The sequence below is a fragment of the Stenotrophomonas sp. genome, from assembly GCF_059505245.1.
Map to the genome: position 1 here is coordinate 1 of NZ_JCACKF010000029.1, position 53,376 is coordinate 53,376.

Consider the following 53,376-nt stretch of genomic DNA (forward strand, 5'->3'; position numbering starts at 1 on the left):
ACGTTGACGTTGATTCGGCGGGTGCAGGGCGCAGCCCTGCCAACAAACCCCAACCCTCAGAACATCAGGTTGATCATCAGCACCACCACGCAGGTGTAGATCAGCGACAACGGGCCGCCGACCCGCCACATCTCGCGCGGGGTGTAGTTGGCCGGGCCGGTGATCATCGAGATCACCGGGTTGGAGGCCGTCATCAGGTTGTTGGACGCCGACAGCGCCACGATCAGCGCGAACGCGGTCGGGTTGCCACCCGCCGCCAGTGCCAGGTTCACCGCAATGGGGACCATCACGATGGTCGCGCCCACATGGCTGATCACCAGCGAGAACGCCGTGGTCAGCAGCGCCAGCGCCACCTCCAGCACCCACACCGGAATGCCGGTCGGCAGCTTGTCGATGGTATGGCCGGCTACCCACGCGGCCGCACCGCTGGAGTCCATCGCCCAGCCGAGCGGAATCAGCCCGGCCATCATGAACACCGTCTTCCAGTTGATCGAGGCATAGGCCTCGTCCATGCGCAGCACGCCGGTCAGCAGCATGCCGGCCACGCCGGTCATCAGCGTCAGCGCCACCGGCAGCTTGCTGGTCAGCGCGATCAGGATGGTCAACGCGAAGATCGCCATCGCGATCTTGAACTTGTGCGGGCGCTGCTCGCCGGTCGGGTAGTCGGTCACCACCACGAAGTCGCGGCTCTTGGCAGCCTGCGCCAGGTCGGTCCAGATGCTGTGGAACACCAGCATGTCACCGGCGCGCAGCTGCACGTCACGCACGTCCTCGCGGATCACCTGCTTGTCGCGGTTGATCGCCAGCAGGCTGATGCCGCGCTCCTTGCGCAGGCGCAGGTCGGCCGCACTCTTGCCGATCACGTTCGAGGTCGGCGGCACCACCGCCTCGGAAATGCCGGCGCGGCTGGGGTTGAACAGGTCGCCCAGGTGCTTCAGGCGCGAGGACATGCGCAGGAACTGGTTCTGCGCGAAGTCGCTGATCTGCTGGCGCGGGCCCATCGCACCGAGCACGCTGCCGACCCAGATGCGCATCTCCGCCGGCGGCGCCAGGCGGGTGTCATTGCCGGTCTTCAGGGCCAGCAGCAGTGGCGCATCGTGCAGGGTCTCGGCCTCGCCCAGGGTCATGCCGACCAGCGGGCTTTCGGCGCTGACCACCAGCTCGAACACATCGCCTTCGATGCCGTAGGTCTTGGCAAAGTAGCTCTCGGTTCGCGCCGGGGTGACCCCGTCGTTGACCAGGTTTTCTTCCTCGATCAGCTTGCGGTCGCCGTAGTAGCGGAAGTACAGCAGCGAGGCGACCAGCAGTGCCACGCCGATCGGCAGCGGCGCGAACATGCGCAGCGGCTCGATGGTGGCCAGGCCGGAGGGCAGGTTGTTGTTGGCCGAGGCCAGCAGATCGTTCAGCAGGATCAGCGGCGAATTGCCGACCATGGTCAGCGCGCCGCCCATCACGATCGCCGCCGAGATCGGCAGCAGCAGGCGCTGCATCGTCAGCCCGGTGCGCGCTGCCAGTCGCGAGGCGACCGGCAGGTACAACGCCATCACCGACGGGTTCTGCATGAAGGATGAGTTCAGGCCGGCGATGGCCGTGGTCATCATCAGCAGCCGCTGCTCGACACCGTGGCCGCGCCGCAGCAGCCAGGCGGCCAGCCGGTTCAGCGCCCCGGTGCGGTCCAGACCCGCACCGAGGATGGTGGTGGCGATGATGCTCATCACCGCGTTACCGGAGAAACCGCCGAAGATTTCCTCCGGCGCGATCAGTCCGGTGACACCGAGCACCACCAGCACCACCAGCGCGACCACGTCGGCGCGGATGCGCTCGAACAGGAACATCGCCATCGTGAAGCCGACCAGCCCGAGCACGAGCTTCATGTCGTTGGTCAGCGTCAGCGCGGTATCCATGTGGGGCGCGGCGTCCTCAGGCGATCGTCAGGTGCGGTCGTACAGCAGGTCCCAGACGCCATGGCCGAGCTTCTGGCCGCGGGTCTCGAAGTGGGTCTGCGGGCGCCAGTCCGGGCGCGGCACGCTGCCACGCGGGCCGGCACGGTTGACCAGGCCGGCGGTGGCATCGAGCACATCCCACATCTGCTCGGCGTAGTCCTCCCAGTCGGTGGCACAGTGCAGGCGGCCGCCCGGGCGCAGCTTGCGCACCAGCAGTTCGGCGAACGCCGGCTGCAGCAGGCGGCGCTTGTTGTGGCGCTTCTTGTGCCACGGGTCCGGGAAGTAGATGCGCACTTCATCGAGCGCGCCGTCGGCGATCTCGTTCTGCAGCACTTCCACCGCATCGTGGTGGTACAGGCGCACGTGGTCGGCATTGTCCTCGGCCAGCGCGTTCAGCAGACGGCCCACGCCCGGGGCGTGCACCTCGATGCCGATGTAGTCGCGCGACGGGTCGTGCTGGGCGGCGAAGCGCAGCGCGGCACCGTTGCCGAAGCCGATTTCCAGCACCTTGTGTGCCGGGCGGCCGAAGGTGGCGTCCAGGTCACGCGGTTGGCCGGTGTAGTCGAGGCCGAAGCGCGGCCAGCGTTCGTCGAACGCGCGCTGCTGGGCAGGGGTGAAGCGGCCCTGGCGCAACACGAAGCTGCGCACCTCGCGGCGGCCCTCGCTCACGGTGAAGGGCTTGGGCGGGGCCTTGGAACCGGCGCTGTCAAAAGGATTGGTCATCAGCCGATCAGCCCATCCACCGGCGAGGAGGCGCTGGCGTAGCGCTTGCGCGGGATGCGCCCGGCCAGGAACGCCTCGCGGCCGGCCTCGACCGCCTTGCGCATCGCACTGGCCATCAGCACCGGGCTGCGTGCACCGGCAATGGCGGTGTTCATCAGTACGCCGTCGCAGCCCAGCTCCATCGCAATCGCGGCATCCGACGCGGTACCGACGCCGGCGTCAACGATGATCGGCACCTTGGCGTCTTCGATGATCTGCAGCAGGTTGTACTTGTTCTGGATGCCCAGGCCCGAGCCGATCGGCGCGGCCAGCGGCATCACCGCAGCGCAGCCGATCTCTTCCAGCCGCTTGGCCAGGATCGGGTCGTCGGAGGTATAGACCATCACCTCGAAACCGTCCTTGACCAGCTGCTCGGCGGCCTTCAGGGTCTGCATCACGTCCGGGTAAAGGGTCTTCTGGTCGCCCAGCACTTCCAGCTTGGTCAGGTTGTGGCCGTCCAGCAGCTCACGGGCCAGCCGGCAGGTACGCACGGCGTCCTCGGCGGTGTAGCAGCCGGCGGTGTTGGGCAGGATGGTGAAGCGCTCCGGCGGCAGCACGTCCAGCAGGTTCGGCTCGCCCGGGTTCTGCCCGATGTTGGTGCGGCGGATGGCCACGGTGACGATCTGGGCGCCAGCGGCCTCGGTGGCCAGGCGGGTTTCTTCCAGGTCCTTGAACTTGCCGGTGCCGGTCAGCAGCCGCGAGCCATAGGTCTTGCCGGCGATCACCAGCGAATCGGGGGAGACATGAACGTTCATGGCGCGATTATCGCTTATCCGCCTGAAGATGGGGTCACGCAGAGGGCGGGGTCGAGCGTGGGGTCAGATCCCTTTGCCATCGGCAAAGGGATCTGACCCCTGAACACCCGCGCAGGCCTCAGCCCCCGCCCAGCGCGTGCACGATCTCCACCACGTCGCCTTCGGCCAGGACGTGCTCGCCATGGCGGCTGCGGCTGACGATCTCGCCGTTGACCTCCACCGCCACCCGGCGCTGCAGCAGCTGCTCGGCCTGCAGCAGGTCGTGGAGGGTCGCCGAAGCCGGCAAGGTACGGGGTTCGCCGTTGAGCTGGATGTTCATCGCCGCATTGTCGCCGATGGCCTGCGCGGATCGGAACCCTTGCAAATTTCGTTGATCGCCAGCCCCGGCACAGCGTGGTCCAGCGCCCTCAGGCGACAATCCATGCGGCGGCGCAGCGTGAGCAAAACGCGGCGCAGTGGAACCATTCACCGTGCGCCGGCGTACGTCCGCCGGGTCCTCAACGATATCCCCACAGGAGTTTTTTACATGCTGCTCAGCAAACGCCCGATCCGCTCCCTGATGGCGGCCGCGATCGCGCTGGCCGCGCTTCCGGCCATGGCAGGCGAATCCCCCTATTCCAAGGCCGTGTTCTTCGGTGACAGCCTGACCGACGCTGGCTATTTCCGCCCGCTGCTGCCGGCCGATGTGCGTCCGGTGACCGGCCAGTTCACCACCAACCCGGGTTGGGTGTGGGCGCAGCAGGTCGCCAACTACTACGGCCTCAACGGCACGCCCAACGGCAATGGCCAGAACGGTGACAACTACGCCGTCGGCGGCGCCCGTGTATCGGCCGACGAAGCGGGTGGCCTCGGAGCCATTCCGTCGCTGAAGTCGCAGGCGACCCGTTACCTTGCTGCGAATGGTGGCAAGGCTGACGCCAATGCCCTGTACACCGTATGGGGCGGTGCCAATGATCTGTTCGCGGCCACGCGCGCAGCGGCCGGTGGTGCCTCGCAGGCCCAGGTGCAGGGCATCATCGGCGCCGCGGTCACCGACCAGATCGCGCTGGTGGGCGCCCTGAAGCAGGCCGGTGCCCAGTACGTGCTCGTGCCGAATCTGCCGGACGTGGGCATCACTCCGCAGTTCCGTGGCCCCAACGCCGCCGCCGCCACTGCACTGTCGGCCGGTTACAACAAGGCCCTGTACGGTGGTCTGAAGCAGGCGGGCATCGAGTTCATTCCGCTCGACACCTTCAGCATCCTGCGTGAAGTGACCGCCAACCCGGGCATGTACGGCTTCACCAACGTCACCAGCACCGCCTGCAAGATCGATCCGGCCAACTCGACGCAGAGCATCCTGACCTGCAACCCGACCAGCTACGTCAGCCCGGATGCGGCCAACACCTACCTGTTTGCCGATGGCGTGCACCCGACCACTGCCGGTCATCAGCTGCTGGGCCAGTACGCGGTCTCGGTGCTGGAAGGCCCGCGCCTGCAGCAGGTGCTGAGCCACTCGGCACAGACCATCGGCCGCTCGCGTGCCGACCAGGTCAGCATGCACCTCGGTGGTCGGCCGGCTGACGGCCTGTCCTGGTGGGGGGGCGTGCGTGGCGACCTGCAGCGCTACGACCACGCCGACCTGTACGACGGCCTGGCCCCGGCCGGCCTGTTCGGTATCGACTGGGCCCGCGACGGCATGGTGTTCGGCGGTTTCGCCGGCTTCGGCCGCCTCAGCGCCGACTTCGGCAACAGCCGTGGCGACTTCACCCAGAAGGACACCACCGCAGGTCTGTTCGCCGGCTGGTATGGCGACCGCATCTGGGTGAACGGCCAGGTCAGCTACACCTGGCTGTCCTATGACGTGAACCGCAAGGTCCAGCTGGGCCCGGCCACCCGTGAGCATGGTGGTTCGCCGGACGGCAGCAACCTGACCGCGGCCCTGAACGCCGGTTACGAGTTCGGCACCGAAGGCGGCTTCCGCCACGGCCCGATCGCCTCGGTGATCTGGCAGAAGGTGAAGATCGACGGTTACACCGAAAGCGCTGCGGCTGGCACCCTGGCCACCGCACTGGGCTACGACCGCCAGAACGTCGATTCGACCGTCGGCCGCATCGGCTGGCAGGCCCGTTTCGATGGCGGCGCCGTCAAGCCGTACGCGCAGGTGACCTACGATCACGAGTTCGAGGACACCAAGCAGGCCAGCGCCTGGTTGCAGACCCTGCCGGAACTGGGCAGCTACCGCGTGCCGGGCCTGAAGTTCGACAAGAACTACGCCACCGTCGTGCTGGGCGCCCGCACCGAGCTGTTTGGCCTGCAGAGCAACTTCGGCCTGAGCGCTTCGACCGGCCAGAAGCGCGCGCAGGACGCTACCCTGTTCGCCAACTTCAGCGGCACGTTCTAAGCAGCACCCGCTGGGGTCGGATCCCTTTCCGCAAGGAAAGGGCCCCGACCTGTTGCGCCGGGGGTCGGATCCGTTTCCGCCAGGAAACGGCTCTGACCCCATTGCGGCATGCTGCCATTGCGCAACACTGGCCCAACCGCATAGACTTTCACCGCGCACTGCGGGCGTAGCTCAATGGTAGAGCTGTAGCTTCCCAAGCTACTGACGTGGGTTCGATTCCCATCGCCCGCTCCAATCGCGCCACGCGCGTAGACAGAAGGCCGCTCATCAGCGGCCTTCTTCATTTCTGATTAGTTTCATATCCACGCCCATACGCGCCCGGTTAGCGTTGCCGCATTTCCTACACGGAAGCAGCGCATGGAAACGAAGGACGACGTCGTCGGCAGCCTTCATGAGATCTACAAGAACTCCGGTGCCGGCACCTCCCGCCAGCTGGCGGCAGTGCGCGCACTGGGTCGCGCCGGTGGGCCGAAGGCCGCGCAGCTTCTGTGGCAGATCTATGAGGGGACCTCGGCCGGATCGATCACGCAGATGGCCTGCATCGCAGCGCTGGGTGAATCCGCGCGCGGGTTCTGAAGCGGACCCAGCCCGCATGGTGATGCGGGCCTGTGGTGTATCCGGCGACGGTTACTCTTTCGCCGGAATCGTCGCCGCAGGAGCCGGCCACTACCGGCGCAGGCGGCACGGGCCAGGCATCATCCACCCGCCACACGCCCGCGCTATGCTTCGCGCCTGCCGACCGATCCCACCGCGATGAAGCTCGCCATCCTGTCCCGCAACAGCTCCCTGTATTCCACCCGTCGGCTGGTCGAGGCGGCGCGCGCGCGCGGCCACACCGTGCGCATCCTGGACCCGTTGCGCTGCTACATGCGCATCGCCGCCGATGGCTTTTCCATGCACTACAAGGGCCGGCCAATGACCGGCGTGGACATGGTCATTCCGCGCATCGGTGCCTCGATCACCCGCTACGGCACCGCGGTGCTGCGCCAGTTCGAGCTGATGGGCGCGCGCACGCCCAATCCGTCCGACGCCATCCTGCGTTCGCGCGACAAGCTGCGCGCGCACCAGCTGCTGGCGGCCAAGGGCATCGACATGCCGGTCACCGTGTTCGGCGACAACCCCGACGACACCGTCGACCTGCTGTCCATGCTGGGCCCGCCGCCGCACGTGGTGAAGCTCAATGAAGGCACCCAGGGGCGCGGCGTGATCCTGACCGAGAAGGCCAGTGCCTCGCGCGGCATCGTCGAAGCGCTGCGCGGCCTGTACGCCAACTTCCTGATGCAGGAATTCATCGGCGAGGCCAAGGGGGCCGACCTGCGCTGCTTCGTGGTGGGCGACCAGGTGGTGGCGTCGATGCAGCGGCAGGCACCGGAGGGCGACTTCCGCTCCAACCTGCACGCCGGGGGTACCGCCGTGGCGGCCAAGGCCAGCCGTGCCGAGCAGCAGGTGGCGGTGCGTTCGGCCAAGGCGCTGGGCCTGTCGGTCTGCGGCGTGGACCTGATCCGTTCCGCGCGCGGCCCGCTGGTGCTGGAGGTCAACTCCACGCCCGGGCTGGAAGGCATCGAAGCGGCCTGCGGGGTCGACGTGGCGACACGCATCATCGAGCACGTAGAGAAGATCAAAAAACCCTGATTATCCATGGGGTTATGATTCTCACCGGCAAATGATCCGGGCCTTTAACGAGGCTTTAATCGGATCGGGCGTAGGCTTCAGCGAACCGCAGCTCTGCCTCTCAGCAGGATCGGTATCGGGATACGACTTCAGGCCCAGGCGGGTGCACCGTCTGGGCCTTTTTTATGCCTGTCGGCCCCATGCCCAAGGTCTCTTGTGGAGGCCGCGTGACGGTCGTAGAGTTGGCCCTTCGTTCCGGGATGGATCGGGAGGTTGGCGATGTACCGCATCATGATGATCGCGTTGCTGCTGGGCCTGTCTGGCGCTGTTGCCGCCAAGCCGGAGAAAGTGGCTGTACAGATGGACCGGCAGGGCTCGGTCGCCGAGCAGATGCGTCAGGTGGAAACCGCCCTGGCCGCCCCCGACTATGCCGAACTGTCCGCCGAGGATCGCGGCCAGGTGCAGCAGTCGCTGTCGCGTATCCGCCAGCACATGGGCGAACGCCAGACCGTGCAGGAGCTGCCGCCGCAGCTGCAGGCCGAGGTCTTCAACGAGCAGGAACGCATCAACACCCTGTTGGCGCGTGGCCATGAAGACAGCCGCCAGATCTGCAAGTACGAACGCACCACCGGCAGCAACATGCCCAAGAGCCGCTGCCTGACCGTGGCCGAACGGCGCCGGATCGAAGAGAAAGGCAAGGCGCTGATCAACGACCAGCGCAGCTACAACACGCTCAGCCCACCGCCCGCCGGGCGTTGACCGCACCGCCCTTCGGCCCATCGAGTGTGCTGTGACGGCGCATCGGTGGCACCGCAGGATCGATGTTCCACTCATGGAAGAACCTGGAGGTAACGATGCAGCGCATGACCCCCTTCGCCCTGATGCTGGGCCTGGCCCTGGCCACCACCGCCCACGCCAAGCCCGAGAAAGGGCAGGTGAAGTTCGACGCCAACGCACCGGTGGCCGAACAGATCCGCAACGTTGAGACGGCGATCAACAGCGAGGACTACAGCGAGATCGGGCTGGAAGACAAAAGCCGCGTGCAGCAGGCGCTGGGCCGCATCAAGATCAAGATGGGCGACCACGAACGCGTGGAGCAGGTCAGTCCGCAGGACCGCACCGAGATCTTCAACGACCAGGAAGTGATCAACACGATCATGACCCGCGCCCACGCCGACAGCCGCATGGTCTGCCGTCGTGAACGCACCACCGGCAGCAACATGCCGCAGAGTGTCTGCCTGACCGTGGCCCAGCGCCGCAAGGCGCAGGAAGACAGCCGCAAGGCGCTCAACGACAACCAGCGCTTCAACAACTACAAGCCCTGATCGCTGCCGGACCGGTCGCATGCCGCCATCGGTCACCCTGCCGTGCGTCCCTTGTGGGCGCATCGGCGGAATCGTAAAGTCGAGACCCTATTCATGGACGAACATGGAGCTCGTCATGTACCGCAACACGACACTTGCCCTGATGCTGTCGCTCGGCCTGGTAGCCACCGTGCAGGCCAAGGCGCAGAAGGACACCGTGCAGATGGATGCCTTCACCCCGGTGTCCGAGCAGATCCGCCGCGTTGAAACGGCCATGGGCAGCGAGGACTACAGCGAGATCGGGCTGGAGGACAAGAGTCGCGTGCAGCAGGCTCTGAACCGGATCCGGATCAAGATGAATGGCCGGGAGAAGGTGGATGAGCTGGCCCCGCAGGAGCGCAACGACCTGTTCAACGAGCAGGAGATCGTCAACACCATCATGACCCGCGCCCAGGCCGACAGCCGCATGATCTGCCGCCGCGAGCGCCTTACCGGCAGCAACATGCCGACCAGCGTCTGCCTGACCGTGGCCCAGCGTCGCAAGGCCCAGGAAGACAGCCGCCGGGCGCTGACCGACCAGCAGCGCATCAGCCGCTGACCGCTCGCCGAGGGGGCTTTTGTCGGTGTCGGCCCTTCGGTACGAAATGTTAAGAATGGAACCTGTATCGTTCAGCAGGTAGACGTCGCGTCCACCCACGCAGGGGCATCCTGAGCGGGTGGGCCTGGCCCCCCGACGACCCTTCAAGAACCAGAGGTCCCAGTGCGCATTCTCGTAATCGAAGACAACAGCGACATCGCCGCCAACCTTGGCGACTACCTTGAGGATCGTGGCCACACCGTGGACTTCGCCGCCGACGGCGTGACCGGCCTGCACCTGGCCGTGGTCCACGAGTTCGACGCCATCGTTCTGGACCTGAACCTGCCGGGCATGGATGGCATCGAAGTGTGCCGCAAGCTGCGCAACGAAGCGCGCAAGCAGACCCCGGTGCTGATGCTGACCGCCCGCGACTCGCTGGACAACAAGCTGGCCGGTTTCGATTCCGGCGCCGATGACTACCTGATCAAGCCGTTCGCGCTGCAGGAAGTGGAAGTGCGCTTGAACGCGCTGTCGCGCCGCGGCAAGGGCGTGCAGACCCGCGTGCTGGAAACCGGCGACCTGGAATACAACCTGGACACGCTGGAAGTGCGCCGCCAGGGCAAGCTGCTGCAACTCAACCCGACCGCGCTGAAGATCCTGCAGGCCCTGATGGAGGCCGCGCCGGCCGTGGTCACCCGCCAGGAGCTGGAAACCCGCGTGTGGGGCGAGGAGCTGCCCGACTCGGATTCGCTGCGTGTCCACATCCACGGCCTGCGTGCGGTGGTCGACAAGCCGTTTGAAGTGCCGCTGATCCAGACCCGCCATGGCATCGGATACCGCATCGCCACCCCGGAAGCCTGATTCCGTGGCAACCAAGGGGGAGCGCCGGCGTTCGCCGTATCGCCGGCGCCTGCGCAGCCGCATCATCGTCTCGTTCGTGTTGTTGGGCTTCTGCCTGACGACACTGTTCGCGTTTGCCACCAACTGGGCCCGCATGCGCGTGGAAAACCAGCTAGTGGAAGACGTGATGAACCGCAACATCAACGAGTACGTGCGGCGGTTCTACGAGAGCCCGGATCGCAACCCCGACCTGCCCGTCCAGCAGATGCGTGCGCGCCTGATCAAGCCTGACAAGTTTGACGCGCTGCGCGAGGAAGAGCCGGACTGGTATGAGTTCAAGGATGGCCTGTACAACATGGGCGGCGTGGACGAGCGCGGCCAGCGCTATTCCTACAAGCTTGCCGTGCGCAAGACGCCCGATGCCTGGGCATTCCTGGCCTACGACATGACCGACAGCGTGCGCGGTGGGCAGCAGCTCAACCGCGCGCTGGTGCTGTCGGTGCTGGTGTTCAGCCTGTTGTCGCTGGTGCTGGGCTGGTGGTCGGCATCGAAGGTGATGAAGCCGGTCTCGGACCTGGCCGCGCGGCTGCGTGCCTATCGCGGCGGCACCAGTGATCCCGAGCCGCTGGCGCCGCGGTTCCCCGACGACGAAGTGGGGCAGCTGGCGCAGGCGCTGGATGATTATTCGTCGCGACTGACCGAAGTGGTGCAGCGCGACCGCGAGTTCAATGCCGACGTCAGCCACGAACTGCGCACGCCGCTGGCGGTGATCCGTGGCGCCACCGAGCTGCTGCTGACCCGGCCCGGCCTGGATGAGAAGGTGCTGCAGCGGCTACAGCGCATCCAACGCGCCGAACAGCAGTGCAGCGACCTGATCGGCGCGCTGCTGCTGCTGTCGCGCAACGAGCGCGGGCAGGGCACCAGCAACGTCGCGCGCGTGGCCGAACAGCTGCTGGACGCCCACCGCGCCCAGCTGGGTGGCAAGCCGCTGGAGCTGGCGCTGGAAGGCGAGCGCAACCTGGTGATCGATGCGCCGGAGGCGGCCTTGTCGGTGGCGCTGGGCAACCTGATCGGCAACGCGGTGAAGTACTCGCAGGATGGCGAAGTGCGCGTCTTTGTCGGCAGCAATTCAGTGTCGGTGACTGACAGCGGCCCGGGCCTGAGCGAAGAAGACGCCGCCAAGCTGTTCCAGCGCGGCTATCGCGGCACCCATGCCGGCCATTCGCAGGGCGGTGGCATCGGCCTGTCGATCGTCAGCCGCCTGTGCGATCTGTACGGCTGGCAGGTCAGCGTGCGCCCCGGTGGCGAGCGCGGCGTGATCGCCACGCTGACGTTCTCGCCGAAGCCGTTGTAAGGGCCCCTGCCAGGGTGGGTGCCGACCTTGGTCGGCACGAATCCTGCCGACCTCACAACGCGCCCTGTGTCGCTTGTGCCACCGAATTAACTTCGCAGTCGTGATGCGCAAGAAGCCCAATACGACATCACTGTGATCGCCGCCACGCCGCGTGCGTGTCCGCATGCACGCATTCGTGCCCTCAGCGGCGGCTTGAGAATTTCCTTACAGATCACAACGCTACGTGATGGCCAGATGGGGCGGCCGGGGCAGGTGCCCTGGCCGGGATTGGCGTCCTGAAAAAAACCTTCAACTCAAGCGCTCCGGGTGGGCTGCGGCTCATCATGGAAAATGCATCGCCTGCCTCGTTTCGGCGGATGGTGCGTGGGGATTCATCAGAATCCGCTGGAGTCTTTTTCCTCGCGCTTGAGTTGTTGGGTCTCCGGTACGCCAACCCGCACCGTCCGCCACCTCGCATCCGCAGGTGGCTCGTCGTCTGCGAGGAGATTCACCATGTCCGCACGCCCCGTGTTCCCCCAACTGTACGCACTGATCGGCGAAGCCGCTGACCTGCTGCCGGCCGACGTGGCCGAGCGTGTCGAAACCCTGCTCGATGATCCCAAGGATCTGCTGCCCGCGCTGCTCCCCCGCATGGACGGCCGCGATGCCGCCGACGGCCGGCGACTGGAAGCGCAGGGCCTCAGCCCGGCCCAGGCGGCCACCATGGCCGGCCTCAGCCGCACCCTGGCCGGCTTGAATGCACTCATGCAGGTGCTGCACGCCGCCGAAGCCGCCCGCGAACAAGGCGGTGCCCACCAGCAGCTGAGCCCGGATGTCGTCGACGGATTGCTGCTCGGCGCCCGCGAACTGGCCCGCTACGCCCGCCTGCAGCTGGAGTAGGTCCACGCCACGCGTGAATGCAGAACGCATTGTAGAGCCGAGCCCATGCTCGGCTTGATGATCGCAGCCGAGCGTGGGCTCGGCTCTACAGCAGTTCCGCGCTGGTGCAGGGTAAATCGCCGCAATGCGTGGATGCGTGTGGTAGTGCCGGCCGCTGGCCGGCAACCAAGCCTCAACCCCCAGCCAGCCCCAGATACCGCGCATGCAACTGTTCCACCTGCGCCTGCAGGTCTTCCGGGTGACCATCGTTGACCACCACATCATCGGCCAGTGCCAACCGCTGCGCGCGGCTGGCCTGGGCGGCGATCATCTTGTCGGCCAGCGCGGCGTCGATGCCGTCGCGCTGCATCAGCCGGGCGTGCTGCACGGCTTCGGGCGCATCCACCAGCAATACCCGGTCCAACCACGGGTAGGCCTGCCGCCCACCGACCTCAGTCAGCAACGGAATGGCGGCAATCGCATAGGGGCTGGCGGCCTGCTCGCACTGCTGTTGCATCAGCAGACGGATGGCCGGGTGGGTGATCGCTTCCAGCGCCGCCCGTTCGGTCGGGTCGGCGAACACGTGGGCCCGCAGGCGTACCCGATCCAGGCTACCGTCCGCCTGCAGCATGCCGGCGCCGAAGCGCTCGGCGATGCGGCCCAGGGCCGGGCTGCCGGCAGCAACCACCGCGCGGGCGGCCAGGTCGGCGTCGGCCACCACGATGCCCAGCGCCTCGAAGCGCCGGGTCACCTCGCTCTTGCCGGCGGCAATGCCGCCGGTCAGGCCAACCACATAGCGGCTCATGGGGATTCCCCTCAGCGCAGTCCGCTCAACACCAGGTACTGCTCCACCACGGGCGCGCCCCACATGAAGTACAGCCAGCCCGCGATGGCCAGGTAGGGGCCGAACGGGATCGGCGTGGCGCGGTCACGGCCCCGGGTGTACAGCCAGATCGAGCCGATGATGGCGCCCAGCACCGACGACAGCAGGATGATCGGCAGGATGCCCTTCAACCCGCACCAGGCGCCGAGCGCGGCCAGCAGCTTGAAATCGCCGTGGCCCATGCCTTCCTTGCCGGTCAGCTGCTTGAACAGCCACCAGACCATCCACAGCGACAGATAGCCCACCGCCGCGCCGACCAAGGCAGGCTTGGCCGGCATGTACAGGTTGTCGATGTTGCCTATCAGGCCCAGCCACATCAGTGGCAGGGTCAACTGGTCGGGCAGCAGCTGGGTGCGCAGGTCGATGCCGGACAAGGCGATCAGGAAGCAGGTCAGCACGATGGCGCCGAAGCCCTGCCAGCCGAAGCCGAACTGCCAGACGCAGGCCAGTACCAGCACCGAGGTCAGGGCCTCGACCAGCGGGTACTGCAACGAGATCGGCGCCTTGCAGTGGCGGCACTTGCCGCCCTGGATGATCCAGCTGAACAGCGGGATGTTCTCGTACCAGCTCAGCTTGTGCTTGCAGTGCGGGCAGTGCGAGGGCTCGACCACGATCCCCGGTGGCGGGGGTTCGTAGAAGTCCGGTTCTTCCAGGACCTCGCGCGCATCGCGCTTCCACTGCCACTCCAGCCGCTTGGGCAGGCGCAGGATGACGACGTTGAGGAAACTGCCCAGCAGCAGCCCCAGGGCGGCCGCGGCGGGGTAGCCGAGGCCGGGATGCTGGTCGAGAAATGCCATGTAGTGATTATCCGACGACGGAAGCGAGCTTGAAGATCGGCAGGTACATGCCGATGACCATGCCGCCGACGATGGTACCAATGATCACCATGATCACAGGTTCCAGCAGGCTGCTCAGGGCGTCAACGGCATTGTTGACCTCCTGCTCATAGTACTCGGCCACCTTGAACAGCATGGCGTCCAGGGCGCCCGCCTCTTCACCGATGCCGGTCATCTGGATGACCATGTGCGGGAACAGGGCGGTCTGCTTCATGGCCATGTTGACCGGGTAACCGACCGACACGTCGTCGCGCATGCGCAATACGGCATGCTCGTAAACCGTATTGCCGGTAGCGCCGGCCACGATACTCAGTGCCTCCACCAGTGGTACGCCCGCCTTGAAGGTCACGGCGGTGGTACGGGCAAAGCGGGCGATCGAGCTGTTGTGCATGATCTGCCCAATGACCGGCAGCTTCAGTATCAGCCGATCTATGCTGTGCTGCAGTTTCGGTGAACGCTTATAAGCGGCGATGAAGCCTACTACCGAGCCAATGATGACCAGCAGGATCAGCCACCACCATGAGACCATGAATCTAGACATGTTGACGATCAACTGCGTGAACGCCGGCAAGTCTGCACCGAAGCCTTTGAATACGTCTTCGAACTGCGGTACGACCCAGACCAGCAGGATGCCGCTGACCAGCAGGGCAACCGCAAGTACCATCGCCGGGTAGAACATCGCCTTCTTGATCTTGCCCTTCAGCGCCTCAATGTTCTCTTTATAGTTGGCAACAGTGTCCAGCACCGTCTCCAGGACACCGGCGCCTTCACCGGCCCGTACCAGGTTGCGGTAGAGCTCGTCGAACTGTACCGGGTACTTGCTGACAGCCTCATAGAGCGACGAGCCGCCCTCGATGTCGGTGCGCAGGCCATCCACCATCTTCTTCATGCGCGGGTTCTTGTGCCCGTTCGCGATGATGTCCAGCGACCCCACAATGGGTACGCCTGACTTCATCATGGTGGCCATCTGCCGGCTGAAGAAAGCGATTTCCTTGGGTGTGATCTTGCTCCCGGCCGCGCCAAACAGCGGCTTGGGCTTGGGTTTGACCACGCCGGGATTTATGCCCTGGCGGCGTAGTTCAGCCCGCAGCAGGTTCGCGTTCTTCGCGGCCTGCTCCCCTTTCATCTTCACGCCCCGCTTGTCGGTCCCCTCCCAGACAAACGGCTGCAGTTCCGTGGTGCTGCGCGCCACGGGCTCCTTCTTGATCGCACTGCGACTGACAGACATATCGGCTCCCCAAGACCCGCCATCCCCAGGCGGGCGTCTAGCCGTCGATGGTAGCGGGTTCATGCCCGTCTGGGCAGTTGCCAAGGGGCCCATGATGCGAATTCGTGCCGGTTGCCGGCCAAAGGTGACGCACTGCGTCACATTGCCGCGTCCATCGCAGATTCGCATCCGGGGGGTTCCCATCCGTGAAATAGCTGCCATCATGGGCGCGGGGAAATCCAGGGGGAGGCGTGCCGGGGTTGGCACGCAACCTGCGTTGATCCACCCGCAGGGGGCAGGACCCGCTCAGCTGGCCGCTGGTCAGACCGATCCTGACTTCTGAAATCAACCACCACTTATCTTGGGGATGTACCAAATGAAGAACCAGAAGGGCTTCACCCTTATCGAACTGATGATCGTCGTTGCGATCATCGCCATCCTGGCCGCCATCGCCCTGCCGATGTACCAGGACTACGTGGCCAAGTCGCAGACTGCGGCGGGCCTGGCCGAAGTCACCAGCGGCAAGACCGCTGCTGAGGTCGCACTCAACGAAGGCAAGGATTTCGCTGATCCGGCTGACATCGGTCTGAAGGTTTCGACCCGTTGCCCGACCGTCACCGTGAAGGGCACCGCGTCTTCCGGTGCAGCGTCGATCGCCTGCACCCTGGCTGGTAACTCTCAGGTGAAGGACAAGACCATCACCCTGACCCGCGCCACTGCTGACGGTACTTGGACCTGTGCCACGACCGTACTGAAGAAGTACGCCCCGACGGGCTGCACCGGCGCCTAAAGCGCTCCGGAAGAAGCCCCGCGAAAGCGGGGCTTCTTTCGTTTGGAAGGGCGATAACTCACTCATGAGCTGGGGGAGCCATGAAGCGAACTAGGGGTTTTACACTGATCGAGCTGATGATAGTAGTTGCCATCATTGCCATCCTGGCAGCTATTGCATTGCCGATGTATCAGGATTACGTGGCCAAGGCTGATTTGGCTGCAGCTTTGTCGGATATCCGGCCGGGTAAGACCACGATGGAGTCCGTTGCCCAGGACAACCAGAACGCATCTCTGGTTAACGCGGAATACATTGGGCTCAAGCCGAGTACGAGGTGTTCTGCGGTTTCAGCGGAACTGGCGGCGACGGGCGTGGGCAGTATCACGTGCACTCTCGTTGGAGGGGCGCCAGTATCGGGCAAGAACTTGGTCCTCCGTCGCGCAGCCGACGGCACCTGGACCTGCGACGGCAGCGCCTTCGAAGCGCGCTATCGCCCAACCGGCTGTTGATCACACTTCGGCCTGCCAATGGGATGTTGGCGGGCCGTTGACGGGGCTATCATCCCCGGGGGAGTCAGGATCGTGCCTGCCGGGCTGGGAGTGCCGGGCGAGGCAGTCATGCTGAAGGATTGGCGTCGTCGTCGGCCATCGGGTCGCGGCAGGTTCTGCTGCCCTGTGCGGTGCCTCTGGAAGGCGCGCCGCACTGCCTGACCCATGATGAGCCAAGGATCCATATGAACGCCGTAACCACCGCCAATCTCGTCGGCATCACCGGCCTGGCCCGTCGCCTGGTCCAGGATGGTGCGCTGGACGAGGCTTCCGCCCGCGACGCCATGGCCAAGGCCGCTGCGGCCCGGCAGCCGCTGCCGACCTGGTTCGCGCAGAACAAGGTGGTCGGGGCGGCCCAGTTGGCGGCGGCCAACGCGGTCGAGTTCGGCATGCCGCTGTTCGACGTGTCCACGTTCGACGCCAGCCAGAACGCGATGAGCCTGGTCAGCGAGGAGCTGCTGCGCAAGCACAACGTGCTGCCGCTGTTCAAGCGCGGCGGCAAGCTGTTCGTGGGTACCAGCAATCCGACCCATTCGCTGGACGAGATCAAGTTCCACACCAATCTGGTGGTGGAGCCGATCCTGGTGGATGAAGACCAGATCCGCCGCACGCTCGAGCAGTGGCATGCCAGCCATGACACGCTGGGCGACGCGCTGGGCGGTGACGACGATGGCATGGGCAACCTGGATGTTGCGGCCGGAGACGAGGATCTCGGCGCCGGTGGCGACTCCGGCATCGATGCCAAGGGTGATGACACCCCGGTGGTGAAGTTCGTCAACAAGGTGCTGGTGGACGCGATCCGCAAGGGCGCCTCGGACATCCACTTCGAGCCCTATGAAGACGACTATCGCGTGCGCCTGCGCATCGATGGCCTGCTGAAGATGGTGGCGCGCGCGCCGGTGAAGCTGAACCAGCGCATCGCCGCGCGCCTGAAGGTGATGGCGCAGCTGGACATCGCCGAGAAGCGCGTGCCGCAGGACGGACGCATCAAGCTCAACCTGTCCAAGACCAAGCAGATCGACTTCCGCGTGAGCACGCTGCCGACCCTGTTCGGCGAGAAGGTGGTGCTGCGTATCCTGGACGGCAGCGCGGCCAAGCTGGGCATCGACAAGCTGGGTTACGAGCCGGACCAGCAGAAGCTGTTCCTGGACGCCATCCACAAGCCCTACGGCATGGTGCTGGTGACCGGCCCGACCGGTTCGGGCAAGACGGTGTCGCTGTATACCGCGCTGGGCATCCTCAACGACGAGACGCGCAACATCTCCACCGCCGAAGACCCGGTGGAAATCCGCCTGCCCGGCGTCAACCAGGTGCAGCAGAACAACAAGCGCGGCATGACCTTCGCCGCGGCACTGCGCTCGTTCCTGCGACAGGATCCGGACATCATCATGGTCGGCGAAATCCGCGACCTGGAGACGGCCGAGATCGCGATCAAGGCGGCGCAGACCGGCCACATGGTGCTGTCCACGCTGCACACCAACGATGCACCGCAGACCATCGCGCGCCTGATGAACATGGGCATCGCGCCGTACAACATCACCAGCTCGGTGACGCTGGTGATCGCCCAGCGCCTGGCGCGCCGGTTGTGCAACAACTGCAAGCGCCCGGCCAACCTGCCCGAACATGCGTTGCTGGCCGAGGGCTTTACCCAGGCGCAGCTGGATGCGGGTATCGAGCTGTACGAGGCGGTCGGCTGTGACGAGTGCACCGAGGGGTACAAGGGCCGCACCGGTATCTACCAGGTGATGCCGATGACCGACGAGATCGCCACGATCGTGCTGGCCGGTGGCAATGCGTTGCAGATTGCCGAGGCCGCACAGCAGATCGGGGTGAACGATCTGCGCCAGTCGGCGTTGAAGAAGGCGGCTGCGGGTGTCACCAGCCTGGCCGAGATCAACCGCGTTACCAAGGATTGAGGTTGATCCACACCATGCGTGGATGCCGCGATGCATGAGGTTGCCGGCCAGCGGCCGGCACTACCCGTTGGTGGCCCGCGTCGGGGCCCTGTCCTTACTCCATCCCCAGCTTCTTCAGCTTGTAGCGCAGCGCGCGGAAGGTGATGCCCAGCTGCGCGGCGGTGCGGGTCTTGTTCCAGCGGTTCTCTTCCAGCGCGCGCTGGATGGCGCTGCGCTCGAGCTGTTCGATGTACGAGGGCAGGGCGGCGCTGCCGGGCTGCAGGTCCACCACGGCTTCGGCGTGCGCTGCGCTGCCGGGCGTGCGCGGGGCATGCTGCGGCAGGCGCAGGTCGTCGGCGCCGATGCGGTCTTCTTCGGCCAGGGCCAGCGCACGTTCCAGGATGTTCTCCAATTCGCGCACGTTGCCAGGGAAGGCGTACTGGGCCAGTGCGTCCAGCGCCGACGGCGCCAGCAACGGCGTCGGGCGGCCATGGCTGCGGGCCAGCCGCGCCAGCACCGATGCGGCCAGTTCCGGCAGGTCCTGGCGACGCTCACGCAGTGGCGGCACCCTCAGTTCGATCACGTTGATGCGGTAGTAGAGGTCGTGGCGGAAGCGCCCGTCCTCGACCAGCTCGGCCAAGTCCTTGTGGGTGGCCGAGAGGATGCGCACGTCCACCGGCTCCTCGGTAGCCGCGCCCACCGCGCGCACTGATTTTTCCTGGATCGCGCGCAGCAGCTTCACCTGCATCTGCAGCGGCAGCTCGGCCACTTCGTCGAGGAACAGGGTGCCGCCATGCGCGGCCTGGAACAGCCCGGGCTTGTCGGCGTGGGCGCCGCTGAAGCTGCCTTTGCGGTGGCCGAAGAATTCGCTTTCCATCAGCTCGCCGGGAATGGCGCCGCAGTTGACCGGCACGAACGGGCCGGCCGCGCGGGCGCCCTGGGCGTGGATGGTGCGTGCGACCAGCTCCTTGCCCACGCCGGATTCGCCGAGGATGTAGACCGGCGCCTGGCTGCGCGCGACCTTGCCGATGGTGGTACGCAGCACGTCCATGGCCGGCGAATCGCCGAGCAGGCGTGCGCCCTGTTCGGCGGCGGGGCCGGGTGCAGGGCGCTCGGTGTTGTTCAGTTCCAGCGCGTGCTTGACCAAGCCGCGCAGCACGGCGATATCCACCGGCTTGCTGACGAAGTCGAAGGCGCCGGCCTTCAGCGCTTCCACGGCCAGGTCCATGCTGCCGAAGGCGGTGATCATCGCCACTGGCGTGCGCGGGTAGTGCTGCGCGATCTCGCTGACCAGCTCGATGCCATTGCCGTCCGGCAGGCGCATGTCGGTGATGCACAGGTCGTACGGATTGCTGGCCAGCAGTTCGCGCGCTTCGGCAAGGTTGGCTGCCGTACTGATGCGCAGCCCCATGCGGCCGAGCGTCAGTACCAGCAGTTCGCGGATGTCGCGTTCGTCGTCGACGACGAGGGCGCTGCGGGTTTCGTTCATGGGCGTGAAAGATAAACGAGGGGGCTGGAAGCGACAAATGTTTGACGCACAGAATCGAGATCAGGTGGGCAACAGCGTATGCGGGCCGGGCAGCACCAGGCGGAAGCAGGAGCCTCCAGCGGGAACCGGGATGTAGTCCAGCCGCGCCTGGTTGGCCCGGCACAGCTCGCGGGCGATATACAGGCCCAGCCCGGTGCCATGCTCGGACGTGGTGAAGAACGGTCGGAACAACTGTGCGGCCACACTCTCGGGAATACCGGGGCCGCGATCCATCACGTCGATGACCGCACTGCGCTCGTGCTGCGCCACGCGCAGGCGCACCCGCGCCGGCTGCTGGCCGATGCGCCCGTACTTGAGCGCGTTGTGCACCAGCACGGTCAGCACCTGGTAGAGGTGCTTGGTGTCGACCTGGGCCAGCACCGAGGTGTCGTTGATGATCGGCTCGATGCTGTCGGTCTCCAGCGTCTGGCCCTGCTTGTACTCCAGCACGAAGCGGCGCACGAAGGCGGCCAGGTCGACGTTCTCCGGCGTGGCGCGCTCGCGCCGGGCCAGGCCCAGCACGCTTTCGACGATGCCGTTGGTGCGCTGGCACTGCTGGCGGATGATCTGCAGCAGGCGGCGGTCGCTTTCGTTGAAGCCGGTGCCTTCTTCCAGCAGCTGCACCGCGTAGTTGATCGCGGCCAGTGGGTTGCGGATCTCGTGGGCGAGGCTGGCCGAGAAGCGGCCCATCGCCGACAGGGTGAGCGATTCGGCGCGGCGCGAGACCACGCTGGAGTCGTCCAGGAACACCAGGGCCAGGTCGCTGCCGGCCAGCAGGCGGGCAAAGCGCGGCTGCACTTCGGGCTGGTCGGGGTTGAGCTGCAGCGGTAGTTCGTCCTGCGCCCAGCCATTGCGCCAGCGCTGCAGGCGACGGGCGAGTTCCGGGGCGGCGCTGGCCAGGTCCAGGCGGCCGCTTTCGCCGCTGCCGTCGTTGTCACCGAGCAGCATCGCGGCGGCCTCGTTGGCCAGGGTGACGCGGTTGTCGGCGTCGACCACCAGCACGCCGGTACGCATGCGGCGGATGATCAGCTCGTTGATCTGGAACAGGTTGGCCACTTCATCGCCGCGCTGGTTGGCCAGCTGCTGGTTGCGGCGCGCGCGGCTGCCGACCTGGTAACTGATGAAGGCCAGCGCCAGGTAGCTGGTGGCGAACATGGCCAGTTCGGCCAGGGTACGGGTGGGATCGCCGCCTTCCAGCAGCTTCCAGGTGTACTCCACGCCGGTGGCGAGGCTGGCGGCCAGGGCCAGGCCCAGCCCCAGGCTGAGCGGCAGCAGAGTGGCGGCGGCGGCGATGTTGAACAGCAGCGACATCGAGATGCCGGCGCTGGCACCGGGCAGGGCATGTGACAGCAGGGTGGCGGCGACGATGTCCACCAGCACGCCACTGACCACGATCGGGCGCAGCCAGCGTTCGTTGCGGCCGATCACCAGGGCCAGCAGGGACAGCACCAGGTAGATGGCGGCGACGGTGTCGGCCAGCCGCGGGTGGTGGGCTTCGCCGACCATGGCCGACAGCGGGCTGTAGAGCAGCGCGGCGATGACCGAGGCGATCAGCACCCGGTACAGCGCGAAGAAATACAGCTCACGCCGCGGAATCGATTCGATGCGGTCGATCAATGAAGCACTGGGTGACACGCCGGAACTCCCCTTCTGGCTGCCTGGGTCTGGACGCTGCGGCGGGCCTGCCTGGCGTCCCCTGAGGCCGGGCGGGCACGTCGCTTCGATGTGGCCTGCGGTGGAAGCAGCAGGGCAAGCCCGACTCTACACACCTTGGTCGGCCAGTATAGGGCCCCGGGCAGGGCGCCGCCGGAGCCGCCCGGATCGCGCATTTGGCCCGGGATGGATACCGGTGGCCAGTGGGCCGCCGGGCGCAACTGCCTGAATGACCGCGGAAATCTGGCCGGGTCTGGCGTTTTGTACAGACTTCTTTGCGCCCCGGCGCCGGCTCGGCCACAATAGTGGGCCCGCCGCGGTCCATGCCGGCGCCCCGCCGGGGCCCTGAGGAATTGCGTGCGGTCGTTCCTATTCCCACGGTGACGCATGAATTTCCACGAATACCAGTCAAAACAACTGCTTGCCGAGTACGGCATCCCGGTCCCGGCCGGCAAGGTCGCTGCGACCCCGGACGAAGCGGTTGCCGCTGCCAACTCCCTGGGCCAGGGCCCCTGGATGGTCAAGGCGCAGATCCACGCTGGCGGCCGCGGCAAGGCTGGCGGCGTCAAGTTCTGCAAGACCACCGACGACGTGAAGGCCGCTGCGGCCAAGATGCTCGGCACCAAGATGGCCACCTACCAGACCGCAGGCGTTGAACTGCCGGTCAACCTGGTGCTGGTGACCACCGCCGGCGAGATCGTCAAGGAACTGTACCTGTCGGTGCTGGTCGACCGTGGCACCAAGACCATCACCTACATCGCCTCTTCGGAAGGCGGCGTGGAAATCGAGCAGGTCGCTGCTGAAACCCCGGAGCTGATCCACTCGCTGAACGTCGACTTCGTCGAAGGCGTGCAGGGTTACCACGGCCGTGATTTCGGCTTCAAGCTGGGCCTGACCGCCAAGCAGGCCGGCCAGTTCGCCAGCATCATGGTGAACCTGTACCGCCTGTTCAACGAAAAGGACCTGGCCCTGGTTGAAATCAACCCGCTGGCCATCCTGGACGACGGCAACCTGTACGCGCTGGACGGCAAGTTCGACAGCGACGACAACGCCGCGTTCCGCCAGAAGGCCCTGGTCGCCATGCGCGACAAGACCCAGGAAGATCCGACCGAAGTGATCGCTTCGGAGCTGGACATCAACTACGTCACCATGGACGGCAACATCGGCTGCATGGTGAACGGCGCCGGCCTGGCCATGGCCACCATGGACGTCATCAAGCTCAACGGCGGCGAGCCGGCGAACTTCCTGGACGTGGGCGGCGGTGCCAACAAGCAGCGCGTCATCGAAGCGTTCAAGCTGATCCTGTCCTCGGACAAGGTCGAAGGCATCTTCGTCAACATCTTCGGCGGCATCGTCCGCTGCGACATGATTGCCGAAGGCATCATCGCCGCCGTGAAGGAAGTGGGCGTCAAGGTTCCGGTCGTGGTGCGCCTGGAAGGCACCAACGTGGAAGAAGGCAAGCAGCTGCTGCGCGACAGCGGCATGGCCATCATCCCGGCTGACAACATCAACGATGGCGCCAAGAAGATCGTTGAAGCTGTCAAGAACGCTGCCTGATTCGACACCAAGGAATTCCCATGTCTGTTTTGATTAACAAGAACACCAAGGTGATCGTGCAGGGCTTCACCGGCCAGCAGGGCACCTTCCACGCCACTCAGATGATCGAGTACGGCACCCAGGTTGTTGGCGGCGTGACCCCGGGCAAGGGTGGCACCACCCACATCGATCTGCCGGTCTTCAACACCGTTGCCGATGCCGTGCAGAGCACCGGCGCCAACGCTTCGGTCATCTACGTGCCGCCGCCGTACGCGGCCGACGCGATCCTGGAAGCCGCAGCTGCCGGCATCAAGGTCATCGTCTGCATCACCGAAGGCATCCCGGTGCTGGACATGCTGCGCGTCAAGAACGTGCTGACCCGTTCGCATCCGGACACCGTGCTGATCGGGCCGAACTGCCCGGGCGTCATCACCCCGGGTGAGTGCAAGATCGGCATCATGCCGGGCCACATCCACCAGCCGGGCAAGATCGGCATCGTGTCGCGTTCGGGCACCCTGACCTATGAAGCGGTCAAGCAGACCACCGAAGTCGGCCTGGGCCAGTCCACCTGCATCGGCATCGGTGGTGACCCGATCAACGGTCTGAACTTCGTCGACTGCCTGAAGCTGTTCAACGAAGACCCGCAGACCGAAGGCATCATCATGGTTGGCGAGATCGGCGGTGACGCTGAAGAAGCCGGCGCCGAGTACATCAAGAACCACGTGAAGAAGCCGGTCGTCGGTTTCATCGCCGGTGCGTCGGCTCCGGCCGGCAAGCGCATGGGCCACGCGGGCGCGATCGCCTCGGGCGGCAAGGGCACCGCCGAAGGCAAGTTCGCCGCCATGGAAGCTGCCGGTGTTGTCACCGTCCGCTCGCCGGGCGACCTGGGCGCTGCCATCGCCAAGCTGGTGAAATAAGATCGACTGCCTCCGGCAGACGATGCTGTAGAGCCGGCCGCTGGCCGGCTGCTTGAACACAGAAAGGCCGCCTCCGGGCGGCCTTTCTGCGTCTGGTGTGGGGCCAGATCCCTTTTGCTGCGCAAAACGGATCTGACCCCGGCGTTACAATGGCGGCATTGCAACCACAGGCTGGATTCCCATGGCTTCGATCCGCATCGCGATGGCGCAGTTCGACTTCCCGGTCGGCGATGTCGCCGGCAACACCGAGCGCATCATCGAGATGATCGGCCAGGCGCGCGACGAGTACGGCGCCGAGCTGGTGATGTTCCCCGAGCTGGCGGTGAGCGGCTACCCGCCGGAAGACCTGCTGCTGCGCCCGGGCTTCCTGTACGAGTGCGAGCAGGCGATGGCCCGCATCGCTGCCGCCTGCCGTGGCATCACCGCCGTGGTCGGCTGGCCGCAGGCCGCCGGCGCGGTGGTCTACAACGCCGCCAGCGTGCTGCGTGACGGCCTGGTGGAGCAGACCTACCGCAAGCGCGAGCTGCCCAACTACGCCGTGTTCGACGAGCGCCGCTACTTCGATGTCGATCCGGATGGCGGCAGCTGCGTGTTCGAGGTCAACGGTATTCCGGTTGGCCTGCTGATCTGCGAGGACCTGTGGTTTGCCGAGCCGCTGGCCGACACCATGCGCGCCGGTGCGCAGCTGGTGGTGGTGCCGAATGCTTCGCCGTACGAGCGTGGCAAGCACGCCCAGCGTGATGCTGTGCTGGCCGCACGTACCCGGGAGAGCGGGGCGGCGATCGCCTATCTCAACGTGGTCGGTGGCCAGGATGCGCTGGTGTTTGACGGCGCCTCGGTGGTCGCCGACGGTGACGGCACGGTGCACCCGGCCGCCGCCGCCTTCGTCGACCAGTGGCTGGTGGTGGAGTACGACGGTGAAACCCGCCGCTTCATGCCGCACGTGTGGATGGACGACGGCGACGAGAGCATGGACGCGCTGGCCTGGCGTGCGGTGACCCGTGGCATCCAGGATTACTGCCGCAAGAACGGCTTCAAGAAGGTGTGGCTGGGCCTGTCCGGTGGCATCGACTCGGCGATCGTGCTGGCCATGGCGGTGGACGCGATGGGCGCGGAGAACGTAACCGCCGTGCGCCTGCCGTCGCGCTATACCGCGGGCCTGTCCAACGACCTTGCGGCCGAGCAGTGCCAGGCGCTGGGCGTGAAGCTGGAGGCGGTGTCGATCGAGCCGGCGTTCAAGGGCCTGATGGAAGCGTTGGCGCCGATGTTCGAGGGCACCGCGCCGGACTTGACCGAAGAGAACCTGCAGTCGCGCAGCCGCGGGGTGATCCTGATGGCGCTGGCCAACAAGTTCGGCGGCTTGCTGCTGACCACCGGCAACAAGAGCGAGTACGCGGTCGGCTACGCCACCATCTACGGCGACATGTGCGGTGGCTATGCGCCGCTGAAGGACCTGTACAAGACCGAAGTGTTCGGTTTGTCCAAGTGGCGCAATACCGTGGGCGGCGCACCGGTGATCCCGCCGGCGGTGATCAGCCGCCCGCCGTCGGCCGAGCTGCGCGAGAACCAGCTGGACCAGGATTCGTTGCCGGCCTATGACGTGCTGGACGGCATCCTGTACCGCTACATCGATCAGGAACAGTCGCGCACGGAGATCGTGGCCGCCGGTTACGATGCGGCCGTGGTTGACCGCGTGCTGCGCCTGGTGCGCATCAGCGAGTGGAAGCGGCACCAGGCCGCGCCGGGGCCGAAGGTCTCGCGCCGGGCGTTCGGCCGCGAGCGTCGTTACCCGATCAGCAACGGCTACAAGGGCTGAGGCAGCGGTTGGCAGGTGATGCCGGCCGCTGGCCGGCAACGCCCTATAGCGCGTATCCACGCATGGCGTGGATCTACTGCATTCGGTAGTGCCGGCCGCTGGCCGGCAACTTCCTGGATCGCGTATCCGGCATGGCGTGGATCTACCGGGCTTCGTCGAGCCGTTGTTCGAGGCCTGCGATCTCCGCAGCGTCGTTGAAGTGGTCGTCCTCCAGCCGCGCACGCACGAACGCCAGGCCATCGGCCGCCGCTGCGTCCAGCGTACCGCGGTGATCGACCGGGTAGCGCCGGAACGCGACCGGCTCGCCTCGCACGGCCAGGCCTGCGGCGTACAGCAGGGTGGTCAGATAGGGCACATCGCGGTCCTCGCTGCCATGGGCCAGCATCAGCGGCTGGCTGAAGCCGCGGCGCGGTACGCCCAGGTAGTCATGCAGCACCGTCCAGATGCCCGGCACGCGGGTCAGCGGTGCAGTGAACATGCTGCCGGTATCCATGCCGTCCAGCGTGGTGGCCAGATCACCCAGGCACTGCTCGCGTGCCAGAGCAATGCGGGCGCGCCCGGCCTCGCTCAGCACGCCGTCGACCTGCGGCGCAACCTGCAGCAGGCCGTCGAGCAGGTACGCGTGATATGCGTTGAGCGCGCCGGAATTGGCGGTGCGGTTGTCGGGCTTCATCACCAGCGCGGTCAGTTCGACTGCGGTCGGCGTTCCGGCGGTGAAACTGCCGCGGTACTGCAGTGAGGGCCCGCCATGGGACGCCGCCAGGTGGCCGGCGACCAGCGCGGCCGCGCCCCCCTGCGAATAGCCTACCGAGACCCAGCGCGGCGACAACGCTGCGGTGCCCAGGTACTGCCGGCTGGCCTTGACCATGTCGATGGCGTTGCGCGCCGCGGTACGCACGTGCAGGTAGGCATGATTGCCTGGGCTGCCCAGGCCCTGGTAGTCGGCGGCTGCGACGGCATAGCCCTGGGCCAGGAACACGTCCAGGAAGCGCCCGTCGCGTTCGGCATGGGTGGGGCCGGAGACCGACGGCGCACAGCGATCCGCGATGCCCTGGGTGCCATGTGCCCAGGACACCACCGGCCACCCGCCCGCAGGCGCTGCGCCGGCGGGCAGGTACAGCAGGCCGGTGCCTTCGGCCAACTGGCCGCGGTGGTCCGGGGTGCGATAGTGCAGCTTGTACGCCTGGGCGGCCCTGGACGGCACCCAGGGCGCGCGATAGGGGGCGGCAGACAGCAGATCGCCCGGTGCGTCCCGCGCGGCGGCCGCGGGCGCCAGGGTCAGCGCCAGCAGGGCGCTGGCGAGAAGGCAGGACAGGAAACGGAAACTACAGGGCCGTGTCGGCATGGGGCGCTCCGTGATGGCCGGTGTGGCCGCAGCGCCGCAGTGTGGACACCCCCGCCCGGGCGGGGTGCGACCGCCGTCGCAACTGCCGGGGATTCGTAGCATTCCGAGTGTCGTGGTCGATTGGTGCACGAACCATCCACGCATGGCGTGGATCTACCGACAAAGAAAAGGCCCCTTTCGGGGCCCTCTCTTACTTCTTCTCCAGTCGCGCGTTGCGCTGGCCGGTGCTGGCGGACTTCTCGCCGGCGAACGGGTTCAGCTTGCGGATCATCCACGGGTACTTCGGCCACTTGCCTTCCAGCCACGGGTGATCCGGCTGGTTCAGCTGCAGGACGCGACGGGCGTCGTCGGCCAGGGTCTTGTTGCCCAGGTGGGTGTAGGAATCGGCCAGCACGGCCACGGCGTCGTACTGGAAGGCGCTCTGCGGGTAGGTTTCCAGCAGGTAGTTGGCGCGGCCCACGGCCGAGACCCAGGCGCCGCGGCGCATGTAGTACAGGGCGTTGTCCAGCTCGTGCTGGGCGAACACGTCACGCAGCTCCAGCATGCGCTGGCGCGCATCGGCGGCGTAGCGGCTGTTCGGGTAACGATCAACCACGATGTTGAAGTCCGAGTACGCCTGGTGCGGCGTGGACAGGTCGCGGCGGCTGGCATCCAGCGACCATACGCGGCGCAGGAAAACCGTACTGCGGTTGGAATTGGCCAGGCCGCGCAGGTAGTACAGGTACGCAATGTTGCGGTGCGTCGGGTAGGTGCGGATGAAGCGGTCGATGCTGGACACCGCGTCATCGTGCTTGCCGGCCTTGTACTGGGCGTAGGCGGTTTCGATCATCGCCTGCTCGGTGTACGGGCCATACGGATACTGGGCCACCAGGCGGCGGAAGCTGGCTTCGGCGCCGCTCCAGTTGCCGCCCTGCATCAGCTTGTGGCTTTTCTCGTACAGCTGTTCGACCGGCACGCCTTCGTCGGGGCGATCACCCTTCTTGGCGCCGCGGTGGCAGCCGGTTGCGGCGATGACCAGCACCAGCAGCAGGGCGGTGAGGCGGACGGGCGCGGAGAGCATGGCGGAGCGTCGGATCATGGGGTCGAGGCGGGACGCGGCTGGAATACGAAGGGTCGATGATAGCCTAGTGTCCTGTCCAGCGACTGAAACCGGCCGCCGGGACCCCAAAATTTCAAAGAATGCCCCCTGCCATGTCTGAACAACCCTCTGAATCGGCCCGCCAGGCCATCGTCCCCGACACCGCTGCCGGCCGTCGTTTCGATGCCGTCGTGGCCGAACTGTTCCCCGAATATTCGCGTTCGCGCCTGACCGAGTGGATCAAGTCCGGTGACGTCCTGCTGGACGGCGCCCAGGTGCGCCCGCGCGATCCGCTGCGCGGCGGCGAGGTGGTGACCCTCCACGTGGTGCTGGAAACCCAGACCGACGCCCAGCCGGAGGACATCCCGCTGGACGTGCTGTTCGAGGACGAGCATGTGCTGGTGATCAACAAGCCGGTCGGCCTGGTGGTCCACCCCGGCGCCGGCAACCACAGCGGCACCCTGGTCAACGCGCTGCTGTTCCGCGACCCGTCGGTGGCGGTGCTGCCGCGCGCGGGCATCGTGCACCGCCTGGACAAGGACACCAGCGGCGTGATGGTGGTGGCCAAGACCCTGGAAGCGCAGACTGCATTGGTCGAGCAACTGGCGGCCCGTGACGTGCACCGCCAGTACCTGGCCATCGTGATGGGCGCGCTGGTGGCAGGCGGTACCGCCGATGCCCCGATCGACCGCCACCCGCGCGACCGGCTGAAGATGGCGGTGCGCGAAGACGGCAAGGAAGCGGTGACCCACTACCGCCTGCGCGAGCGCTTCCGTGCGCACACCGCGCTGGAGTGCCGCCTGGAAACCGGCCGTACCCACCAGATCCGCGTGCACATGGCACACGTGCGCCATCCGATCATCGGCGACCCGCTGTACGGCGGTGCGCTGAAGCTGCCCAAGGGTGCCAGCGACGAGCTGGTGGCCGCGCTGCGCGGCTTCAAGCGCCAGGCCTTGCACGCCGAGACCCTGGAGTTCATGCATCCGATCACCGGTGAGCCGGTGCGCAATACCGCGCCGGTGCCGGAGGACATGCTGCACCTGATGAAGGTGCTGCGCGAAGACAGCGAAGCCTTCGCCGCCCGCGAGCGGGATCGCTGGTGATGGCCGCCGCGCTGCCGTTGCTGCAGGCGGACTGGCCGGCGCCGGCAGGCGTCCATGCGCTGACCACGCGCCGGCATGGCGCGGGCATTTCGCCGGCGCCGTTCGCGCAGTTCAACCTCGGCAACCGGCACGCGGCCGATGGTGATACCCCGGCCAACGTGGAGCACAACCGCCAGCTGCTGCAGCAGGGGCTGGCACTGCCCTCGGCACCGCACTGGCTGCGCCAGGTGCACAGCAGCACCGTGCTGCGCTTCACCGCGCCACCGGTGCCCGGCACCAGCGAACCGGTGGCCGACGCCGCGGTGACTTCGGTGCCGGGCGTGGTGCTGGCGATCCTGACCGCCGACTGCCTGCCGGTGGTGTTTGCCGCGGCCGATGGCAGCGAGGTGGGTGCGGCCCATGCCGGCTGGCGTGGGCTGGCTGACGGCATGCTGGAGGCCACGGTGGCCGCCCTGCAGACGCCGCCGGCGCAGCTGCGGGCCTGGCTGGGCCCGGCTGCCGGGCCGGCCGACTACGAGATCGGCGAGGAGGTCTACCACGCCTTCGTCGGCCATGATCCGGCCGCCGGGGCGGCGTTCGTGGCCACCCGCGCAGGCCACTGGAAAGTGGACCTGTTCGCGCTGGCGCGGCAGCGGTTGCAGGCGGCGGGGATGGACCCGGCGCAGGTGTATGGCGGCACGGTGTCGACCATGGCCGATCCTGACCTGTATTCGCACCGGCGCGACCGTCGTACCGGGCGCATGGCGACCCTGGCCTGGATCGCGCCCTGACCACGCCGCTGTTCGCGCGCGTGATGGGGCCGGCCTTCGCCACCCTGGCAGCGCCGGTGCAGGCGCTGCATGCCGCGTCGTTGCCCTGCCGCTACGTGGGGCAGGCGCGCATCGTGCGAGGGCGGCACTGGCTGGTGCCGCTGCTGGCCGCGTTGGCGCGGCTGCCGAAGGACGGCGACGCGCTGCCCACCGAAGTGGCGTTCAGTGCACGCGGGCAGGGCGAGCAGTGGGCGCGACGGTTCGACCGCTGGCCGATGGTGTCGCGGCTGTGGGCGCACGAAGGGCTTCTGCGCGAGCAGCTGGGCGCGGTGCGCTTGGAGTTCGCGTTGCAGGCCCGCGAGGGCAGCATCGACTGGTCGGTGCGGCGGGTCTGGGCGTTCGGGCTGCTGCCGCTGCCGACGCGTTGGTTCGGCGGTGTGCGCTGCCGTGAAGCCTGGCGCGGCGAGCGTTACACTTTCCTGGTCGATGTGACGCTGCCCTGGGCCGGAGCCCTGATCCGCTATGAAGGCTGGCTCGAACCACAGTGACGGCGCCGCCGGGACTGGCAGCGCGGTGATCGTGTTCGACGGCGTGTGCGCCCTGTGCAACCGCTGGGTGCGCTTCCTGCTGCGTTTCGACCGCAAGGGGCGCTACCGTTTTGCGGCGATGCAGGGGCAGCAGGGCAGCGCGATGTTGCGCGCGCACGGGCTGGACCCGCAGGACCCGATGTCGTTCCTGCTGCTGGACGCGCAGGGCACCTGGACCGATACCGATGCCATCCTGCGTGTACTGGCCGGGCTGGGCGGTGGATGGCGTCTGAGCGGCGTACTGAAGGTGCTGCCGCGCGGACTGCGCGACGCGGCGTACCGCGCACTGGCCCGCAACCGCTACCGCTGGTTCGGGCGGAACGACACCTGTCATCTGCCCGCACCGGAGCAGGCAGCGCGATTCCTGGATTGAAGAAAAAGGGGACGGAGGGGATTAAGTCGTTTGTGCACAAACGACTTAATCCCCTCCGTCCCCTTTTTCCTCAGCCTTCCAGTGCGTCCAGGTAGCTGCGCCGCCAGTGGTTGATGTCGTAGGTGCGCAGGTGCTCCATCATGGCGTGCCAGCGCTCCTTGCGCTTGCGCAGCGACATCGTCGCCGCGGTGGCGATGGCGTCGGCAACGCCATCCAGGTCGTGCGGGTTCACCAGCAGTGCTTGCTTGAGTTCATCGGCGGCGCCGGCCAGCAGCGACAGCACCAGCACGCCCGGGTCCTCCGGATCCTGCGAGGCCACGTATTCCTTGGCCACCAGGTTCATGCCATCACGCAGGGGCGTGACCAGCCCCACCGCCGCTGCACGGTAGAAACCGGTGAGGGTGGCATGGGTGAAGTTCTGGTTGACGTAGCGCAGCGGCGTCCAGTCCGGCTCGGCGTGGCCACCGTTGATGTGGCCGGCGATCTGCTCCAGCTGGCTGCGCAGCTGCCGGTACTCGGTGACATCACCGCGCGAGACGGGGGCGATCTGCAGGTAGGTCAGCGACCCGCGCTGGTCGGGATGGCGCTCAAGGTACCGTTCGAAGCCGAGGAAGCGCTCGGGCAGGCCCTTGGAATAATCCAGGCGATCAACGCCGATCGCCAGTTGGCGATCACGCAGGCTGGCGCGCAGGTTCTTTACGGCGGCCTTGGTGGCGGCGGTACCGGCCTGGCGCGCGATCAGCTCGGTGTCGATGCCGATCGGGAACGCCGCCGCGCGGAAACGACGCCCGCCCGGTGCCTCCAGCTCGCCGTTGGCGAGTACCCGACCGCCGCCGAACAGGCGCAGGTAGGTCTGGAAGCGATCGGCATCGCGCTGGGTCTGGAAGCCCACCAGGTCATACGCGTAGAGCGCGGAGAACAGCCGCAGGTGGTCGGGCATCGCCTGCAGCAGGTCGGCCGAGGGCATCGGGATGTGCAGGAAGAAGCCGATGCGGCAGCCGATGCCACGCTCGCGCAGCAGTGCGCCAAGCGGGATCAGGTGATAGTCGTGGATCCAGACGATGTCATCCTCGCGCAGCAAGGGCGCGAGCTTGTCGGCGAACAGTGCGTTGACCTTGTGGTAGGTCTCGCGGGTGGCACGGTCGTAGTCGACCAGATCCAGGCGGAAGTGCAGCAGCGGCCACAGCGTGCGGTTGGCAAAGCCGTTGTAGTAGCCGTCCACCTCGCGCTTGCTCAGGTCCATGGTGACGTAGTCGATGTCACCGTCTTTCTGCCGGTGCAGCGTGCCGCTGCCGTCCTTTACCGTCTTGCCGCTCCAGCCGAACCACAGGCCGCCGCGTTCCTTCAGGGCGGCCAGCAGGCCGACAGCCAGGCCGCCGGCGCGGTTCTCGCCGGGTACGGCCACACGATTTGAAACCACGACCAGACGACTCACGATGCCTCCTGCCAGGACCGCGACAGGCGCATCGCGGCAGTGATCAGGCCGACGTGCGAATAGGTCTGCGGGAAATTGCCCCAGGCCTCGCCGCTGTCGAAGGCCAGATCCTCCGACAGCAGGCCCAGGTGGTTGCGCTGCTTCAGCAGCAGCTCGAACATCTCGCGCGCCTCGTCCATGCGCCCGATCGCCGCCAGCGCATCGATGTACCAGAACGTGCAGATGGTGAAGCTGGTTTCCGGCTCACCGAAGTCATCTGGCGCGACATAGCGGTACAGCGAATTGCCATGCTTGAGGTCGCGGCCGATCGCATCGACGGTGGCGATGAAGCGGGCGTCCATCGCATCGATGAAGCCGATGTCGGCCAGCAGCAGGAGCGAGGCGTCCAGGCGATGGCCGCCGAAGGTATCGGTGAAGTGGCCCAGTTCCTCATTCCAGGACTCGGCCATGATGCGCGCATGGATGGTGTCGGCGCGCTCGCGCCAGTAGTGTGCACGGTCATCGCGCTTCAGGCGCACGGCGATCTTGCACAGGCGGTCGCAGGCGGCCCAGCACATCGCGCTGGTGTAGGTGTGTACCTCGGTGCGGCCACGGAACTCCCACAGGCCCGCATCGGGCACGTCATGCAGGGCGAAGGCCTGTTCGCCCAGCGGTTCGAGGCGGGCGAATGTGTGCGCGTCGCCGGGATCCTGCAGGCGGCGGTCGAAGAACAGCTGCGTGGAGGCCAGCACCACGCTGCCGTAGACATCGTGCTGGCGCTGCACCCAGGCCAGGTTGCCACGGCGCACCGGGCCCATGCCGCGGTAGCCGGACAGGCTGGGCACTTCGTCTTCGTCCAGCTTGGCTTCAAAGCCGATGCCATACAGCGGCTGCAGCGTGCCGTCGGTGGTGGCCAGGTTGAAGATGTAGCCGAGGAACTGTTCCATCGTGCGCGTTGCGCCGAGACGGTTCAGCGCCCGCACCACGAAAGCTGCGTCACGCAGCCAGCAGTAGCGGTAGTCCCAGTTGCGCACGCTGCCGGGTGCTTCTGGAATGGAAGTGGTCATCGCCGCGATGATCGCGCCGCTGTCCTCGTACTGGCACAGCTTCAACGTGATCGCACTGCGGATGACCGCGTCCTGCCACTCCAGTGGAATGGACAGGTAGCGCACCCATTCGCGCCAGTAGTCGCGGGTGCGCTGGAAGGCTTCCTGCACGTAGCCGCTGATCGACCGGTTGAGCGACTCATCCACGCCCAGGATCAGGTGGATGGGATGGTTGAGCACGAACGGCAGGCCATCGCGCACGAAGCGCACCGGCACATCGGTGGTCAGCCGCAGCACGTGCTCCGGCAGGATCCAGCGCACATGGTTGCTGCCCCAGGTCGACTCTGGCACGCGTGCGCCCCAGTCGGCCAGCGGGCGCGCACGCACGGTGATGCGCGGGCTGCCAGCCAGCGGACGCACCTGGCGGATCAGGCTGACCGGCCGGTAGAAGCGGTCGTTCTGCCGCCAGCGGGGGGCGAAATCCAGGATTTCCAGTTCGCCGCCGTGCGCGTCGCGGAGCACCGTGCGCAGGATCGCCGTGTTGGTGAGGTATTCCTGCTCGCTGCTGGCGAAGTCTTCCAGCTCGATGGCGAAGTCGCCACCGGTCTGCTGGTTGGGGCCCAGCAGCGCACAGAAGGTAGGGTCGCCGTCGAAGGTCGGCAGGCAGCTCCAGACAACGCGGGCACGTTTGTCGACCAGGGCGCCGAAGCTGCCGTTGCCGACCACGCCCAGATCAAGATCGGGTTGGGTCATCACGCGGTACATCTCGGTTGCGGCCGTGGGGGTTGGCCGGGTCAATAGGCATTCTCACGCAGCCAGGCGTGCACGCTGCGTATGTCGGGCAGCGCGAACACCGCCGCGCTGGGTTCACGTTCACCCACCAGCACGCTCCAGCCATGCTGGCTGTTGGCGGCATCGAAGCCGAATTCATCGGTGAGGTCGTCACCGAGAAACACCGGCAGGCGGCCGCGGAAGGGCAGGTACTGCATCATCCGGCGCACGGCACGGCCCTTGTCGGTGCCGACGGGCACGAACTCGACCACATGGTCGCCGGGTTGCAGGCGGTAACTGGCGCGGCCCCGCACGTGGCGATCGGCGAAGGCGCGCACATCACTTGCCGCGTGCGGCGCACCGCGCCAATGCAGGGCCAGGCCGACGCCCTTGTCTTCCACCAGCACGCCGGGATGGCCGTGGGCAAAGCGCATCGCCTGCTGGTGCAGCGCGTGCAGCCACTCGGCGGTGTCGTCGTCGTGCTCGTCGCGCAGCACACGACCGTCCTCGCCGCGCAGTTCGTGCCCATGCAGGCCGGCGGCAGGCAGCTGGAGGGGAGCAAACAGCTGGTCCAGCTGTTCAAGCGGTCGGCCACTGACCAGTGCCACGGCGCCTTCCAGGCGGTCACTGATGCGGCCGATGGCTTCGCGCACATCCGGCAGGAGCTGCACGGCATCCGGTCGTGCAGCGAATTCGATGAGGGTGCCATCGACATCGAGGAACAACGCACAGGCGTCGTCCAGCAATGGCGGTGGCGGACGCAGGGGGAGCGGTTCAGCCATGACGACCAGCCTGCCAGCCTGGGCGTGTACGTGGGGTCGAGGGCAGGCTGCGGATCAGCTTCGGTGGGTGCCGACCGTTGGTCGGCACGGCAGGTTAGCCTGCATCCAGCCCAAACAGCGCGGACCAACGGTCCGCACCCACCCAATGCGATCAGAACGTATAGCGGACGCGGCCGTAGTAGTACGCGCCGTTGCTGCCGATCGGCGACAGCACGTCGTACGGCAGGTTGCCGAAGTAGTGGATATCGCTGTTGGATCGATCCGGGTAGTTGTCGGTCAGGTTCTGGCCACCGATCGCCACGCTCCATTGCGGGGTGATGCGGTACTCGACTTCGGCATCCAGCTGCCATTCGGCCTGGTAGGTCTGGCGCGGGATATAGCCATCACCGAAGTTGAACACCCGGGTGGCGCTGCCGTAACGGTTCACGCGGGTGCTCAGCGACCAGTGGTCGTTGCTCCAGGCGGCCGAGAAGCTGCCACGCGTGCGCGGGGTGGCATCGGTCAGGGTGTTGGTCTCCTCGATGCCGAACAGTACGTAGTCCGGGTTCAGCGCGCGCAGCTGCGCCGGCGTGGCCAGCACATTCTTCAGCGTGGTCTTGGTGTAGGCGTAGGTGCCGGTCAGCAGCAGCTGGCCATCGCCCAGCGACTGCCGCCAGTTGCTTACCAGCTCGGCGCCACGGGTGCGGGTATCGGCGGCATTGACGAAGAAGCTGGCGCTCTGCAGGCCACTGACGCCGTAGCTGGCGGCCACGTAATCGGTCAGCGCATCGCCGGTGATGCTCTCCGACAGCGCGATGCGGTCGTCGATATCGATCTGGAAGAAGTCCAGCGACAGGTCGAAATGCTCGCCGATGCGGCTGGTGAAGCCCAGCGAGGTGTTGATCGACTTCTCCGGCTTCAGGTTCTGCGCACCCAGGCCACGCGCGATCGGATTGTTGACCGACAGCAGCCGGCCCTGCACCAGCTGGCCGCCGGCGTTGTAGCCGGTGGAGGTGGATTCGTAGCCGATCTGCGCCAGCGACGGAGCGCGGAAATTGTTGGAGATGGCACCGCGCAGTGCGAACGCCGGGGTGAATTCGTAGCGCAGGCCGAGCTTGCCGGTCAGTTCGCCGCCAAAGTCGTCGTTGTGCTCGTAGCGCGCGGCCAGGTCGGTGGAGAACTTCTCGCCGAACTGGCTGGACAGGCTGGCATAGGCGCTGGCCACGTCGCGCGACAGGGTGGCGGCGTCCTGTGGGGTCAGGCCGCCACCGGCCTGCGAGCCGGTCGGGCGGTCGGTGTACGGGCCCGCCGCATAGCTGGCCGGGTCGCCGGGGCGGGTCTGGTAGCGCTCATGGCGCGCTTCCACGCCCAGGCCCAGCGTGTGGCTGATGCTGTCGCTCTGGGTGAACACGCGGCTCAGATCGAGGTTGCCCACGGTCTGCGCGTACTCGTAGTCGGCGGTCTTGAAGCGGGTCGGGCTGGTCGGGCCCAGCGATGCGTTGAGCGAATCACGCAGGCGGTAGGTGAAGTCGTTCTGGCCGTAATCCAGGCTGCTGTCGTAGCTCCATTCGCCCCACTGCCCGCGCACGCCGGCCACGGCCTGTACGTCGCGGTTCTCGCCTTCGGAGATCGGTCGGTAGCCGTTCGGATAGACCTGCTTCCAGTTGGCATCGCCATCGGGATAGCGGAAGTAGTTGGCGCCTTCGGTATCGCGCTGGTTGAAGGTGCCGAACGCGTAGAACGTCGAGGTCTGGCCTACCGGAATCTCGGTGTTCAGCCACAGGTTGATGTCCTTGCTCTTGCCATCGCCCAGCACGTAGTTGCGCTTGCCCTGCAGCGCCAGGTTGTCCGGCGTCTGGTCCCACGGCGGAATCTGGTCAAAGCCAGCGCGGTTGGTGCCGTTGCGGTGCTTGTATTCCAGGCCGACGCGCAGGAAGCCGCCGTCCTCGCCCAGCGAAGTACCGACCTTGGCGCTGACGTTGCCGGTCTGGCCGTCGGTGAGGGTGCGGCCGATCGGCTTGAGGTCGGTGTGGTTGGCACCGTAGCTGGCCTCGATCTCGCCACCGTCGCCGCCGTTGTCGAGGATCACGTTGATCACGCCGGCCACGGCGTCCGATCCGTAAAGCGCACCGGCACCATCGCGCAGCACTTCGATGCGCTTGATCGCGCTGACCGGGATCGAATTGAAATCGACCGGGGTGGTGCCCTTGCCGATCTTGCTGTCGGTGTTGACCAGTGCGGTGTGGTGGCGGCGCTTGCCGTTGACCAGCACCAGCACCTGGTCCGGCGACAGGCCACGCAACTGCGCCGCGCGCACGTGGTCGGCGCCACCGGAGTTGGATTGGCGCGGGAAGTTGAACGACGGCAGCAGCGCCTGCAGCGCGCTGCCCAGTTCGCCGTTGACCACGCCGGCCTTGCGGATGTCCTCGGCGGTGAGCACATCCACCGGCGAGGTGGATTCGAGCACGGTGCGGTCTGCGGCACGGGTGCCGGTGACGATCACGGTGTCCAGGTTGGTGGCGTCCTGGGCCAGGGCCGGGATGGCAGCGGAGGAAAGCGCGAGGGCGATGGCGAGGCCGAGCGGCGACGCGGGCAGGCGGGCGGACATGGAGGGCTCCAGCAACAACGACGACGGGGAAGGGGGGAGATAGTTTCACTTACATCCATCCGGATGAAGCGATATATTATCTTCGCGTGATGGCCGGTGCCGATGCAAGTCCCTGCCGGTCCGGCATGAGCTGATGCCCGGTTGGCATCAGCACGCCGGGCCGGTGGCGCTGTACGCTGCCGGCTTGCCCTGTCCCCCTTCCCCGGAGCTGTACCGATGAAACACCTTGGCCTCGTCTTCGCCGTGCTGCTGGCCACCAGTGGCTGCGCCAGCCTGTCTTCGCAGGCGCCCAGCGCCTATGCCACGGCCACCACCGCCGAACTGAAGGGCGATGCCGCCCGCCCTTCCGCCGGCCACGGCTGGGTGCGCAGCGAGCTGTACTTCGGCGTAGGCGAGGAGCAGGGGGCCGGCAACCGCCCGCAGGCCGACACCATCAGCGACGCGCAGTGGCGCGCCTTCCTTGACAAGGAAGTAACGCCGCGCTTCCCGGACGGCCTGACCGTGTTTGATGCCTACGGCCAGTGGCTGTTCCGCGGCGATGCCGCGCCCAACCGCCTGCGCACCAAGGTGCTGGTGGTGCTGCACGAGGACACCCCGCAGCGCCGCGCCGACATCGAGGCGATCCGCCTGGCGTGGAAGCAGCAGACCAGGCATCAGTCGGTGCTGTGGTCGCGGCAGCCGGTCGAGGTATCGTTCTGAGTTGAAGGTGCCGCCGCGGTGCTGCAGGGAGCAATGATGAACTACAGGGAATGCCTGCTGGGCCTGGCATTGGCAGGCGTACTGGCACCGACGGCGCAGGCGGGTGGGGACGACGGAGAAACGCTGCGCTTCCAGGTGGCCGCGCATGTGCAGGCGCATGCCGATCCGCAGCAGGACGGCAGCATCGCGGTGCAGCTGTCACCGTCAGGCAAGCGCCAGACGCTTGAGGGCGCGGCCGATGCCGACGGCAATTCGCGATGGTCGCTCGAAGATGTCGATTTCGATGGCTACCCGGAACTGGTCGCGCGCGCCTCGGTGGGCATGGTCAACGAAGCGGTGACGGTGTACCGCTTCGATCCGGCCAGTGCCGGGTTCCGCGCGCTGCAGGCCGACACCCACGGCAAGGACAGTTGCGGTGACCTGATGGGGCTGGCGGTCGACCGTCCGAGCCGCACGCTGACCAGCAGCTGCCGCAGCGGCCCGATGTGGTACACCGACCAGTACCGGTTTGCAGGCGCGAAGCTCTATCTGTACCGCGCCGAGAGCGTGCTGATGCTGGGCGATACGTTGAACGCCGCGCTGCAGTGGGAACAGACCGGCGAGCAGGGCCCGCTGGCGGTCTGGCGCACCTATGATGCCGCCGGCCGGGTGCTGGAAAGTGCCATCGCCGATGGCCTGGGTGCACCGCCGGATGGACCGTTGCGTGGCCAGCAGGCCACCGTGGTGCCCGCGCGCCTGTTCCTGTTCGATCGACCCGGCGCATCCAGCACCAGGCGTTACCTGGTGCAGGGAGACCGCGTGGAGATGCTGGATGAACAGGATGGCTGGGTGAAGCTGCGCTATCGCAACCCGAAGCAGGGCGCGGTGGAGGGCTGGATCAACGTCAACGATTGACTCGATCTCCGCCGGTAGTTTGCCTATCGAGGTGATGTGCGCCTTGCCCACGGAGGCATCACTTCTTCGGGTCTAGCCTCGGATGCTCTCCCCTCGAGGATGTATCCGATGAGCAAGCGCGTTGCCGAGATCGTTGTCGATACCCTGCAGCAGGCGGGCGTCCGCCGCTGTTACGGCATCGTTGGCGATACCTTGAATCACGTCACCGATGCCCTGCACCGCAGTGAAATCGACTGGGTACATGTACGCCACGAAGAAGTGGCCGCCTTCGCTGCCGGCGCCGATTCGCTGGTGAGCGGCGAGTTGACCGCCTGTGCGGGTTCTTGTGGTCCCGGTGGCCTGCACTTCATCAACGGCGTCTTCGAGAGCAATCGCAACCGTGCACCGATGGTACTGATCGCCAGCCAGGTGGTGACCAGTGAGCTGGGCATGGAATTTCCGCAGGAAGTGGACTTCAAGGCGGTGTATGCCAGTTGTTCGGTGTTCTGCGAGCAGGTGCACAGCCCGGAGCAGGCGCGGCGCGTCGTGGCCCTGGCCTGCCAGGCCGCGATCAGCCGCCGTGGCGTGGCGGTGGTGATCCTGCCGGCCGACATCAGCCAGGCCGAGGTGAAGCACGATGTGCCGTTCTCGGTTCACTACACCCAGCCGGTGCTGCGCCCGTCCGATGCCGAGCTGCAGCGCATCACCGAACTGCTGGGGCAGGGCAAGCGCATCGGCATCTATGCCGGTGCCGGTTGCCAAGGCGCGCACGCGCAGCTGCTGGAGCTGGCCCGGCGCCTGCAGGCGCCCATCGCGCATACCTCGCGCGCCAAGGATTTCGTCGAGCCGGACAACCCGTACAACATGGGCATGACCGGCATCTTCGGCATCGAATCCGGCTTCCACACGCTGATGGAGTGCGACACGCTGCTGCTGCTCGGCGCCGATTTCGCCTGGGGCCAGTTCTACCCGGACAAGGCCACGATCATCCAGGTCGACCGCGATGGCAGCCACCTCGGCCGCCGCCACCCGGTGAACCTCGGCGTGGTCGGTGACGTCGCACCGACGCTGGACGCGCTGCTGCCGATGCTGCCGCCGCGCGAGGACAGCAGTTTCCTGGACGAGTGCATCGGGCATCGCGACAAGGCGCTGAAGAAGCGCGAACAGGAAGAACAACCGGGCGAGGGTGAACTGATCCATCCGCAGCACCTGACGGCATTGCTGTCGAGGCATGCCAGCGACGATGCGCTGTTCACCGCCGACGGCGGTTCGCCGATGGTGTGGGTGCTGCGCCATATCCGCGTCAACGGCCGCCGCCGCACGCTGACCAGCCTGCTGCACGGCACGATGGCCAACGCGATGCCGCAGGCGCTGGGCCTGCAGAAGGCCTTCCCCGGCCGGCAGGTGATCTCGCTGTCCGGTGATGGTGGCTTGGCGATGCTGCTGGGTGACCTGCTCACGGCAGTGCAGGAGAACCTGCCGATCAAGGTGGTGGTGTTCAACAATGGTTCGCTGAACTTCGTCGAGCTGGAGCAGAAGGTGGAGGGCCTGCTGGACAACTACACCGACCTGAAGAACCCGGACTTCGGCCGCCTGGCCGAGGTCATCGGCTTCCACGGCCGCACGGTGACCCGCAGCGAGGATCTGGAAGAGGCGGTGCTGGATTTGCTGTCCCAGCGCGGCCCGGCGCTGCTGGACGTGCATACCAGCCGCGCGGAGCTGGTGATGCCGCCGCAGATCGAGGCCAAGCAGGTGGCCGGTACGGCGTTGTACGCCGCCAAGGCAGTGTTGAACGGCCGCTTCGACGACGTGAAGCATCTGCTGGTGGACAACTTCCTGAAGAAGTAGAGGGTTGGTCGATGCAGGGCTGCGCCCTGCACCCGCGGTAGTGCCGGCCGCTGGCCGGCCACCTTGGAAGCAACGGCGGCAATCCGTGAGCAGGTGTCGACCTTGGTCGACACGGCAGATCCACGCCATGCGTGGATGAACGAACGAATGATCGGAATGATCTTCTGTAGCCGAGCCCTGCTCGGCTCAGAGGCTTCGCGTACAGCAGCCGAGCATGGGCCCGGCACTGCAGCCAGAGCCTGCCTTGGCTTTGGATCTTGTGATTTTCTTCCGTGGCTGCCACGCGCAGGAAACTGTCAGGGGCCGGTCGAGGCGCAGGACCGTTGGCGCCATGGATGGCGCCATCGAGCCCCCATGGGTGAGGGCGCTTTGCTTGCGAAGCACTGCTTCGCAAGCGCCCGAACGCACAGCCGCCAGCGGCTGGGCCGGTCTGGGGGTTTACGAGTGTCCTGCGCAGCCCACCCCGACCGGCCGAACTCGCAATGCCAGTCGACTAACAGTCGACTCTACCCGCGACCAGCCACGAGGGGCCCCGCCGTTGGCTGGAACCCATCATTCCACGACGGAATTGGCGCGCCGGCCTCGCTGGGCCTACCATCGGCGCTCCCCACCCCCACCGCCCCTTCCATGTCCGCTCCCGCTTCCGCCGTACCGCGTCGCTGGTTCGTCGCCGGCGACTTCAACGGCTTCTTCGGCCTGGTCGTCGACAACCTCTCCATCCTCGGCTTCATCGCCATGGCCCTGGTCGGGATCTTCCAGTTCCCCGCCGACGTGGTGTTCGGCCGAATGTTCCCCGGCACCGCCTTTGGCGTGCTGGTCGGCAACCTGCTGTACACCCTGATGGCGCGCCGGCTGGCGGCACGTACCGGCCGCGACGATGTCACCGCCATGCCGCTCGGCCTGGATGCCCCCACCAGCATCGGCATGGCCCTGCTGGTGCTCGGCCCGGCCTTCCTCGCCTTCAAGCAGCAGGGCATGGATCCGCATGCTGCGGGCATCGCCACCTGGCAGCTGGGCATGGCCGCGCTGGTCATCATGGGCGTGCTCAAGTTCGTGCTGTCGTTCTTCGGTGAAGCGGTCACCCGCGCGCTGCCGCGAGCTGCGCTGCTGGGTTCCATCGCCGGCATCGCGCTGGTGCTGATGGGCCTGCTGCCGCTACTGGAAACGCTGCGCTCGCCGCTGGTCGGCTTCACCACGCTGGGCCTGCTGCTGTATGTGCTGATCGCCAAGGGCAAGCTGCCGGTGCGTGGCCCGGGCGTGCTGCTGGCCTTCGTGTTCGGCACCGTGCTGTATTACGGACTTGGCCTGGCCGGGCTGGGCGCGCCCGGCTTCCATGTGCCGGAATGGGTGCCGCCGCAGGTGGTGCTGCCGCTGCCGACGCTGGGCTTCCTCGATGGCCTGCCCACCGCGATGACCTACCTGCCGCTGCTGCTGCCGTTCGGCCTGCTGATGGTGGTGGGCGGCATCAATGTGTCTGAGAGCGCACGCGCGGCTGGCGATGACTACCGCACCCGCGACATCCTGCTGGTGGAGGCGGTGGCCACGCTGGTGGCGGGTGTCTGTGGCGGTGTCGCGCAGACCACGCCCTACATCGGCCAGCCGGCCTACAAGCACATGGGCGCGCGCAGCGGCTACACGCTGCTGACCGGCCTGTTCGTCGGCATCGGCGGCATGCTCGGCATCATCTCCGGGCTGGTGCAGTGGCTGCCGCTGGCGGTGCTGGCACCGATCATCGTGTACGTGGCCATCGACATCACCACCCAGGCCTTCCAGGCCACGCCGCGCCACCATACCGGCGCAATGGTGTTCGGTTTCCTGCCGTCGGTGGCTTACCTGCTGGCGATCAAGGCGCCGGGCTGGATCGCACCGGACCAGCTGCCGCAGCTGCTGACCAAGCTCGACGGCCACGGCCTGCCGGAGCTGGCGGTGATCTTCACCCTGGGCAATGGCTTCATCATCACCTCGATGCTGTGGATCTCGGCCGTGGCGGCGATGGTCGATGGCCGCCTGCGCCGTGCCTGCGGCTTCCTGCTGGTGGCGGCGGTGCTGACCCTGTTCGGCCTGATCCATTCGGTGGACCCGCGTGGCGGCATCTACCTGCCGTGGGATCTGGACGGGCTGGCACGCATCATCAGCTTGCAGTTCGCCGGCGCCTACGTGGCATTGGCGCTGCTGCTGGGCCTGCTGTCGCTGCAGAAGCAGCCGGTGAAACCGCTGGATGATCGCACCGATCATTGACTGGTGACGCCGGGCATGGCCCGGCGTTACCGCTCCTTCCACTTCTGGTGCTCTGTAGAGCCGAGCATGGCTCGGCTCTACAGGGGCGTGTTGCAGGCGGCGAATGATCACAGCGCGCTCTGCCGGCCAGCGGCCGGCACTACCGTTCGGCGTCCAGTTCCGGGTAATGGCGGAAGATGCCGTTGGTGTTGAACGGCAACCGCCGCTCAGACGCCAGATAGGCGGCGATGTTGGGTCGTTTCGCCACTCGTTCCTGCAGCGCGCGCAGCCGGGGCAGGGTGGGGCCGAGCGCCTGCATGCGGCGCGGAAACATGTAGTCCAGCCCGCTCAGCAGCTGGAACAGTGACAGATCCACATAGGAGTGCTCGCGCAGTGCATGGCGGCCACCGTTGGCGGCCATCACCTGCTCGAAATAGCCGAGGAACTTGGGCAGGCGCTCGCTGCGCAGTGACGCGGCTCGTGCCTTGGCCTCGGTCTTCTGCTGTTCGTAGTACTTCGATGCGGCGATCGGATGGTGGGTGTCGTGCACCTCGGCTACCAGGTCGGCGATGGTCAACTGCAGTTGCAGCGCCTGCATCCGCCGCGATGCGGCCTGCGGCACCAGGTCCAGCGTCGGGCCGAGGAAATCCAGGATCGCCGCGACCTGCGCGATGACCTGGCGGCCGGCCTTCAGGAACGGCGGCGCAAAGGGCTGTGCCCCTTCGTTGCGACCCTCCAGAAACGGCTGCATCACCGCATCGCCGTGCACCCGCGCCATGTCGATGTAGTCGGCGCCGGCATCTTCCAGCGCCAGGCGCACGAACTCGCCACGGCCCTGGATGCCGGTCCAGTAGTACAGCGCGTACTGCATGGCAGAGTCTCCACGGGACAGGACTCCTAGCCTCGCGCGGGTGGCGCAAAGCAGACGTGAGCGTGGACGACGCGTGCCTGAACCCGAACGGCAGCGGAACAGGCGGGGAACCGGCTGCACTCGATGGGGTCACACCTTCTCCATGCGTGTGAAACGAGGTGCTGCATCATGCAGAGTGGAAAGGCGGTCTGGCCCTGGGTGTTGGGTGTGGTGGTGATCGGTGGCGCGGGCGGCTGGTTGTTCCGCGATCAGCTGAAGAGCCTGGCCGACGGTGTCCCGGTGCCGGTGCAATCAACCCCTGCCAGTACCAGTGCACCGGCACAACCGCAGGCGGCCGCAGAGCCCGCGCCAGCACCACCATCGATCAGGCATCCGCTGGATACCGAGGCCGCCGCCGACCCGGCGCTGCCGAAACTGGCTGACAGCGACGCCGCGGCCTGGGGCGCACTGAGCCAGCTGTTCCAAGGCGAGGGGCCGCTGACCCTGCTGCTGCGTGATCACCTGATCCAGCGCCTGGTCACCCAGGTCGACAACCTGGACAAGCCCAGCGTGCCGCCGACCGCGCTGGCCGCGCGGCCGCTGCCGGGCAACCTGCAGGTCGATACGGGCGAAGGCGGCGAACGCATCGCCGCCAGCAATGCGGCACGCTATGCGCCTTACGTACAGGCGTTCACTGCGCTGGACCCGGCGGCAACGGCTACCGCTTACAAGCGCTTCTATCCGCTGATCCAGCAGGCCTATGCCGACCTTGGCCGGCCCGAGGGCTATTTCAACGACCGCCTGGTCATGGTGATCGACCACCTGCTGGACACCCCGGAACTGGCCCAGTCGCCGCTGGTGCAGCGCGATGAGCGCGGCCGCTATCGCTTCGTCGATCCCACCCTGCAGTCACGCTCGATCGGGCAGAAGGCCCTGCTACGCATGGATCCTGCACAGGCGCGGGCGATCAAGCAGCAGCTGCGGGCGATCCGCAGCGCGATCACCCGCTGAGCCCGTCCACCGTGCGGAACTGATCGGGATCAACGCGCCGACCACACGCGCTCCGGCATGCTGGCCGCAGGCTGACTGGCCCCGGGGTGCAGTCGCAGCCACCCTTGAAACCGGGTGGGGCAACCGCATCTTTCCAGCATTGCCGGCCCAGGCCGGCCCTGAAGACCGATGAGGATTCGCAATGCGGATGGACAAGCTCACCTCGCGTTTCCAGCAGGCGCTGGCAGACGCACAGTCGTTGGCCGTGGGCCGCGACAACAGCATCATCGAACCGGTTCACCTGTTCAGCGCGCTGCTGGACCAGCAGGGTGGCAGCACGCGCCCGCTGCTGGCCCAGGCCGGGGTGAACGTGCCGGTGCTGCGCGAGCGCCTGACCGAGGCGCTGGACGCACTGCCGAAGGTATCCGGCCAGGCCGGCAACGTCTCGATGGGCAACGATCTGGGGCGCCTGCTGAACCAGACCGACAAGCTGGCGCAGCAGCACGGGGACGCCTTCATTGCGAGCGAGTGGTTCGTGCTGGCGGCGCTGGACGATGGCGGCACGCTGGGCATGGCGCTGCGCGCCGCCGGTGCCGACAAGACGCGCCTGCAGGCGGCGATCGACAAGCTGCGTGGCGGCGAGAACGTGCAGTCGGAGAATGCCGAGGAGCAGCGGCAGGCGCTGGAGAAGTACACCATCGACCTGACCGCGCGGGCCGAGAGCGGCAAGCTCGACCCGGTGATCGGCCGTGACGAGGAAATCCGCCGCACCATCCAGGTGCTGCAGCGCCGGACCAAGAACAACCCGGTGCTGATCGGCGAACCCGGCGTGGGCAAGACCGCGATCGTGGAAGGGCTGGCCCAGCGCATCATCAACGACGAAGTACCCGAGGGCCTGCGCGGCAAGCGCGTGCTGTCGCTGGACATGGGCGCGCTGATCGCCGGGGCCAAGTTCCGCGGCGAATTCGAGGAGCGACTGAAGGGTGTACTCAACGACCTGGCCAAGAACGAAGGCCAGATCATCCTGTTCATCGATGAACTGCACACCATGGTCGGCGCGGGCAAGGCCGACGGCGCGATGGATGCCGGCAACATGCTGAAGCCGGCGCTGGCACGCGGCGAGCTGCATTGCATCGGTGCGACCACGCTGGACGAATACCGCAAGTACATCGAGAAGGACGCTGCGCTGGAGCGCCGCTTCCAGAAAGTCTTCGTCGGTGAGCCGTCGGTGGAGGACACCATCGCGATCCTGCGCGGGCTGAAGGAAAAGTACGCCGTGCACCACGGGGTGGAGATCACCGACCCGGCCATCGTGGCCGCCGCCACGCTGTCCAACCGCTACATCACCGATCGCCAGCTGCCGGACAAGGCCATCGACCTGATGGACGAGGCTGCCTCGCGCCTGCGCATGGAGATCGACTCCAAGCCGGAGGAGCTGGATCGCCTGGAACGCCGGGTGATCCAGCTGAAGATCCAGCGCGAGATGCTGAAGAAGGAAAAGGACGAAGCCTCGCGGCAGCGGCTGGCCGACCTGGAGAACGACATCGACGGGCTGGAGCGCGAGTTCTCCGACCTTAATGAAATCTGGAAGTCGGAAAAGGCTGCGCTGCAGGGCGCCACCAAGATCAAGGAGCAGGTCGAGCAGGCCAAGCTGGAACTGGAAGCCGCGCAGCGCCGCCAGGATTTCGCCAAGATGAGCGAGATCCAGTACGGCCTGTTGCCGCAGCTGGAAAAGCAGCTGGCCGCGGCCCAGGAAGCCGAGCACAAGGACTTCAAGCTGGTGCAGGACCGGGTCACCGACGAGGAGATCGCCGAGGTCGTGTCGCGCTGGACCGGCATTCCGGTCAACAAGATGCTCGAAGGCGAGCGCGACAAGCTGCTGCGCATGGAAGAAGTGCTGCACAACCGTGTGGTCGGCCAGGAGGAAGCGATCAAGGTCGTCTCCGATGCCGTGCGCCGTTCGCGTGCCGGCCTGTCCGATCCGAACCGTCCGGCCGGCTCGTTCCTGTTCCTCGGCCCGACCGGCGTCGGCAAGACCGAGCTGTGCAAGTCGCTGGCCGAATTCCTGTTCGACAGCGCCGACGCGATGATCCGCATCGACATGAGCGAATTCATGGAGAAGCACAGCGTCGCCCGCCTGATCGGCGCCCCCCCGGGTTACGTGGGCTACGAGGAAGGCGGCTACCTGACCGAGGCGGTGCGCCGTCGCCCGTACTCGCTGATCCTGCTGGACGAAGTGGAGAAGGCGCATCCGGATGTGTTCAACATCCTGCTGCAGGTGCTGGACGATGGCCGCCTGACCGATGGCCAGGGCCGCACCGTGGACTTCCGCAATACCGTCATCGTGATGACCTCGAACCTGGGCTCGCACCAGATCCAGGACATGAGCGCCGACGACAGCCCGGAGGCCTACACGCAGATGAAGGCAGCGGTGATGGGCGTGGTGCAGGCGCACTTCCGTCCGGAGTTCATCAACCGCCTGGACGACATCGTGGTGTTCCACCCGCTGGACAAGCAGCAGATCAAGCAGATCGCGCGCATCCAGATGCGCGGGCTTGAGAAGCGGCTGGCCGAGCGCGGGTTGAAGCTGGCGGTCTCCGATGCGGCGTTCGACCTGCTCGGCAACGTCGGCTTCGATCCGGTGTACGGCGCGCGCCCGTTGAAGCGTGCGATCCAGTCGCAGCTGGAAAACCCGCTGGCGCAGCAGATCCTGTCCGGCGCCTTCGTCAACGGCGATACCATCGAAGTCGGCAACGACGGTGGTCGCCTGGTGTTCGCCAAGGCTTGAACCGGTGGCGCCCCAGCCATGGCTGGGGCGCCATCAGAGCGTTGGCAGCGCACGATGGTCCTGTTTCACTTTCGCAAGGATGAGGAGAATCGCATGGACGTTGCCCGCAGGGCTTCACTCTGCATGACGCTGGCGGTGGCTGCTGTTTGTGGACACGCCGCGGCCGCCGAACAGGTACAGCTGCCGCCGATGGAGGGCTACCAGCAGGCCCACCAGAGCACCGACGCGCAAGGCAACCGCATTACCGAGTACGTACCGCAGGGCCAGACCGTGCACGACTGGACCGACATGGTCACCGTCAACGATGCGCCGAACAGCGGCCATGTGAGTCCGCGTGAGTTCCTCGGCATCATCGAGGCGGGGTGGCGCATCGCCTGTCCGGCCGCGCAGAGCCACTGGATCCGCGAAGGTGAAGAAGGGGGACGGCCCTTCGCCCTGCTGATGCTCGGCTGCCCGCGGAATCCGGGGACAGGCAAGCCCGAGTTCACCTGGATCAAGGGCGTGCAGGGCAGGCAGGGCTTCCACACCGTGCAGAAGTCGTTCCGCTCCGAGCCGGAGAAGGAGGACGTCGTGCAGTGGATCGGCTGGCTGCGCGAGGTCGGGTTGTGCGGCAGCGGCGACGCACCGGCCTGCCGCTGACCGCAGAGGGAAAGGGCGCCCAGCGGCGCCCTTCATGCATCAGAAGCGGTGGGTGTAACCGCTCATCAGCCCGAACTGGTTTGCCTTCTGCACGATCGGGCTGTTGGCCGCATCGCCGAGCAGGCGCGTGCCTTCGGCCGAGATGTACCAGTTGCCGTTGCGGCCCACGCGGTGGCTCCACTTCAGGCCGACACCGGCACTGACCAGGCCGGCCTTCGGCCTGTGCTCGGCGAAGCCCGTGCGTTTGGCCTGTTCCGGGCTGACGCCGTACCAGGTCTGCATGTAGCCGCGGTTGCCGTAGTCGGTGGAAACACTGCCGCTGACCACGCCACCGGCCAGGTAGAACAGCGGCATGCTCAGGTTCAGATGGATCTGCTGGGTGGCCAGGCCGTTCTCGGCCTTGTCCTCGTCCTTGCGGGTGAACTGCCAGGAGCCGCTCAGCACGGCTTCGCCCAGCGTATAACCAGCCGAGACGCCGACCAGGGGACGGGTATCGATATCACCCATGCCGCGCAGGAAGTCCGAACCGCCCAGCAGCGAGTCCTTGTCCTTGCGGATGCCGCTGGCGCCGACATAGGCACGCACGCGCGTGTGCTCGCCGAGGGAGGTGCCCCAGCCGATGCCACTGGTGCCCAGAAACCATCCCCCCGGCGAGGTGACATCAAAGGACAGCGACGGCGTCGCACGATACTCCTCGCTGCCGCTGTAGCGCGGTGCCACGCCGCCACCGGCGGCGAGCTCGAAGGTCCAGTGGTCATCCTTGGCGTGGGCGATCGGGGCGGCGAACAGCGGCAACACGGCCAGGCAGAGCAGGGCGGGGGAACGGCGAAGCTGGGACATGGAAACTCTCGGCAATGGGAGGAAAGCAGCGCGCGCATCCGGCGAGTGCTGCAGGGTTGCCAGCGTGGCGATATGCCGGCGACCGATCCGTCCGCAGTTGTGCGGGAGTTGTAATCAACTGTAATCGCGCCCTTGGGCGTTCAGCTGGCAGCCAGCGGCCAGTGCATTTCCAGGCGCGCGCCGCCCAGCGTGGCGCGACTGATGCGCAGCTCGCCGCCGTGGCGGGCTGCAATGCGGCCGACAATGGCCAGGCCCAGGCCGAAGCCGCCGGTATCGCGGCTGCGGCTGTCGTCCAGGCGGGTGAACGGGCGCATCACCTTCTCCCGATCGGCTTCGGCGATGCCCGGGCCGTCATCGTCCACGCGCAGGCAGGCGCGGCCGCTGATACCGACCAGCGAGACCTCCACCTGCGAACGCGCGTGGCGCAGCGCATTGCCGACCAGGTTGCTCAGCGCCAGCTGCAACAGGCGTGGCTCGGCATCCACTCGCGGCAACGCGCTGGGCTGCACGCGCAGGACAATGCCGGCACGTTCGGCATCGCGGCGGGCATCGGCCAGGCAGGCCTGCAGCCAGTCGTTGGCTTCGATGCGCTGCATCGGTTCGCCCTCGCTGGGATGCTCCAGCCGTTCGTAGGCCAGCAGTTCGCTGACCAGCCGGTTGAGCTCGGCCAGGTCGCCGTGCAGGCCCTGCGCCAGCCGTTCGCGGCGTTCGCGGTCATCGCTGTCCTGCATCAGGTCCAGGCCGAAGGCCACCCGCGCGATAGGCGTGCGCAGTTCGTGCGAAATGGCATGGGTCAGGTCGCGCTGGCGCTGCACCAGTTCGGCCACGCGTGCCGCCATGCGGTTGGAGTGTTCGACGATGACCCGGATCTGCGAGCGGGGCGAAACCTGCGCACGTGCCTGCAGGTCGCCGGAACCGATGCGGTCGGCGTGCCGGCGCAGTGCTTCCAGGTCGCGCCAGAGCAGGCGCACCCAGGCATACAGGCTGGCGCCCACCAGCAGCAGGATGCTGAGGTAGGCGGCGATGGTCATGTACGTCGTCATCTGCACCGCGCCGGGCAGGCGCAGGTGCAGCCAGCGGCCGCCGATGCCGTCGATGGGCAGCAGCACCTGCTGGTACTGATCGCGCACGACGAAGCCATCGGCCTTCACGGCCTCCTGTTCCTGCGCGTCGAGCGCGGGAGGTTTGTCGAGCAGGGTCAGGGCGATGCCGTAGTGTGGCTGCCACTGTTGCAGGCGCTCACGCTGCTGGACGGCGTCCAGGCCGGCCAGGCCACTGCGCAGGGCGTACACCTGCCCGCGCACCTGCTGCACGAACACGCGATCCTGCACGGGCGTGTAGATGCCATCCAGGATGTGGTTGAGAAAGAACACCGACACCAGGAAGCAGGCGCCGGTGATGAACCACAGCCACAGGAACAGCCGCTTCATTCCGACCAAGCCGCAGGATTGAACTGGTAGCCGCGCCCCCACACGGTCTTGATCCGCCGCGGTTCGCGCGCATCGTCGCCGAGCTTGCGGCGCAGCTTGCCGATGCAGACGTCGACGCTGCGGTCCAGACCGTCGAAGCCGATGCCGCGCACCGCCTGCAGGATCTGGTCGCGCGACAGGATCTGCCCCGGCTGGCTGGCCAGCAGCCACAGGATCTCGAATTCCGTGGTGCCCAGCTCGACCGGCTGGCCGTGCAGGTGCACCTCGCGCTGCATGCGATCGATCAGCAGCTCACCATGCATCAGCCGGCTGGGGGTGCCGGTGTTGCTGCTGCCGTGGCGGCGGCGCAGCAGGGCGCGCAGGCGGGCCAGCAGCAGGCGTGGCTCGATCGGCTTGTGCACATAGTCATCGGCACCCGATTCCAGGCCCAGCACCTGCTCGATGTCGTCCTCACAGGCGGTCAACATCAGGATCGGCACATCGGAGAAGCTGCGGATCTGCCGGCACACATCGATGCCCCCCAGGCCGGGCAGCATCAGGTCCAGCACCACCAGCTCCGGCGCATGCTGGCGGCAGGCGGCGCTGGCGAGGTCGCCGCGTGCCACGTGCTGCACGGTGAAGCCATGTTCGTGGAGATAGTCGCTGACCAGTTCGGCCAGGCGACGGTCGTCCTCCACCAGCAGGACCGACGTGGGCGAACTGCTGGCAGGGGGAGTCCAGGGGGATGGCTGCATGCGTGGGGCCTCCGTTCCCAGGCAGGAGCGCCCGGCGGCGCAGCCTAGCAACGCCCCATGACGACTGCCTGAATCGCGGCCAACCTGATAACCGCGGGTACGGACGTCATCGCCAGCGGCTTTCAGCAGGCGGCCCTGGCTGGCCTATGGTGGCGGTTTCCCGGATGGAGCCTGGTGCAATGAGCGACCCGCAGTGGCAACTGGAAACCCTGGCCGTGCACGGCGGTTACCGTCCCGACCCGACCACCCGCGCGGTGGCGGTGCCGATCTACCAGACCGTGGCGTATGCCTTCGATGACACCCAGCACGGCGCCGACCTGTTCGACCTGAAGGTTCCGGGCAACATCTACACGCGCATCATGAACCCCACCACCGACGTGCTGGAGCAGCGCCTGGCCGCGCTGGAAGGCGGCATCGGCGCGCTGGCGCTGGCCTCGGGGCAGGCCGCGATCACCTATGCCATCCAGACCATCGCCGAGGCCGGCGACAACATCGTCGCCTCCAGTGCGCTCTACGGTGGCAGCCTCAACCTGCTGGCGCACACGCTGCCGCAGTACGGCATCCAGGCGCGCTTGGCCGATCCGGCCGACCCGGGCGCGTTCGCCGCGCTGATCGACGAACGCACCAAGGCGGTGTTCGTCGAATCCATCGGCAACCCGCGCGGCAATGTCACCGACATCGCCGCCATCGCCGAGGTCGCGCATGCCGCCGGGGTGCCGCTGATCGTCGACAACACCGTGGCCACGCCGTTCCTGCTGCGCCCGTTCGAGCACGGCGCCGACATCGTGGTGCATTCGCTGACCAAATACCTCGGGGGACACGGCAACAGCCTGGGCGGCGCGATCATCGATTCCGGCCGCTTCGACTGGACCGCACAGCCCCAACGCTTCGCGCGGCTCAACCAGCCCGACCCCAGTTACCACGGCGTGGTCTATACCGAAGCCCTGGGGCCAGCGGCCTACATCGGCCGCGCGCGGGTGGTGCCGCTGCGCAATACGGGCGCTGCGTTGTCGCCGTTCAACGCGTTCCTGATCCTGCAGGGCATCGAGACCCTGGCCCTGCGCATGGAACGCATCAATGCCAATGCGCTGGCCGTTGCGCAGTTCCTGAAGGCGCATGCCAAGGTCGCCTGGGTGCGCTACGCCGGACTGGCCGACGACCCCGAGCATGCCGCCGCGCAGCGCTATCTGGGTGGACACGGCTCGGGCGTACTGACCTTCGGTCTGCCCGGTGGGCGCGAGGCCGGCGCCCGCTTCCTCGATGCGCTGAAGCTGTTCACCCGCCTGGTCAACCTGGGGGATGCGAAGTCACTGGCCACCCATCCGGCTTCGACCACGCATCGCCAGCTGGATGCAGCGGAGCTGGCCAAGGCCGGTGTCAGCGAGGACACCGTGCGGCTGTCGATCGGCATCGAACACATCGGCGACCTGCGCGCGGACCTGGAACAGGCCCTGGCCGGCGCCTGATAGCTGCGCGCTTGGTCGTCATCGCCACAGGCGATCACCGCCGGCACCGCGATGGGTTACGGTGGAACTGCCTCTCCAAGGCGTGGCAACGTGGCGATCCAGATCCCCGGTCGATGCGGGTCGACCGGGGATTTTTTTGTTTCCGGGGTCATATCCGTTTTCCTGTGGAAAACGGATCTGACCCCGCGCGCCGCC

At 66.8% G+C, this 53,376-nt stretch carries 46 protein-coding genes and 1 tRNA gene; 28 read left to right on the plus strand and 19 right to left on the minus strand.

Annotated features, from left to right (window positions below):
* Nucleotides 1-56 precede the first annotated feature (56 nt).
* From AC5JLE_RS11680 to thiS, 4 genes are all read right to left on the minus strand, one after another.
* Nucleotides 57-1,904 carry an SLC13 family permease gene (locus AC5JLE_RS11680; RefSeq protein ID WP_032957191.1) on the minus strand — a complete coding sequence of 616 codons (1,848 nt, stop codon included), beginning with the start codon at nucleotides 1,902-1,904 and terminating at the stop codon, nucleotides 57-59.
* A gap of 27 nt (nucleotides 1,905-1,931) precedes the next feature.
* Nucleotides 1,932-2,666 carry a tRNA (guanosine(46)-N7)-methyltransferase TrmB gene (trmB, locus tag AC5JLE_RS11685; protein ID WP_019660186.1) on the minus strand — a complete coding sequence of 245 codons (735 nt, stop codon included), beginning with the start codon at nucleotides 2,664-2,666 and terminating at the stop codon, nucleotides 1,932-1,934.
* A complete protein-coding gene (locus AC5JLE_RS11690) occupies nucleotides 2,666-3,460 on the minus strand; it encodes a thiazole synthase (protein WP_005418798.1) in 795 nt (264 codons plus the stop codon). Before AC5JLE_RS11690 ends, trmB begins: the two co-directional genes overlap by 1 nt.
* Nucleotides 3,461-3,578: 118 nt before the next feature.
* Nucleotides 3,579-3,779 carry a sulfur carrier protein ThiS gene (gene thiS / locus AC5JLE_RS11695; RefSeq protein ID WP_005418796.1) on the minus strand — a complete coding sequence of 67 codons (201 nt, stop codon included), beginning with the start codon at nucleotides 3,777-3,779 and terminating at the stop codon, nucleotides 3,579-3,581.
* A gap of 207 nt (nucleotides 3,780-3,986) precedes the next feature.
* On the opposite strand from thiS, the gene AC5JLE_RS11700 reads away from it, so the two are divergent.
* The 10 genes from AC5JLE_RS11700 to AC5JLE_RS11745 all read left to right on the plus strand — a co-directional run bounded on the left by AC5JLE_RS11700 (nucleotide 3,987) and on the right by AC5JLE_RS11745 (nucleotide 12,405).
* The gene (locus AC5JLE_RS11700; protein WP_069116424.1) at nucleotides 3,987-5,840 is read left to right on the plus strand and encodes an autotransporter domain-containing esterase; all 1,854 of its coding nucleotides are present in this window, start codon (nucleotides 3,987-3,989) and stop codon (nucleotides 5,838-5,840) included.
* Between the two features lie 160 nt (nucleotides 5,841-6,000).
* Nucleotides 6,001-6,074, plus strand: a tRNA-Gly gene (locus tag AC5JLE_RS11705).
* 123 nt (nucleotides 6,075-6,197) lie between these two features.
* Nucleotides 6,198-6,416: a hypothetical protein gene (locus AC5JLE_RS11710; protein WP_496065320.1), complete on the plus strand. Its 219-nt coding sequence runs from the start codon at nucleotides 6,198-6,200 to the stop codon at nucleotides 6,414-6,416.
* A gap of 177 nt (nucleotides 6,417-6,593) precedes the next feature.
* Complete coding sequence (gene rimK / locus AC5JLE_RS11715; protein ID WP_005418651.1) at nucleotides 6,594-7,472, plus strand: 30S ribosomal protein S6--L-glutamate ligase; 879 nt, start codon at nucleotides 6,594-6,596, stop codon at nucleotides 7,470-7,472.
* Between the two features lie 258 nt (nucleotides 7,473-7,730).
* The gene (locus AC5JLE_RS11720) at nucleotides 7,731-8,210 is read left to right on the plus strand and encodes a hypothetical protein (RefSeq protein WP_496065321.1); all 480 of its coding nucleotides are present in this window, start codon (nucleotides 7,731-7,733) and stop codon (nucleotides 8,208-8,210) included.
* Between the two features lie 95 nt (nucleotides 8,211-8,305).
* Nucleotides 8,306-8,776 carry a hypothetical protein gene (locus tag AC5JLE_RS11725; protein ID WP_014648207.1) on the plus strand — a complete coding sequence of 157 codons (471 nt, stop codon included), beginning with the start codon at nucleotides 8,306-8,308 and terminating at the stop codon, nucleotides 8,774-8,776.
* A 115-nt stretch (nucleotides 8,777-8,891) separates the two neighbouring features.
* On the plus strand, nucleotides 8,892-9,353 hold the full coding sequence (locus tag AC5JLE_RS11730; protein ID WP_014648206.1) for a hypothetical protein: 462 nt from the start codon (nucleotides 8,892-8,894) through the stop codon (nucleotides 9,351-9,353).
* 162 nt (nucleotides 9,354-9,515) lie between these two features.
* Complete coding sequence (locus tag AC5JLE_RS11735) at nucleotides 9,516-10,193, plus strand: response regulator transcription factor (RefSeq protein ID WP_005410804.1); 678 nt, start codon at nucleotides 9,516-9,518, stop codon at nucleotides 10,191-10,193.
* Nucleotides 10,156-11,526, plus strand: coding sequence for a sensor histidine kinase (locus tag AC5JLE_RS11740; RefSeq protein ID WP_032957212.1), 1,371 nt, complete (start codon nucleotides 10,156-10,158; stop codon nucleotides 11,524-11,526). The genes AC5JLE_RS11735 and AC5JLE_RS11740 overlap by 38 nt, the downstream gene beginning before the upstream one ends.
* 492 nt (nucleotides 11,527-12,018) lie before the next feature.
* Nucleotides 12,019-12,405 (plus strand): hypothetical protein, encoded by a 387-nt coding sequence (locus AC5JLE_RS11745; RefSeq protein ID WP_164110904.1) that lies wholly within the window; start codon nucleotides 12,019-12,021, stop codon nucleotides 12,403-12,405.
* Nucleotides 12,406-12,577: 172 nt separating this feature from the next.
* Here the strand turns inward: AC5JLE_RS11745 and coaE are convergent, their stop codons facing one another.
* Genes coaE through AC5JLE_RS11760 form a run of 3 tightly spaced genes read right to left on the minus strand, consistent with a single transcriptional unit; the run spans nucleotide 12,578 to nucleotide 15,331 of the window.
* Nucleotides 12,578-13,189 carry a dephospho-CoA kinase gene (gene coaE / locus AC5JLE_RS11750; protein WP_164110903.1) on the minus strand — a complete coding sequence of 204 codons (612 nt, stop codon included), beginning with the start codon at nucleotides 13,187-13,189 and terminating at the stop codon, nucleotides 12,578-12,580.
* An 11-nt stretch (nucleotides 13,190-13,200) separates the two neighbouring features.
* A complete protein-coding gene (locus AC5JLE_RS11755; protein WP_005418626.1) occupies nucleotides 13,201-14,064 on the minus strand; it encodes a prepilin peptidase in 864 nt (287 codons plus the stop codon).
* A gap of 7 nt (nucleotides 14,065-14,071) precedes the next feature.
* Nucleotides 14,072-15,331, minus strand: coding sequence for a type II secretion system F family protein (locus AC5JLE_RS11760; protein ID WP_075076078.1), 1,260 nt, complete (start codon nucleotides 15,329-15,331; stop codon nucleotides 14,072-14,074).
* 355 nt (nucleotides 15,332-15,686) lie between these two features.
* Between AC5JLE_RS11760 and AC5JLE_RS11765 the strand changes: the two genes are divergently transcribed.
* The 3 genes from AC5JLE_RS11765 (at nucleotide 15,687) to pilB (ending at nucleotide 18,543) form a co-directional block, all read left to right on the plus strand.
* Nucleotides 15,687-16,100, plus strand: a complete 414-nt coding sequence (locus AC5JLE_RS11765) for a pilin (RefSeq protein ID WP_075076079.1) — start codon at nucleotides 15,687-15,689, stop codon at nucleotides 16,098-16,100.
* Between the two features lie 80 nt (nucleotides 16,101-16,180).
* Nucleotides 16,181-16,588 carry a pilin gene (locus tag AC5JLE_RS11770; protein ID WP_075076080.1) on the plus strand — a complete coding sequence of 136 codons (408 nt, stop codon included), beginning with the start codon at nucleotides 16,181-16,183 and terminating at the stop codon, nucleotides 16,586-16,588.
* 224 nt (nucleotides 16,589-16,812) lie between these two features.
* Entirely contained in the window at nucleotides 16,813-18,543 is a 1,731-nt protein-coding gene (gene pilB / locus AC5JLE_RS11775; RefSeq protein WP_014648200.1) for a type IV-A pilus assembly ATPase PilB, read from the plus strand.
* A 94-nt stretch (nucleotides 18,544-18,637) separates the two neighbouring features.
* On the opposite strand, the gene AC5JLE_RS11780 is transcribed toward pilB, so the two are convergent.
* Nucleotides 18,638-20,011 (minus strand): sigma-54-dependent transcriptional regulator, encoded by a 1,374-nt coding sequence (locus AC5JLE_RS11780; RefSeq protein WP_014648199.1) that lies wholly within the window; start codon nucleotides 20,009-20,011, stop codon nucleotides 18,638-18,640.
* 60 nt (nucleotides 20,012-20,071) lie between these two features.
* On the minus strand, nucleotides 20,072-21,685 hold the full coding sequence (locus AC5JLE_RS11785; protein ID WP_049440369.1) for a sensor histidine kinase: 1,614 nt from the start codon (nucleotides 21,683-21,685) through the stop codon (nucleotides 20,072-20,074).
* A gap of 405 nt (nucleotides 21,686-22,090) precedes the next feature.
* On the opposite strand from AC5JLE_RS11785, the gene sucC reads away from it, so the two are divergent.
* From sucC to AC5JLE_RS11800, 3 genes are all read left to right on the plus strand, one after another.
* Complete coding sequence (sucC, locus tag AC5JLE_RS11790) at nucleotides 22,091-23,260, plus strand: ADP-forming succinate--CoA ligase subunit beta (RefSeq protein ID WP_004154430.1); 1,170 nt, start codon at nucleotides 22,091-22,093, stop codon at nucleotides 23,258-23,260.
* 20 nt (nucleotides 23,261-23,280) lie between these two features.
* A complete protein-coding gene (sucD, locus tag AC5JLE_RS11795) occupies nucleotides 23,281-24,156 on the plus strand; it encodes a succinate--CoA ligase subunit alpha (RefSeq protein WP_005410793.1) in 876 nt (291 codons plus the stop codon).
* 181 nt (nucleotides 24,157-24,337) lie between these two features.
* Complete coding sequence (locus AC5JLE_RS11800) at nucleotides 24,338-25,972, plus strand: NAD+ synthase (RefSeq protein ID WP_496065322.1); 1,635 nt, start codon at nucleotides 24,338-24,340, stop codon at nucleotides 25,970-25,972.
* Between the two features lie 142 nt (nucleotides 25,973-26,114).
* Here the strand turns inward: AC5JLE_RS11800 and AC5JLE_RS11805 are convergent, their stop codons facing one another.
* Together AC5JLE_RS11805 and AC5JLE_RS11810 are read right to left on the minus strand one after the other, a co-directional pair.
* Nucleotides 26,115-27,317 carry a lipase family protein gene (locus AC5JLE_RS11805; RefSeq protein ID WP_262216842.1) on the minus strand — a complete coding sequence of 401 codons (1,203 nt, stop codon included), beginning with the start codon at nucleotides 27,315-27,317 and terminating at the stop codon, nucleotides 26,115-26,117.
* Between the two features lie 190 nt (nucleotides 27,318-27,507).
* Nucleotides 27,508-28,395, minus strand: coding sequence for an outer membrane protein assembly factor BamD (locus AC5JLE_RS11810; RefSeq protein WP_032960726.1), 888 nt, complete (start codon nucleotides 28,393-28,395; stop codon nucleotides 27,508-27,510).
* Between the two features lie 113 nt (nucleotides 28,396-28,508).
* Here AC5JLE_RS11810 and rluD point away from each other — a divergent pair, with 113 nt between their 5' ends.
* From rluD to AC5JLE_RS11830, 4 genes are read left to right on the plus strand one after another with little or no spacing between them, the layout of a single operon-like run.
* The gene (gene rluD / locus AC5JLE_RS11815; protein ID WP_014038257.1) at nucleotides 28,509-29,498 is read left to right on the plus strand and encodes a 23S rRNA pseudouridine(1911/1915/1917) synthase RluD; all 990 of its coding nucleotides are present in this window, start codon (nucleotides 28,509-28,511) and stop codon (nucleotides 29,496-29,498) included.
* A complete protein-coding gene (gene pgeF / locus AC5JLE_RS11820) occupies nucleotides 29,498-30,268 on the plus strand; it encodes a peptidoglycan editing factor PgeF (protein WP_134966792.1) in 771 nt (256 codons plus the stop codon). Before rluD ends, pgeF begins: the two co-directional genes overlap by 1 nt.
* A gap of 23 nt (nucleotides 30,269-30,291) precedes the next feature.
* Complete coding sequence (locus tag AC5JLE_RS11825) at nucleotides 30,292-30,795, plus strand: DUF4166 domain-containing protein (protein ID WP_496065323.1); 504 nt, start codon at nucleotides 30,292-30,294, stop codon at nucleotides 30,793-30,795.
* Nucleotides 30,770-31,207, plus strand: coding sequence for a thiol-disulfide oxidoreductase DCC family protein (locus AC5JLE_RS11830; RefSeq protein ID WP_478425993.1), 438 nt, complete (start codon nucleotides 30,770-30,772; stop codon nucleotides 31,205-31,207). Before AC5JLE_RS11825 ends, AC5JLE_RS11830 begins: the two co-directional genes overlap by 26 nt.
* A gap of 70 nt (nucleotides 31,208-31,277) precedes the next feature.
* Here the strand turns inward: AC5JLE_RS11830 and otsA are convergent, their stop codons facing one another.
* From otsA to AC5JLE_RS11850, 4 genes are all read right to left on the minus strand, one after another.
* Nucleotides 31,278-32,642 carry an alpha,alpha-trehalose-phosphate synthase (UDP-forming) gene (gene otsA / locus AC5JLE_RS11835; RefSeq protein WP_014648191.1) on the minus strand — a complete coding sequence of 455 codons (1,365 nt, stop codon included), beginning with the start codon at nucleotides 32,640-32,642 and terminating at the stop codon, nucleotides 31,278-31,280.
* Nucleotides 32,639-34,420 carry a glycoside hydrolase family 15 protein gene (locus tag AC5JLE_RS11840; RefSeq protein ID WP_032960733.1) on the minus strand — a complete coding sequence of 594 codons (1,782 nt, stop codon included), beginning with the start codon at nucleotides 34,418-34,420 and terminating at the stop codon, nucleotides 32,639-32,641. The genes otsA and AC5JLE_RS11840 overlap by 4 nt, the downstream gene beginning before the upstream one ends.
* A 41-nt stretch (nucleotides 34,421-34,461) precedes the next feature.
* Complete coding sequence (gene otsB / locus AC5JLE_RS11845) at nucleotides 34,462-35,220, minus strand: trehalose-phosphatase (RefSeq protein ID WP_014648189.1); 759 nt, start codon at nucleotides 35,218-35,220, stop codon at nucleotides 34,462-34,464.
* A gap of 151 nt (nucleotides 35,221-35,371) precedes the next feature.
* Entirely contained in the window at nucleotides 35,372-37,807 is a 2,436-nt protein-coding gene (locus AC5JLE_RS11850) for a TonB-dependent receptor plug domain-containing protein (protein WP_049419420.1), read from the minus strand.
* A gap of 216 nt (nucleotides 37,808-38,023) precedes the next feature.
* Between AC5JLE_RS11850 and AC5JLE_RS11855 the strand changes: the two genes are divergently transcribed.
* The 4 genes from AC5JLE_RS11855 to AC5JLE_RS11870 all read left to right on the plus strand — a co-directional run bounded on the left by AC5JLE_RS11855 (nucleotide 38,024) and on the right by AC5JLE_RS11870 (nucleotide 43,465).
* On the plus strand, nucleotides 38,024-38,506 hold the full coding sequence (locus AC5JLE_RS11855) for a DUF3574 domain-containing protein (protein WP_032957546.1): 483 nt from the start codon (nucleotides 38,024-38,026) through the stop codon (nucleotides 38,504-38,506).
* A gap of 36 nt (nucleotides 38,507-38,542) precedes the next feature.
* Nucleotides 38,543-39,400 carry an SH3 domain-containing protein gene (locus AC5JLE_RS11860; protein WP_049405002.1) on the plus strand — a complete coding sequence of 286 codons (858 nt, stop codon included), beginning with the start codon at nucleotides 38,543-38,545 and terminating at the stop codon, nucleotides 39,398-39,400.
* Between the two features lie 108 nt (nucleotides 39,401-39,508).
* The gene (locus AC5JLE_RS11865) at nucleotides 39,509-41,227 is read left to right on the plus strand and encodes a thiamine pyrophosphate-dependent enzyme (RefSeq protein ID WP_241884276.1); all 1,719 of its coding nucleotides are present in this window, start codon (nucleotides 39,509-39,511) and stop codon (nucleotides 41,225-41,227) included.
* Between the two features lie 627 nt (nucleotides 41,228-41,854).
* A complete protein-coding gene (locus AC5JLE_RS11870) occupies nucleotides 41,855-43,465 on the plus strand; it encodes a SulP family inorganic anion transporter (RefSeq protein WP_049440354.1) in 1,611 nt (536 codons plus the stop codon).
* Nucleotides 43,466-43,604: 139 nt separating this feature from the next.
* On the opposite strand, the gene AC5JLE_RS11875 is transcribed toward AC5JLE_RS11870, so the two are convergent.
* On the minus strand, nucleotides 43,605-44,315 hold the full coding sequence (locus AC5JLE_RS11875) for a glutathione S-transferase (RefSeq protein WP_014648184.1): 711 nt from the start codon (nucleotides 44,313-44,315) through the stop codon (nucleotides 43,605-43,607).
* 168 nt (nucleotides 44,316-44,483) lie between these two features.
* Between AC5JLE_RS11875 and AC5JLE_RS11880 the strand changes: the two genes are divergently transcribed.
* The 3 genes from AC5JLE_RS11880 (at nucleotide 44,484) to AC5JLE_RS11890 (ending at nucleotide 48,711) form a co-directional block, all read left to right on the plus strand.
* Nucleotides 44,484-45,305: a DUF3014 domain-containing protein gene (locus AC5JLE_RS11880; protein WP_014648183.1), complete on the plus strand. Its 822-nt coding sequence runs from the start codon at nucleotides 44,484-44,486 to the stop codon at nucleotides 45,303-45,305.
* A 181-nt stretch (nucleotides 45,306-45,486) separates the two neighbouring features.
* Nucleotides 45,487-48,072: an ATP-dependent chaperone ClpB gene (clpB, locus tag AC5JLE_RS11885; protein WP_012481080.1), complete on the plus strand. Its 2,586-nt coding sequence runs from the start codon at nucleotides 45,487-45,489 to the stop codon at nucleotides 48,070-48,072.
* Nucleotides 48,073-48,165: 93 nt separating this feature from the next.
* Nucleotides 48,166-48,711 carry a hypothetical protein gene (locus tag AC5JLE_RS11890; RefSeq protein ID WP_241884278.1) on the plus strand — a complete coding sequence of 182 codons (546 nt, stop codon included), beginning with the start codon at nucleotides 48,166-48,168 and terminating at the stop codon, nucleotides 48,709-48,711.
* A 39-nt stretch (nucleotides 48,712-48,750) separates the two neighbouring features.
* Here the strand turns inward: AC5JLE_RS11890 and AC5JLE_RS11895 are convergent, their stop codons facing one another.
* From AC5JLE_RS11895 to AC5JLE_RS11905, 3 genes are all read right to left on the minus strand, one after another.
* Nucleotides 48,751-49,551, minus strand: coding sequence for a MipA/OmpV family protein (locus tag AC5JLE_RS11895; protein WP_496065324.1), 801 nt, complete (start codon nucleotides 49,549-49,551; stop codon nucleotides 48,751-48,753).
* Nucleotides 49,552-49,691: 140 nt separating this feature from the next.
* Complete coding sequence (locus tag AC5JLE_RS11900) at nucleotides 49,692-50,981, minus strand: ATP-binding protein (protein ID WP_049407037.1); 1,290 nt, start codon at nucleotides 50,979-50,981, stop codon at nucleotides 49,692-49,694.
* Nucleotides 50,978-51,715, minus strand: a complete 738-nt coding sequence (locus AC5JLE_RS11905) for a winged helix-turn-helix domain-containing protein (protein ID WP_049407034.1) — start codon at nucleotides 51,713-51,715, stop codon at nucleotides 50,978-50,980. Before AC5JLE_RS11905 ends, AC5JLE_RS11900 begins: the two co-directional genes overlap by 4 nt.
* 179 nt (nucleotides 51,716-51,894) lie before the next feature.
* On the opposite strand from AC5JLE_RS11905, the gene AC5JLE_RS11910 reads away from it, so the two are divergent.
* Entirely contained in the window at nucleotides 51,895-53,181 is a 1,287-nt protein-coding gene (locus AC5JLE_RS11910) for an O-acetylhomoserine aminocarboxypropyltransferase/cysteine synthase family protein (RefSeq protein WP_496065325.1), read from the plus strand.
* Nucleotides 53,182-53,376 lie beyond the last annotated feature (195 nt).

Bases quoted from the DNA above. Each gene is read 5' to 3' on its own strand.
- sucC (WP_004154430.1), top strand. From the start codon at position 22,091: ATGAATTTCCACGAATACCAGTCAAAACAACTGCTTGCCGAGTACGGC.
- rimK (WP_005418651.1), top strand. From the start codon at position 6,594: ATGAAGCTCGCCATCCTGTCCCGCAACAGCTCCCTGTATTCCACCCGT.
- thiS (WP_005418796.1), bottom strand. From the start codon at position 3,779: ATGAACATCCAGCTCAACGGCGAACCCCGTACCTTGCCGGCTTCGGCG.
- AC5JLE_RS11810 (WP_032960726.1), bottom strand. From the start codon at position 28,395: ATGATCCGACGCTCCGCCATGCTCTCCGCGCCCGTCCGCCTCACCGCC.
- AC5JLE_RS11690 (WP_005418798.1), bottom strand. From the start codon at position 3,460: ATGAACGTTCATGTCTCCCCCGATTCGCTGGTGATCGCCGGCAAGACC.
- AC5JLE_RS11765 (WP_075076079.1), top strand. From the start codon at position 15,687: ATGAAGAACCAGAAGGGCTTCACCCTTATCGAACTGATGATCGTCGTT.
- AC5JLE_RS11830 (WP_478425993.1), top strand. From the start codon at position 30,770: ATGAAGGCTGGCTCGAACCACAGTGACGGCGCCGCCGGGACTGGCAGC.
- trmB (WP_019660186.1), bottom strand. From the start codon at position 2,666: ATGACCAATCCTTTTGACAGCGCCGGTTCCAAGGCCCCGCCCAAGCCC.
- AC5JLE_RS11900 (WP_049407037.1), bottom strand. From the start codon at position 50,981: ATGAAGCGGCTGTTCCTGTGGCTGTGGTTCATCACCGGCGCCTGCTTC.
- AC5JLE_RS11725 (WP_014648207.1), top strand. From the start codon at position 8,306: ATGCAGCGCATGACCCCCTTCGCCCTGATGCTGGGCCTGGCCCTGGCC.
- AC5JLE_RS11880 (WP_014648183.1), top strand. From the start codon at position 44,484: ATGCAGAGTGGAAAGGCGGTCTGGCCCTGGGTGTTGGGTGTGGTGGTG.
- AC5JLE_RS11780 (WP_014648199.1), bottom strand. From the start codon at position 20,011: ATGAACGAAACCCGCAGCGCCCTCGTCGTCGACGACGAACGCGACATC.
- AC5JLE_RS11895 (WP_496065324.1), bottom strand. From the start codon at position 49,551: ATGTCCCAGCTTCGCCGTTCCCCCGCCCTGCTCTGCCTGGCCGTGTTG.
- AC5JLE_RS11770 (WP_075076080.1), top strand. From the start codon at position 16,181: ATGAAGCGAACTAGGGGTTTTACACTGATCGAGCTGATGATAGTAGTT.
- AC5JLE_RS11800 (WP_496065322.1), top strand. From the start codon at position 24,338: ATGGCTTCGATCCGCATCGCGATGGCGCAGTTCGACTTCCCGGTCGGC.
- AC5JLE_RS11740 (WP_032957212.1), top strand. From the start codon at position 10,156: ATGGCATCGGATACCGCATCGCCACCCCGGAAGCCTGATTCCGTGGCA.
- AC5JLE_RS11905 (WP_049407034.1), bottom strand. From the start codon at position 51,715: ATGCAGCCATCCCCCTGGACTCCCCCTGCCAGCAGTTCGCCCACGTCG.
- AC5JLE_RS11760 (WP_075076078.1), bottom strand. From the start codon at position 15,331: ATGTCTGTCAGTCGCAGTGCGATCAAGAAGGAGCCCGTGGCGCGCAGC.
- otsB (WP_014648189.1), bottom strand. From the start codon at position 35,220: ATGGCTGAACCGCTCCCCCTGCGTCCGCCACCGCCATTGCTGGACGAC.
- AC5JLE_RS11875 (WP_014648184.1), bottom strand. From the start codon at position 44,315: ATGCAGTACGCGCTGTACTACTGGACCGGCATCCAGGGCCGTGGCGAG.
- AC5JLE_RS11745 (WP_164110904.1), top strand. From the start codon at position 12,019: ATGTCCGCACGCCCCGTGTTCCCCCAACTGTACGCACTGATCGGCGAA.
- AC5JLE_RS11710 (WP_496065320.1), top strand. From the start codon at position 6,198: ATGGAAACGAAGGACGACGTCGTCGGCAGCCTTCATGAGATCTACAAG.
- AC5JLE_RS11805 (WP_262216842.1), bottom strand. From the start codon at position 27,317: ATGCCGACACGGCCCTGTAGTTTCCGTTTCCTGTCCTGCCTTCTCGCC.
- AC5JLE_RS11860 (WP_049405002.1), top strand. From the start codon at position 38,543: ATGAACTACAGGGAATGCCTGCTGGGCCTGGCATTGGCAGGCGTACTG.
- sucD (WP_005410793.1), top strand. From the start codon at position 23,281: ATGTCTGTTTTGATTAACAAGAACACCAAGGTGATCGTGCAGGGCTTC.
- AC5JLE_RS11870 (WP_049440354.1), top strand. From the start codon at position 41,855: ATGTCCGCTCCCGCTTCCGCCGTACCGCGTCGCTGGTTCGTCGCCGGC.
- AC5JLE_RS11865 (WP_241884276.1), top strand. From the start codon at position 39,509: ATGAGCAAGCGCGTTGCCGAGATCGTTGTCGATACCCTGCAGCAGGCG.
- AC5JLE_RS11890 (WP_241884278.1), top strand. From the start codon at position 48,166: ATGGACGTTGCCCGCAGGGCTTCACTCTGCATGACGCTGGCGGTGGCT.
- rluD (WP_014038257.1), top strand. From the start codon at position 28,509: ATGTCTGAACAACCCTCTGAATCGGCCCGCCAGGCCATCGTCCCCGAC.
- AC5JLE_RS11825 (WP_496065323.1), top strand. From the start codon at position 30,292: ATGGGGCCGGCCTTCGCCACCCTGGCAGCGCCGGTGCAGGCGCTGCAT.
- AC5JLE_RS11850 (WP_049419420.1), bottom strand. From the start codon at position 37,807: ATGTCCGCCCGCCTGCCCGCGTCGCCGCTCGGCCTCGCCATCGCCCTC.
- AC5JLE_RS11680 (WP_032957191.1), bottom strand. From the start codon at position 1,904: ATGGATACCGCGCTGACGCTGACCAACGACATGAAGCTCGTGCTCGGG.
- pilB (WP_014648200.1), top strand. From the start codon at position 16,813: ATGAACGCCGTAACCACCGCCAATCTCGTCGGCATCACCGGCCTGGCC.
- AC5JLE_RS11840 (WP_032960733.1), bottom strand. From the start codon at position 34,420: ATGACCCAACCCGATCTTGATCTGGGCGTGGTCGGCAACGGCAGCTTC.
- clpB (WP_012481080.1), top strand. From the start codon at position 45,487: ATGCGGATGGACAAGCTCACCTCGCGTTTCCAGCAGGCGCTGGCAGAC.
- AC5JLE_RS11910 (WP_496065325.1), top strand. From the start codon at position 51,895: ATGAGCGACCCGCAGTGGCAACTGGAAACCCTGGCCGTGCACGGCGGT.
- AC5JLE_RS11720 (WP_496065321.1), top strand. From the start codon at position 7,731: ATGTACCGCATCATGATGATCGCGTTGCTGCTGGGCCTGTCTGGCGCT.
- pgeF (WP_134966792.1), top strand. From the start codon at position 29,498: ATGGCCGCCGCGCTGCCGTTGCTGCAGGCGGACTGGCCGGCGCCGGCA.
- AC5JLE_RS11730 (WP_014648206.1), top strand. From the start codon at position 8,892: ATGTACCGCAACACGACACTTGCCCTGATGCTGTCGCTCGGCCTGGTA.
- AC5JLE_RS11855 (WP_032957546.1), top strand. From the start codon at position 38,024: ATGAAACACCTTGGCCTCGTCTTCGCCGTGCTGCTGGCCACCAGTGGC.
- AC5JLE_RS11755 (WP_005418626.1), bottom strand. From the start codon at position 14,064: ATGGCATTTCTCGACCAGCATCCCGGCCTCGGCTACCCCGCCGCGGCC.
- AC5JLE_RS11700 (WP_069116424.1), top strand. From the start codon at position 3,987: ATGCTGCTCAGCAAACGCCCGATCCGCTCCCTGATGGCGGCCGCGATC.
- coaE (WP_164110903.1), bottom strand. From the start codon at position 13,189: ATGAGCCGCTATGTGGTTGGCCTGACCGGCGGCATTGCCGCCGGCAAG.